Below are 57671 nucleotides of genomic sequence, written 5' to 3'. Positions count from 1 at the left end.
GAATTTTATTTGTTGATTATCTTTCTCCACTTAAACGCCAACGTATTAAAGAAAAATTGGTGAAATATAAAAAACAAATTGCGAAACAATAAGCTTCTGATTCTTAATTAAAGTGCGGTTGATTTTAACCGCATTTTTTACTATCAATTACCATAACGTAGAACATTATGAAATCACTTAATATTATTTTTGCTGGTACGCCAGATTTTGCTGCACAGCATTTACAAGCCATTCTAAATTCTCAACATAATGTGATCGCTGTTTATACTCAACCTGATAAACCAGCTGGTCGCGGTAAAAAACTACAAGCAAGTCCTGTCAAGCAACTTGCTGAGCAAAATAACATTCCCGTTTATCAACCTAAATCTTTACGTAAAGAAGAGGCGCAGTCTGAACTAAAAGCGTTAAATGCAGATGTAATGGTTGTTGTGGCTTATGGATTAATTTTACCGAAAGCTGTATTAGATGCCCCTCGTTTAGGTTGTTTGAATGTGCATGGTTCTATTCTTCCACGTTGGCGAGGTGCAGCACCCATTCAGCGCTCAATTTGGGCTGGTGATGCACAAACTGGTGTAACCATTATGCAAATGGATGAAGGTTTAGATACAGGTGATATGTTACACAAAGTCTATTGTGATATTTTACCGACTGAAACTTCAACAAGTCTTTATAACAAACTGGCGGAGCTTGCTCCATCAGCATTAATCGATGTTTTAGATAATCTTGAAAACGGTAAATTTATAGCCGAAAAACAAGATGACAGCCAAAGTAATTATGCAGAAAAACTTTCTAAAGAAGAGGCTCAATTAGATTGGACACTTCCTGCAATGCAACTTGAGCGTAATATTCGTGCTTTTAATCCTTGGCCGATTGCTTATTTTTCAACGGAAGATAAGGATGGCAATGCACAAACTTTAAAAGTGTATCAAGCGGAAGTATTGCCTCATCAAGATAAACCAGCGGGAACTATTTTGAGTGCGGATAAAAATGGCATTCAAATTGCGACTGTCGATGGCGTCTTAAACTTATTGCAATTACAACCTGCAGGTAAAAAGCCTATGTCTGCACAAGATTTATTAAATGGTCGTGCAGAATGGTTTACTATTGGTAAGGTGCTTGCATAATGAAAAAATTCTCTTCTAAAACTATCAAAGCAAAAAACTCAGTAAAAATGACCGCACTTTCGACTAGGGCTATTGCAGCAAACTTAATTTTGCAAGTATTAGATGAAGGTAAATCCTTGTCGGTGTTAATTCCAGAAGTGCAACTTTCTGTAAAAGCTCAAGATTTGCCCTTACTACAAGAAATTTGTTTTGGCGTGTGTCGCGTATTGCCTCGCTTAGAGCAAATTATCAAACGTCTTGTGGATAAGCCGCTTAAAGGTAAAACTCGCATTGTTCATTGCCTGTTACTTGTGGGATTATACCAATTGCTTTATATGCGAGTGCCTGCTCATGCGGCAGTTGATGAAGTTGTGAACGCAACAAAATCATTAAAATCTGATAGTTTTAGAGGATTAGTGAATGCGGTTTTGCGTAGATTTTTACGTGAGCAAGATGAAATTTTGGCAATTATCGATAAAAATTGGCAAACGTTTCACCCTGAATGGTTCGTGAATAAATTAAAAAAAGCCTATCCGAATTGGCGTGAGATCATTGAGGCGAACAATCAGAAACCACCAATGTGGCTACGAGTGAATTCACAAAAAAACGCCCTCGAAACTTACCGCACTTTACTTGAAGAACAAGGTATTTCTGCAAAAACAAGTCACCATTCTAACGCGCTATGTTTAGATATACCGATTGCTGTGCAAAAATTACCGCACTTTGAAGAAGGGGCAGTTACGGTGCAAGATTTGAGTGCTCAATGGGCGGCAACGTTGCTTGAGCCAAAAAATGAGGAATGGATCCTCGATGCTTGTGCGGCACCGGGTGGTAAGACAACTCATATCTTGGAATTGGCACCTCAAGCTAATGTGATTGCATTAGATGTAGAATCTCATCGCTTAAAACGAGTAGAAGAAAATCTTGAACGTTTAAATCAGCAAGCGATAGTGGTGTGTGGTGATGCGAGTCAACCTGACGAATGTTTAGCTGAAATCGGTAAAAGTGTGGTGAAATTTGACCGAATTTTACTTGATGCACCTTGTTCTGCAACAGGAGTGATTCGACGCCACCCCGATATAAAATGGTTACGTAAAGAAAGCGATATCGCTCAGCTCGTTGAATTACAGAAGAAAATCCTGAGTGCGCTTTGGGAAAAACTGAAGCCAAGCGGTGTTTTGCTTTATGCTACTTGTTCTGTACTGCCAGAAGAAAATTGCGAACAAATCCAAGCATTTTTAAATGCTCACGCGGATGCGGAGTTATTGTCATTACCTTTTGGTGATGATAAAAGTGCGGTGGGTTTTCAATTTATTCCGCAACCAAATAGTGGCGATGGGTTCTATTATGCGAAGTTATGTAAACGTGCTTAGAGGCTAAAATGTTTGCCAATATTGATGTCATTATTCCTTGCTATAATGCAGAACAAACGCTATCTCGCGCAGTGCAATCTGTATTGTCTCAAACTTATTTAGGGAAAATTTGGTTGGTTGATGATGGTTCTAAAGATAGCACGTTAGCTTTAGCGCAAGAATGGGCTGCGCAATATCCAGAAAAGATAGTTGTCGAGTCTATGTCGAGAAATAGCGGAGTGGCGAAAGCGCGCAATTGGGGCGCTTTGCAATCAAGTAATGAATTTATTGCTTTTTTAGACGCTGATGATGTTTATGAACAGGGCGCATTAGAAGTTGCCGCGGCGACTTTTCATTTTCAACCAGATACCTCAGTGGTACGTTTAGCATTAAAACCAATTGATTTGCCCACGCGTTACGCTGAACATCCTAATTTTGAGTTTGCATGGCAACATATGCGAATGACCTGTGGTGGGAGCGTGGTTTTTCGTCGAGCCTTTTTCTTGGCATGTGGTGGTTTCCCACAAGATGACTTATTTCGTCAATTAGGCGGTGAAGATGGTGCTCTTGGTATTGCGACAACTAAGATAGCTAAAGTTGCAACGCTATTTAATGATGTTGGCGTACTTCATTACTGCAGAGATGGAATGCATGCAGAACGGCTATTGGATGCGATTTTATTCCAAAAAGCGCCAGAGGAGATTACTGAAGAACAAATGACGCAGGCTAATGGCGTGACAGATGAAATTTGTCGTCAAATTAACGCATTAAAGTGCGGTCTAAATTCATCAGAAATAGGCATTCGTCCTCTTGTATTAGAACGAACGGAGTAAACGATGAAAATTATTATTTTGGGCGCAGGTCAGGTAGGAACAACGCTTGCCGAAAATTTGGTTAGTGAAGATAACGATATCACACTCGTTGATAACGAGTCCCCACAGTTACAAGCCTTACAAGAAAAGCATGATTTGCGAGTTGTGCAAGGCTCGCCATCATCACCAAAAGTGCTTCGAGATGCAGGTGCGGCCGATGCCGATTTAATGGTTGCCGTAACAGCCTCTGATGAAATCAATATGGTAGCCTGCCAAATGGGTTATACATTATTTAATACACCAACTCGTATTGCCCGTATTCGTAATTCAGAATATTTGCGTGAAAAAGATAAGTTATTCAATGATGAGAATGTACCTATTGATCATTTGATTTCGCCTGAAAATCTTGTGACAGATGAAATTACACGCTTAATTGCTTATCCAGGGGCATTACAAGTTGCCTATTTTGCTAATAATCGTATTAGCATGGTTGTGGTAAGAGCTTATTATGGTGGTCCTTTGGTTGGATATGCGCTTTCCGCATTTCGTGAACATATGCCACATATTGATTGTCGTATTATGTCTATTTTACGTAACGGTAAACCGATTCGCCCGCAGGGGTCTACTATTGTTGAAGCCGGTGATGAAATTACTTTTATTTGTGCAACTGAGCACATAAAAGCAGTAATGAGTGAAATTCAACGCTTAGAAAAACCTTATAAACGCGTAATGATTGTTGGTGGCGGAAATGTTGCCGCTGGCGTAGCGAAATGTTTGGAAAATATTTGTACCGTAAAATTAATTGAGCGTGATGAAGAACGGGCTAATTTGTTAGCTGAAAAACTTTCAAAAACCTTGGTTTTTTATGGTGATGCGTCTGATCAAAATTTATTGTTTGAAGAACATATTGAAAATGTCGATGTGTTCCTTTCATTGAGTAGTGATGATGAGGCGAATATTATGTCCGCTTTATTGGCAAAACGTTTGGGTGCCAAGAAGGCAATGGTGCTGATTCAACGAATTGCTTATATAAATCTGATTCAAGGTGGAAGTATTGATATTGTGGTTTCACCGCAGCAAGCAACAATTTCTGCTTTGCTTGGTCATGTTCGTAAAGGGGATGTAAAAAATGTGGCTACATTACGACATGGTATTGCTGAAGCCATTGAAATTGTAGCGCATGGTGATGAAAGCACCTCCAATGTGGTCGGGCGCAAAATAGGTGACTTGCGTTTGCCTATGGGGACAATTATTGGTGCTTTATTGCGTGGTAATGATGTAATTGTTGCACGACGCCAAGTTGTGATTGAAGAAGGAGATCATGTGGTGATTTATTTGAGTGATAAGAAGAATGTGCCTGAAATTGAAAAATTGTTCCAGCCAAGTGCATTCTTCATTTAACGATTTATTTACTTTTAAGAGCGACTCATTATAATAGGCGCTCTTTTATTCAATCTCTAAAGGAAAAATTATTATGAGTTTTATTAAAGAATTTCGCGAATTTGCAATGCGCGGTAATGTTGTAGATATGGCTGTCGGTGTGATTATCGGCGGTGCGTTTGGTAAGATCGTAAGTTCACTTGTTAGTGATATTTTTATGCCTGTGCTTGGTATTTTAACGGGTGGCATTGATTTCAAAGATATGAAATTTGTATTAGCTCAAGCACAAGGCGATGTTCCAGCTGTTACTTTAAACTACGGTGTGTTTATTCAGAATGTGATCGATTTCATTATTATTGCTTTTGCAATCTTTATGATGATTAAGGCACTTAATAAAGTGAGAAAACCAGAAGAGAAAAAATCAGGTCCTACATCGGAAGATTTGCTCACAGAAATTCGTGATTTATTAAAGAATAAATAATGAAATTGAAAAATAAAGGTTGGTAAATATGCCAACCTTTTTTTATTGTTATTTTTTAGGCTATAATCGCTCCCTAAAATTTAAGGAATTAAAAATGGAAAAATATAATAAACTCCGTATTGAATGGGATTGCCGCCGAGGAATGTTGGAGTTGGATAAAATCATTATGCCTTTTTATTTGAAGCATTTTGATGAATTAACAGATGACAAAAAAGATATATTTATTCGTTTATTAGCAAGTACAGATCTGCAGCTATTTTCTTGGTTTTTTAATCGTGACCAATCATCAGATTCAGAAATTCAATCTATGGTGGAATATATCCAAAACGTACAAAAAATCACAACTAATTAAAATTATTACGATACGTATGAACTTTTTTCACACACTTGTGTCTGAGATTGCAACAAGAGCTTGCTGTCTTGAATATTAAGGCGTGTTAGATATTGGCATAGGAGAAATATGGCTGAACAGCTAACAGATCAGGCTTTGGTAGAAAGAGTGCAGCAAGGGGATAAGAAAGCCTTCAATTTGTTGGTTTCTCGTTATCAGAATAAAGTGGCGGGGCTTTTGACTCGCTATGTATCACGTAACGATATTCCTGATGTGGTGCAAGAATCCTTTATAAAGGCTTATCGCTCAATTGAATCTTTTCGTGGCGAAAGTGCTTTCTATACATGGCTTTATCGAATTGCCGTCAATACGGCAAAAAATTATTTAACGGCTCAAGGGCGTCGTCCACCTAATGAAGATATTTTAGCTGAGGATGCTGAAAATTATGATGTGGGTACGCACTTGAGGGATGTAGATACACCCGAAAATGAGATGTTATCTAGTGAACTTGAACGAATCGTGTTTAGTACGATTCACAGTTTGCCAGAAGATTTAAAAACAGCAATCACCTTGCGAGAGCTAGAAGGCTTAAGCTATGAAGAGATTGCAGAAATTATGGATTGCCCTGTTGGTACTGTTCGTTCTCGTATTTTCCGCGCAAGGGAAATTATTGAGAATAAAATTCAGCCACTGATGCAACGCGAATAAAAATGTCGGAGTTTACTATGCAAAAAGAGCAACTTTCAGCCTATATGGATGGCGAACAAGTCGAGGCTGGCTTGACAGATGCTTTATTGAAAGACAAAGAATTACAAGAATCTTGGCAGGCATTCCATGCTGTACGTGCAGTGATGCGTAAAGAAAGTGCTTTGTTTCTAGGGGCTGATTTTACCACTAAAATGGCAGGTTTAATTGAATCTGAAGAAGTGAAGAAAGTCGATGTCATTGCCGTGTCTCAACCTGAACCAGAAGATGCACATAATTCTGCATTTATGCAAAAATTAAAAGCCTTCTTTGCGCCAATGACACAAGTTGCTGTTGCTGCTGGTGTATGTTTGGTGGCGGTACTTGGTGTTCAATCTTTCAATAATAAAAACGATGCCTCTAATTTACCTGAGACACCAGTATTACAAACCTTGCCATTTAATAATGCGGTTCAAGAGGTTAGCTATAATGCGCCGAGTAAAGATACATTGACATCAAATCAGCTTGAACAAAAAAGTCGCCGTATTGGTGCAATGTTACAGAACTATGAATTACAACGTCGTATGCATGCCGATGCATTAAATGTAAGCAGTAATAGTCAGAAATAATACGATTAGTTCAGTTAGTTTATGTTAATTCACCACCTAATATGTTATTTAGCGTGGTGAATTTTTATCCTTTAAATTTATTTTTATGAAAAAAATCGCGTTAAAATTTACCGCACTTTCTCTTTCTTTACTATTAAGTAGCATTGCTTCTGCTGAAGCTCTTTCTGCAAAGCAGTCTTTAGATAAAATGACACAAGCATTGGATAATCTCAATTATGAAATTGCCTTTGTTCAAACAACTCCATCAAATATGGATTCCTTTCGCTATCGTCATATTAAGAAAGATAATAAAACTTATGCGCAATTAGTGACGCTTGATGGGCGTCAACAAGAAATTATTCAACGTGATAATTTAGTCAGTTATTTTCAGCCAAATACTCAAGCATTTACGCTTAATAGTGGCAATATCGTCGATGCAATGCCGGCAGTTGTTCGTGCTGATTTTGATAAACTTTCTTCAGCTTATGATTTTATAAAATTAGGCAAAGATCGAGTGGCTGGGCGTTTTGCTGACACGATCCGTATCGTCCCTAAAGATGATTTCCGATATCAGTATTTAGTGTTTGTCGATGAAGAAAATGGTTTATTATTACGTGGCGATATGCTTGATAGTGAAGGTAAATTACTTGATCAGTTTAGAGTTGTGACGCTTTATATCGACGATAGACTAAGAGGGTTGACGGAGTATATTAACAAAGTCTCAATGCCTCCTTTGTTGAAAGAAAGTAAAAATGAACAAAGTTCAGATACAACTTGGTCTGCAGGTTGGTTGCCACAAGGTTTTTCTTTAATTCGATATACTCAAGAAACATTAGAAAATGAAGTGATAGATAGTGCGCTATATAGCGATGGTTTGTTCACTTTTACGCTATTTGTTTCTAATGCTGGTTCTAATGTATTACCTGAAAATACTTGGAAACAAGGGGCCTATACGATTTATAGTGAAGTGAGTAGCGGAAAAGAAATTACGTTTATCGGGCAATTGCCAATAGCAGCAGCTAAGCGTATTGTACAAGAAGTTAAATTTCGATAAGAAGTGCGGTGATTTTTCACCGCACTTTTGTTTTTAAAGATTAGTGTAATTTTAATCTTGGTTTTAAATAACGATTAAGTTTATCAACCAGAATAATCAATCCAATTTTAATGCAACCATGTAAAGCATGTTGGTGCATTCTATACAAAGATACATAGGCAAATTGTGCAAATTTACCCTGAACGGTAAGGGGATTTTTCCCAAATTTATTTGAAATACTGCCTAATGCAGTAAAGCTCGAAAGAGAAACCAAGGTGCCTTTATCGTTATATTTAAATGCTTTTAATGGTTTTTGCTCAAAAAGTGCAAAGATATTTTTTGCACAAGCTTTTGCCATTTGATGTGCGGCTTGAGCTCTTGGCGGGACTAATTTACCGTTTGCCTGCGTTAATGCTGCACAGTCACCAATGGCAAAAATACTGTCATCAACGGTTGTTTGAAGCGTGTCTTTTACCACTAATTGATTGATTCGATTGAGTTCTAATCCATCGAATTGCTGTGTCACTGTTGAAGTGCGAACGCCTGCGGCCCAAACGATGAGATCTGCTTTAATTTCTTCTCCATCTCTGGTGATAAGGGTATTTGGTTGAGCTTCGGTGATCATTGTATTTAATTTCACGTTCGAGCCCATTTCTTGTAACTCGTCTAATACCGCAGCGGATAAATCTTCGGGTAGTGCTGGCAGTAAGCGAGGTCCCGCTTCAACGAGAGTGACTTGTAAACATGAGTTATCAATTTTGCCATAGCCGTAAGAAGATAAATCTTCCGTGGCATGATAAAGCTCCGCAGTTAATTCCACACCAGTAGCACCACCGCCAACAATCGCAATATTGACTTTGCTTTCATCCACTAATTTCTGTTTAAATTCTTCTTCACCAATATCGTCTAATACACGGTTTTCAGAGAATTTAAGGAATAATTCCAACATTCTTTGTTGGAAGCGAAGTGCTTGATCAGAGCTGTCTAAGAAAATACAGTTATCAGCCACGCCTTTTGTATTGAAATCGTTCGATTTACTACCGATCGCAATCACTAAGTAATCATAAGGAATACGGCGCGCAACCACGAGCATATCGCCTTCTTGCCCATAAACGGGGGCAAGTTCAACATATTTTTGCTCACGATTAATACGTGTGATTGAGCCTTGCTCAAAGCTAAAATGGTGGTTTTTACCGTGTGCACGATAGCTCAGAGAATCTGTACCATCATCCATCACACCTGTGGCAATTTCATGTAATAAGGGTTTCCACAAGTGGGTCGCATTGCGATCCACAAGCGTCACTTTAGCTTGTTTTTTGCGACCTAATTTGTCGCCTAAAAATGTCGCTAATTCAATGCCGCCAGCGCCACCGCCAATGATCACGACGTTTTTCATAAAGCTCTCCTAAAAAGAAAAATTGTTAAAAATGTTAAACTAATGTAATAATAGCATAACAAATAAACAAGACGAAAAAATTTAATGGAAATTGACCGCACTTTATTGATGACAGCGATCGTAAAGCGGTTTCAATTGTTGAATAGTTTTTGTGATAAATGAAACGGGATCAATTTGATGAAGTTCAGCTTTTTCAATGCTTTTTCCAATACACCAAAAATCCTCATCTGAACGCAAGAGAAGATCTTTTTCAGAAATGCTCTTCACTTGGCGAAAATCATCATATTCGCTTTCATCTTCTCGCCAAATATCAAAATCAGCAAATTGTTTGAAATCAAATTGATCAAGCCACTGATTATATTGTTGCACATTAATTTGTGAGCGATCAGCACGATAGCAATGCCAATCTAAACATACTCTTAGTCGGCGACGATTTAATAGTACAGAAAAGATTGCTGCAGAATTTTGGTTAAACTCGTATTTAAAATAAGCGAAGAAATGTGCGCGTACCTGCCAACCATTGGTCCAACTTTCAATATGTGGTTTTGCAAAAGGCATGCCAAGTTGCTTTGTGACTTCTTGAATAATCGCTTTCCAGTTATCCCAATGTAATTTGTAATCAGCTTTAATTGCTGGAATATCTTCCGGACAGAATTTTTTCATTTGGGCGAATTGGTAGAAAGGAATATTGAACAGTTCGCAAGATTCAGCCGTAAGCGAGAGCATAGCGTTTCCTTAAAAATCACTGTAATTTTTGACCGCACTTTGTGTGAAGAACTGTTTGTCTTCCCAGCGCAACATAGTCATTCGATTATTCCACACGCATCCCGTATCTAGTGCATAAATACCTTGTGGTGTAGGCTCATCTACTAAACTTGCCCAATGTCCAAATACAATGGGAATTTGTTTATAAAGTGGATTATCTAAATTAAACCAAGGCGTGAGCTCAGTTGGCGCATCTTTTAAAGGGGATTTACAGGTAAAATCAAAGCGATGATCTAAATAGCAAAAACGCATTCGAGTAAAAGCATTAATAATGTAACGATGACGCGCTAAGCCCTGTAAATCTGGCGACCAGCGATCAGGCTGTTCAGAATACATATTTTCAATGAGATAATGAAAATCGCCGTGCTGTAAAATCTGTTCAACTTCAGCTGCACAAGATTTCGCAGTTTCCAAATCCCAATCAGGCGAAATACCAGCATGTGCCATCAGGAAGTTTAACTTTTCATTATGTACAAGTAATGGCTGATGACGTAACCAGTAAATGAGATCATCAAAATCGGGTGCATTAAAAATGGCATCGACACGATCACGCGGTTTTACTTTTTTAATACCCAGTGCGGTCGCAATTAAATGTAAATCGTGATTCCCTAGTACGGTTTGCGCCGCATTACCAAGTGATTTTACGAAACGAAGACATTCAAGTGATTTATCCCCACGCGCTACAAGATCCCCCACAAGATAAAGTTTATCTTGCGTAGGGGTGAAATCTACACATTCTAATAAAAGCTGTAATTCATCATAACAGCCTTGTAAATCACCGACGAAATAGGTTGCCATTTTTGACCGCTCTTTTTACTCTTCTGAATCTAAGATTTCATCTTTATTAATATCAGCTGGAGGATTATCCGCTAACCAGTTCGCTAAGCGTGCATAATCTGCGATAGCTAAATTTTCTGCACGTGCATTTAAATCAATACCAAGTGCGGTTAGATTTTCAGGTGAAAATAATGTTGAGAGTGCATTGCGCAGCGTTTTACGGCGTTGATTGAACGCTTGGGAGCAAACAAGGTTCAACCAATATAAATCTTTTACAGGGTGCGGCAATTCTTTATGAGGAATTAAACGTACAACGGCTGAATCCACTTTCGGTGCAGGTTTAAATGCAGAAGGTGGCACTTCAAGTACAGGCATCACTTGGCAGAAATATTGCGCCATAATAGTTAAGCGGCCGTAAGCTTTGCTATTTGGTCCAGCACATAAGCGTTTGACCACTTCTTTTTGCAGCATGAAGTGCATATCTTGAATCACATCATGATACTTAAACAAGTGGAACATCAATGGGGTGGAAATGTTGTAAGGCAAGTTACCAAATACACGTAATTTTTGCCCTTTTTCTGCTAAATTCTCTTTTGTATAAAGCTCACCAAAATCAAATTGCATCGCATCCGTTTCAATAACGGTGAGCTTTTGATGTAAAAATGGATGGTGACGTAAACGTTCAGCAAGGTCTCGGTCAAGCTCTACCACAGTCAGATGATCGACAAGTTCACCAACAGGCTCTGTTAATGCACCAAGTCCCGGACCAATTTCCACTAAGAATTGATTAGGTTGTGGGTAAATCGCTGCCACGATACCTTGAATTACAGAAGTATCATGCAAAAAGTTTTGACCAAAGCGTTTACGAGCCGTATGGCCTAAGTGTTTTTTTGAATTCATAAGTACTATTTAATAAGAAAAGTACGGTTATTATAGGGCTTGTTTTGGCTTTGTAAATCATTGTTAACTTATGCCAAGTTGAGTTTTTTATGAACAATATTATTTTTTCTTTCGTAGAAAGCTAAAAACGGCTATAATCCGTCAGTTTTTCTTAACTTTTCCGCCTAAAGTGCGGATAAAAAATCGATTATTTTTAGAGGATACAATGGCGAAAGAAGATTGCATTGAAATGCAAGGCACAATTTTAGAGACTTTACCGAATACTATGTTCCGCGTGGAGTTGGAAAACGGTCACGTGGTTACTGCGCATATTTCTGGAAAAATGCGTAAAAACTATATCCGTATTTTGACTGGGGATAAAGTGACTGTAGAAATGACCCCTTATGATTTAAGTAAAGGTCGTATTATTTTCCGCAGTCGTTAATCACAGAAGATTTGAGATAGGCCGATATTGTTATAATAATATCGGCCTTCTTTTTTTGTTCAAAAAGAACTCAAACTGGTTGCGGAACGTAAAAAAATCGGTATAATCCGCAACCCTTAGCCACATTGAATTTTTCGTTCCTTGCCTTTGCAGATTGGTGGCTGATCTACGTCAAAGGCTGATTAACCCGTAAGGAGCAGTAATGCGTCACTACGAAATCGTGTTTATGGTTCATCCGGACCAAAGCGAGCAAGTACCAGGTATGATCGAACGTTACACCGGTTCTGTAAAAGAAGCTGGTGGTCAAGTTCATCGCCTAGAAGATTGGGGTCGTCGCCAATTAGCGTACCCAATTAATAAATTACACAAAGCACACTATGTGCTTATGAATGTAGAAGCGCCTCAACAAGTCATCGACGAGCTAGAAACGACTTTCCGTTATAACGATGCTGTATTACGCAGTCTTGTTATCCATACTAAGCGCGCCGTAACAGAAGCGTCCCCAATGAAAGCGGCTAAAGAAGAACGTAAACCTTTAGCTGAAGTTGAAAACAACGATTTTGAGGATGCTGAAGAGTAATTCAAAACTTGATAATCGCTTCTCGTTAATCGGCACAGTGTGTCAATTACCCAAGCGAAGCAAAAGCCCTAACGGGATTGCGCATTGCCAATTTTGGCTAGAACATCGTTCCGAACAAGTCGAAAGTGGTTTATCACGCCAAGCGTGGTTAAAGATGCCAGTTCAGGTCAGTGGCAATCAGTTAATAGAAAAAACTCAAAGCATTACGGTCGGCAGTAAACTTCTTGTGGTGGGGTTTATTACTTCACATAAAACCTCAAATGGTTTAACGCAGTTAGTATTGCATGCCGAGCAAATCGAATTTATAGATTAGGAGACAGCCAAATGGCACGTTATTTCCGTCGTCGTAAGTTCTGCCGTTTCACAGCGGAAAATGTTGTTGAAATCGATTACAAAGATATCGCTACATTAAAGAACTATATTTCAGAAAGCGGCAAAATTGTACCTAGCCGTATTACCGGTACTCGTGCGAAGTACCAACGTCAATTAGCTCGTGCAATCAAGCGCGCTCGCTATTTAGCGTTACTTCCATACACTGACAATCATCAGTAATTAAGGAGACACGGTAATGCAAGTAATTCTTTTAGATAAAATTGTTCACTTAGGTCAAGTGGGCGATCAAGTAAATGTTAAATCAGGTTTTGCACGTAACTTCTTAATCCCACAAGGTAAAGCAGTTATGGCAACTAAAGCTAACATTGAACACTTTGAAGCACGTCGTGCAGAATTAGAAGCGGCAGCAGCAGCAAATCTTGCAGCGGCTCAAGCTCGTGCAGCAGAAGTTACTGCATTAGGTTCTGTGACTATCGCATCTAAAGCAGGTGATGAAGGTCGTTTATTCGGCGCAATCACTACTCGTGATGTGGCAGAAGCAGTAACTGCAGCAGGCGTTAAAATTGCGAAAAGTGAAGTTCGTTTACCAAACGGTCCAATCCGTACTCTTGGTGACCACGATGTTCGTTTCCAACTTCACGGTGAAGTATTTGCAACATTAGATGTAATCGTTGTTGCAGAATAATTTGTCAGATAGGCAAAATAAAACCCGGTCTTAGATCGGGTTTTTTATTATTAGTTTAACGTAATAAAAAAGGAGCTATAGCTCCTTTTTATTTGTAACTTTTAGTCGTCAAGGAAACTTCTTAATGTTTCTGATCGGCTAGGATGACGTAATTTACGTAACGCTTTTGCTTCAATTTGACGAATGCGTTCACGTGTGACATCGAATTGTTTACCCACTTCTTCAAGCGTATGGTCAGTATTCATATCAATACCAAAACGCATGCGCAATACTTTTGCTTCTCGTGGTGTTAGGCCTTCAAGAACTTCGTGAGTAGCAACTCTTAAGCTTTGTGCTGTTGCAGAATCTAAAGGAAGTTCTAAGGTTGAATCTTCAATAAAATCACCTAAATGTGAGTCATCGTCATCACCGATAGGCGTTTCCATAGAAATTGGCTCTTTTGCAATTTTCAATACTTTACGGATTTTATCTTCCGGCATACCCATGCGTTCAGCCAATTCTTCTGGCGTTGCTTCACGTCCCATTTCTTGTAATAACTGGCGAGAAATGCGGTTAAGTTTATTGATTGTTTCAATCATATGTACCGGAATACGGATTGTACGAGCTTGATCCGCAATAGAGCGTGTAATGGCTTGGCGAATCCACCAAGTCGCATATGTAGAGAATTTATAACCACGGCGATACTCAAATTTATCTACAGCTTTCATTAAACCAATATTCCCTTCTTGAATTAAGTCAAGGAATTGTAAACCGCGGTTCGTATATTTTTTCGCGATGGAAATTACTAAACGTAAGTTAGCTTCTACCATTTCTTTTTTAGCACGACGAGCTTTTTGTTCACCTCGAGCGACTGCATCACAGATATCGCGCATTTGGGTAATGGTAAGTTTCGTATTTTCTTCAATGCTAGCTAAGTTACTTAATGCTTCTAGGATACGTTCTTCATATTTTGGTAAGCGTTTTGCCCATGGTTTGCTTGATTTTAAGGCTTTTTGTACCCATTCAGTATTGCTGCCATTAGTCATAATGAGTTTTTCAAAATCATCTTTTGGCATTCCTGCAATATCAACTAATATTTTTTGTAATTGACGTTCTTCGTAGCGCACACGTTTCATCATTTCTTTCATTGATAAAACGAGTAAATCGAATTGTTTTGGTACTAAGCGGAATTGTTTAAAGATTTCACCAAGCAGTGCAATTTGATCCTGGGCACGTTTTCCTGAGCGACCATGTTTTTCAATAACAGCAAGCGTTTTGCTGTGTTGCTCTTTTAGCTGTTGGAATTTTTCTCTTGCGACCTCTGGATCGATGCTATTATCAGATTCGCTTGAATCTGATGTAGATTCTGATTCGCTTTCGTCTTCATCTTCATTGTCTTCAACATCTGCACTTTCTGATTCCTCTCCGTCTTCAGAAAAGTTTTCATCAATGACATTATGTTCTTCTATTTCTGCATTTGGATCGACAAAACCTGTAATTAAGTCAGCTAAACGGAAGTTTCCTTTTTCCACATCATCATAATTTTTTAGCAACCCATTTAAAGCTTCAGGATAGGCAGCAATGGATGTTTGAACTTCATCAATTCCTTCTTCAATACGTTTTGCAATGCTGATTTCATCTTCACGAGTAAGAAGATCAACCGTTCCCATTTCACGCATATACATACGGACAGGATCGGTTGTTCGACCGATTTCAGATTCTACATTTGAAAGAATTTGGGTTGCCTCTTCTACCGCATCTTCATCTGGAATGGTGTCATTCAACATCATCTCATCGCTTTCTGGGGCTTCGTCTAAGACGGGGATCCCTGCATCATTTTGTAGCGTTTGTAGCAACTTATCGTAATATTCAGGGTCGATGACATCTTCTGGTAATAAATCATTAATTTCTGCATAGGTTAAATAACCTTGAGTGCGACCTAATTCCATCAGTTGTTCAATTTGTTCTGAATATTGTTCAGCCGTAGATTGTTGATTTTTTTCCATTTTTATATCCGTTTTGCTTGATGTGATAGTAGCAATATAATTCTTGTTACGAACTTAGAATTTTATCATTGTTATTGTGGATTAACTAACTGTTTTTTCTGCTGTTCTTTCCCAGACAAAAGGTGAACGAGCACTGTTTTTTCTTCGTCAGTAAGCCCTTCAGATCGTTCTTTAGCAATAAGCATTTCAATGTCTCGCTCAATGGCTTGAATATTTAAGCGACGATAGTTTTGTGAAAATGCATTGATCATTTCTGTTTCGTCTAATAAATGATCCCAAGTTGCCAGTATTTCAAGGGGATTGCTGTAAGACGTATCACGGAAGTGCTCTAAAATCTGCCCTGTAGTAATCCCTTCTCGTTGGCGACAAAGTGCGGTCAATTTTTCCAGAATTTCAAAACCAGCTTCTGCACGTAATGCTTGCACACCGCTTTCAGACATACGTTTTACTAATTCAGGATTTTGAAGAAGCAATGAAATGACCATTCGCATTGGTGTCTTCTTGATCTTATTATTAGCAACTTTTTGTTGTGTATTGGCGTGTTCTAATTGTTTTGGAATAAGATTTTCCAACTGCATTTGATCAAAAATTCCTAGCTTTTGAGCCAACATATTGCGCAGCGATAAGCGCAGCATTTCTCCTGGAATTTGGCGAATTAACGGCGCAGCCAGAGCAACTAATTTTCCTCGCCCTTCTTTGCTAGAAAAATCAACTTGTGGGCTTAAGTGAGTAAACATAAACTCACTTAAAGATTGTGCACTTTCGATATATTCTTCAAATTTTTCTTTGCCATATTGGCGAATGTAAGTATCAGGATCTTCTCCCTCTGGCAAGAAAATAAATTTGAGTTGTCTGCCATCTTCTAAATAAGGCAACGCATTTTCTAATGCCCGCCAAGCCGCATCACGCCCTGCACGGTCACCATCGTAACAACAAACAACTTGCTCAGTCGAACGAAAAATAAGTTGAATTTGTTCTGATGTCGTGGATGTACCTAAAGAAGCCACCGCATAATCCACGCCAAATTGTGCTAATGCGACCACATCCATATAACCTTCAACAACAAGTAATTGTTTTGGTTCATCGTTGGCTTGTAAGGCTTCGTACAAACCATAAAGCTCGTTACCTTTATGATAAGTAATGGTTTCTGGTGAATTCAGATATTTCGGTTTTTCATCCGTTAATACCCGCCCTCCAAAAGCCACTGTACGACCGCGTTTATCGCGAATAGGAAACATAATGCGATTTCGGAATTTATCGTAAATATTACCCCGATCATTTCGAGAAAGCATGCCTAACTCAATGAGTTTTTGTTGTTCTTCACGATTAACACCAAATTTACGCAGTACCGTATCCATCGCATTCGGTACAAACCCAATTTGGAAACGCTCAATAATTTCAGACGAAAGCCCACGTTGTTGTAAATATTCTTGCGCTTGTGTATTTAATGGCAATTGGCTTTGATAAAACTTGGCAATCTCTTGCATTAATTCATAGAGATTTCGTTTGGTTTGATAATTAGCTTGAGGTTTCCCGCTGTTATTAGTGCGTTTTTCGTAAGGTACCTCAAGCCCTGCCATCGCTGCAAGTTCTTCAATCGCCTCTACAAATTCAAGCTTGTCATAATCCATTAAAAAGGAAATCGCATTACCATGTGCGCCACAACCAAAGCAATGATAAAACTGTTTCTTTTGACTAACCGTGAAAGATGGTGTTTTTTCATGATGGAAAGGGCAGCAGGCTTGATAATCGCGGCCGGCTTTTTTTAGTTTTACGCGCGCGTTAATCACATCGACAATATCGGACTTTGTCAGCAAATCATCAATAAAGGGGCGTGGAATAGAACCTTTCATTGTCGAGCCTCCGTGATCGTGGTGTGAAAGTGCGGTCGTTTTTGGCGTAGATTTTTATTGTGCTTAAAGTAACAAAACCGTGAGTCCGAAGGATTCACGGTTTGTCTTAACTCGAGTCAGAAAATACTATAAATTAGTATAAACGGGTATTGCGCGCGTTTTCGCGAGCGTTGCGTTTTGCGTGACGTTTTGCAAGCGTTGCATTTTCACGTTTACGAATTGTAGTTGGTTTTTCGTAAAATTCGCGAGCGCGTACTTCAGCTAAGATTCCCGCTTTTTCGCAAGAGCGTTTGAAACGACGTAAAGCTACGTCAAATGATTCGTTTTCACGTACTTTAATTACAGGCATAAGCCAATCACCTCAATGAGTTTAATTTAATTGCAATTTAAAATGTTATTTTCACCAACGCACCACTGTGCAAATGGTAAATTTAATAAAGGACGCAATTCTAATCTACTTTTAGGGAAAAAGTAAAGGAAAGAATGCCAATTCACCTTAATATTTGTGGTTTCAACTGGTTAAAACCGCTTAAACAGGGTAAAATCGCGCAACATTTTAGGTAATAAATTAAGAAAATCAATGAAAATCTTAGGCATTGAAACCTCCTGTGATGAAACGGGCGTGGCAATTTATGATGAAGAAAAAGGATTAATTGCTAATCAACTTTATACTCAAATTGCCCTGCATGCAGATTATGGTGGTGTGGTTCCTGAATTGGCATCGCGCGATCATATTCGTAAAACAGCTCCTCTCATTAAAGCTGCGTTGGAAGAAGCTAAGTTAACGGCGAGCGATATTGATGGTATTGCTTATACGAGTGGTCCTGGGCTTGTTGGCGCATTGCTTGTCGGCGCTACGATTGCACGTTCTTTAGCTTATGCGTGGAATGTTCCTGCTATTGGTGTTCATCATATGGAAGGGCATTTACTTGCGCCAATGCTTGATGACAATTCACCGCACTTTCCTTTTGTTGCTCTGTTGGTATCGGGTGGTCACACTCAATTAGTGCGTGTAGATGGCGTAGGGAAATATGAAGTGATTGGCGAATCCATTGATGATGCAGCAGGTGAGGCCTTTGATAAAACAGCAAAATTACTTGGACTAGATTATCCAGGTGGTGCGGCACTTTCTCGTTTAGCAGAAAAAGGCACACCAAATCGTTTCACATTTCCACGTCCAATGACAGATCGTGCAGGCCTTGATTTTAGTTTTTCAGGTTTAAAAACGTTTGCCGCGAATACGATTAATCAAGCAATTAAAAACGAGGGGGAACTAACAGAACAAACTAAATCGGATATTGCTTATGCTTTCCAAGATGCGGTGGTGGATACACTTGCCATTAAATGTAAGCGTGCATTGAAAGAAACAGGTTATAAACGTTTAGTGATTGCGGGAGGGGTGAGCGCAAATAAAAAACTCCGAGAAACGCTTGCGCACTTAATGCAAAATTTAGGTGGCGAAGTGTTTTATCCTCAACCTCAATTTTGTACAGATAATGGTGCGATGATTGCTTACACAGGTTTTTTACGTTTAAAACAAGGTCAGTATAGCGATCTGGCTATTGATGTTAAGCCTCGTTGGGCAATGACGGAATTACCGGCAATTTAGGAGAAAAAATGGCAAAACTCTATTTCTACTACTCCACCATGAATGCTGGTAAGTCTACGACATTGCTGCAATCTTCCTATAACTATCGTGAGCGTGATATGAACACATTAGTTTATACGGCTGCGATTGATGATCGTTTTGGCGTGGGAAAAGTCACATCGCGTATTGGTATTTCGCAAGACGCCTTTTTATTTCGCTCGGAAACTAATTTGTTTGATGAAATCAATGAGCACTTAAAAAAAGAAAAAGTGCATTGTGTGTTGGTGGATGAAGCTCAATTTCTTAGCAAGCAACAAGTTTACCAGTTGAGCGATGTCGTAGATAAACTCAAAATCCCTGTGCTTTGTTATGGCTTGCGTACAGATTTCCAAGCGGAACTTTTTGAAGGAAGTAAATATTTACTGGCTTGGGCGGATCAACTCGAAGAATTAAAAACAATTTGTTATTGTGGCCGAAAGGCTAATTTTGTTTTGCGCCTAAATGATCAAGGTGAGGTCATTAAAGAAGGCGCGCAAATTCAAATTGGGGGCAATGACTCTTACCTTTCTGTTTGCCGCTTACACTATAAAGAAAAGTGCGGTCAACTTTAAATTAGTTTTCAAACACAACACTATAAGGATAATTTTATGTTACAGAATAAAACATTTGGGAGTGCACTGATTATTGCAGGCACAACCATTGGAGCAGGTATGCTTGCTATGCCGCTTACATCAGCTGGCATGGGCTTTGGTTATACCGTGTTATTGCTCGTAGGCTTGTGGGCTTTGTTGGTTTACAGTGGATTGTTGTTTGTAGAAGTGTATCAAACAGCGGATCAGTTGGATGATGGTGTCGCCACGCTTGCTGAAAAATATTTTGGGGTTCCGGGACGAATTTTAGCAACGTTGAGTTTGTTAATTTTACTTTATGCGCTTTCAGCCGCTTATATTACTGGTGGTGGATCTCTGCTTTCAGGCTTGCCAACTGCTTTTGGAATGGAAGCGATGTCACTTAAAACGGCGATTATTATTTTTACTGTTGTATTAGGTTCTTTTGTCGTTGTAGGAACGAAAGGCGTGGATGGTTTAACTCGCGTGTTATTTATTGGTAAGCTAGTCGCCTTTGCTTTTGTACTGTTTATGATGCTTCCAAAAGTGGCAACAGATAATTTAATGGCATTGCCTTTGGATTACGCTTTTGTAGTTTCTGCTGCGCCGATATTTTTTACCTCTTTCGGCTTCCACGTCATTATGGCGAGTGTAAATAGCTACTTAGGTGGAAGTGTAGAAAAATTCCGTCATGCCATTTTGATAGGTACCGCGATTCCATTAGCCGCTTACCTAGTCTGGCAGTTAGCAACCCATGGTGTATTAAGTCAAAGTGAATTTGTGCGTATTTTACAAGCTGATCCAACGCTAAATGGATTAGTGAATGCAACACGTGAAATTACAGGCTCTCATTTTATGGGGGAAGTGGTTCGCGTGTTCTCATCACTCGCTTTAATTACTTCATTCTTAGGCGTAATGCTTGGAGTGTTTGAAGGCTTAGGTGATTTATTCAAACGCTATCATTTGCCAAATAATCGCGTTGTATTAACCATTGCCGCATTTTTACCGCCACTTGTATTTGCATTGTTTTATCCTGAAGGATTTATTACTGCATTAAGTTACGCTGGTTTGTTGTGTTCGTTCTATTGCTTAATTTTACCAATTGGCTTGGCATGGCGTACACGTATTGAAAATCCAACATTGCCATATCGTGTTGCTGGCGGTAATTTTGCTTTGGTGTTTGCGTTATTGATTGGCGTCGTGATTATGGTCATTCCATTTTTAATTCAATGGGGATATTTACCGGCCGTAGCGGGATAATGTGAAGAAAAGTAACTCAATGTAGTTCTTTTTATAGATAAAAGTGCGGTAAAAAATTTCAGTTTTTTGATAATAAAAATAAGCTCAAAAATTAACCGCACTCTTTTAGAAGATAATAAGTCATATTTCAGTTGCTTTAAAAATTACAATTTATCTGAATGATGAATCATCACAAAGCGTTCCCAAAGCTGTTCTTCGGTTTCTTGATGTTCAGGATCGGGCTTAATACAGTTTGTGATTGGGCAAACTTTTTGGCAGGTTGGCGTGTCGTAATGGCCGACACATTCCGTGCAAAGTACAGGATCGATCACATAAATCTCATCGCCAATGGAAATGGCTTCGTTTGGGCATTCTGGTAAGCACATATCGCAGTTGGTACATTTGCTAGTGATGAGTAATGCCATTGTGATCCTTAATAGAAAGTTGAAAGCGGCGAATTATAGCCGACAAAAACTTGATTGACAAAAACTAAACAAAATTTATGAAAAAATTCACTTCCACCCTTTCGCTTATTGTCCTCGTTGTATTAGCAATTTGGCAGTATTTTACCGATTCAACCAAAACTAAAAATCAATCACCTTCTCCCGTAATTGAACAAACTAAGCAAACAAAAGCATTTGAGCCTAAATTTGAGACAAAGCGGACGGATCTTGAAAAAAGTGCGGTGAAAAATCCGAATGTTTTTGCCAATTATGATGTGATTATGCGTAATGATCCTATCGGGCAAAATGCAAAGTCGCCTGTCGATTATTATATGTTGGCATTATCTTGGTCGCCTGGATTTTGTGATATTCAGCGTGAAAAATATGGTAATCAGTTGCCTTCCTCCTCTCAATATCAATGTGGAAGTAACCGCACTTTAGGTTGGGTCGTTCATGGACTATGGCCTCAAAATGCAAATGCACTTTCAGTAACGGATCATCCACGTTTTTGCAAGGGCGATTTACCAGCCTTGCCAAAAGATTTATTAGCACAATATTTGGCTATTTCACCAGGTGAACAATTATTGCAAGGTGAATGGGAAAAACATGGTAGCTGTGCGTTTGATTCTGCCCAGCAATATTTTGATAAGGAGCAGGATTTATTTAGCTCATTAAAATTACCGAATCAACATTTAAGCCGTAATGAACTTTTTCGTTGGATGAAACAGCATAATCCACAATTAAAAAATGCTTATTTAGGTGCAAGTCAAAACGAATTATTCATTTGTTATGATAAAAAATGGCAGGTAATGAATTGCCAAAGCAAATAAGAATTTCTTTGATCTAAATCGTTACAACCTAGCGCGAAGTAGGTATAATACGAAAAGTTTTCAATTTTAATTTTAACTTAACAAGAGGATAGATTATGTCAGTAATCAAAATGACCGATTTAGATTTAGCCGGTAAACGTGTATTTATCCGTGCGGATCTTAATGTGCCAGTAAAAGATGGCAAAGTGACCTCAGATGCGCGTATTCGTGCGACCATTCCTACTTTAAAATTAGCCTTAGAAAAAGGCGCGAAAGTGATGGTAACTTCTCACTTAGGTCGTCCAACTGAAGGTGAATTCAAACCAGAAGATTCTTTACAACCAGTTGTTGATTACTTAAAAAACGCAGGCTTTAACGTTCGTTTAGAACAAGACTATTTAAACGGTGTGGATGTTAAAGAAGGTGAAATCGTTGTTTTAGAAAACGTTCGCGTGAACAAAGGTGAGAAGAAAAACGATCCTGAGTTAGGTAAAAAATATGCCGCACTTTGTGATGTATTCGTGATGGATGCTTTCGGTACCGCTCACCGTGCGCAAGCATCAACTTACGGCGTAGCGGAGTTTGCACCGGTTGCTTGTGCAGGTCCATTACTTGCTGCAGAATTAGATGCATTAGGCAAAGCATTAAAAGAGCCTGCTCGTCCGATGGTCGCGATTGTAGGCGGTTCTAAAGTTTCCACTAAATTAGAAGTATTAAACTCTCTTTCAAAAATTGCTGACCAAATTATCGTAGGCGGTGGTATTGCAAATACGTTCATTGCAGCAGCGGGCCACAATGTGGGTAAATCGTTATATGAAGCAGATTTAATCCCTGTAGCAAAAGAATTAGCAGCAAGCACTGATATTCCAGTTCCAGTTGATGTACGTGTTGGTACTGAATTCTCTGAAACTGCACCTGCAACAGAAAAATCAGTGACTGAAGTAAAAGATGACGAATCTATCTTCGATATCGGTGATAAATCTGCAGCACAATTAGCAGAGATCATCAAAAATGCAAAAACCGTTTTATGGAATGGTCCTGTTGGCGTATTTGAGTTCCCTAACTTCCGTAAAGGGACTGAAATCATTTCTCACGCGATTGCAAACAGCGATGCATTCTCTATCGCAGGGGGCGGTGATACTTTAGCAGCTATCGATTTATTCGGTATTGCAGACAAGATCTCTTACATTTCAACGGGTGGCGGTGCGTTCTTAGAATTCGTAGAAGGCAAAGTATTACCAGCAGTAGAAATTCTTGAAAAACGTGCGAAAAACTAACCGCACTTTTTCTATGTGACATATCGATGGCGAACATTAAAATATCGCCATCAATAAAAAGTCAAAAAATTCTCAAATTGCGGGCTTGTCCCGCTAAACATAAAAAGGAAACACAAGTATGGCTAAATTATTAGATATCGTGAAACCTGGTGTCGTAACAGGTGAAGATGTGCAAAAAATCTTTGCTTATGCAAAAGAGCATAACTTTGCTATCCCAGCAGTAAACTGCGTAGGTTCTGACTCAGTTAATGCCGTGTTAGAAACTGCTGCACGCGTAAAAGCGCCAGTTATTATTCAATTTTCTAACGGTGGTGCTGCGTTCTATGCAGGTAAAGGCGTTAAACCTGCAAGTGGTGCTCGTCCTGATGTGCTTGGTGCGATTGCTGGAGCGAAACACGTTCATACTTTAGCGAAAGAATACGGTGTTCCTGTTATTCTTCACACTGACCACGCTGCGAAAAAATTACTTCCATGGATCGATGGCTTACTTGAAGCGGGTGAAAAACACTTCGCAGAAACTGGTCGTCCATTATTCTCTTCTCACATGCTTGATCTTTCTGAAGAGCCAATGGAAGAAAACATGGCAATCTGCCGTGAATACCTCGCTCGTATGGATAAAATGGGGATGACCCTTGAAATCGAAATCGGTATTACCGGTGGTGAAGAAGATGGCGTAGATAATTCTGGTGTTGATGAGTCTCGTTTATATACTCAACCATCTGACGTGCTTTATGTTTACGACCAATTAAATCCAGTAAGTCCTAACTTTACGGTTGCTGCAGCATTTGGTAACGTACATGGCGTGTATAAACCAGGTAACGTAAAATTAAAACCATCTATTTTAGGTGCATCACAAGAGTTTGTTGCCAAAGAACGTAATCTTCCTGCGAAACCAATTAACTTCGTCTTCCACGGTGGTTCTGGTTCTAGCCGCGAAGAAATCCGTGAAGCAATTAGCTACGGTGCAATCAAAATGAACATTGATACCGATACTCAATGGGCATCTTGGAATGGTATTTTGAACTTCTATAAAGCAAATGAAGCTTATCTTCAAGGTCAATTAGGTAACCCTGAAGGCCCAGATGCGCCAAACAAAAAATACTACGATCCACGTGTATGGCTACGTAAAATGGAAGAATCTATGTCTAAACGCTTAGAGCAATCTTTCGAAGACTTAAATTGTGTTGATGTTTTATAATCCACAAAAATAACATAAAATACGACCGCACTTTCGAGTGCGGTTTTTTATTTTAGCGGAGAAATTATGGAAAAGATCTTAGTTATTCGTAACGATAAATTAGGCGACTTTATGCAAGCATGGCCCGCTTTTGCTATGCTGAAATTATCGAATCCTTCTTTAAAATTAACCGCACTTGTGCCGAGTTACACAGCGCCTCTAGCGGAAGTTTGTCCGTTTATTGATCATGTCATTATTGATAGCAAAAAAAATGATAAAACGGATTTCAATCGTCTTGTGCAGGAAATCAAAGCACAGCAGTTTGATGGAATGATTAGTTTCTTTTCCAATACCCATAATGGAAAACTCGCTTGGAAAATCGGAATTAAATATCGCCTTGCACCTGCGACTAAATGGGTTCAAATTCTCTATAATCACCGTTTAACACAACGCCGTTCTCGTTCTGAAAAATCGGAAGCCGAGTATAATCAAGATCTCGCTCGTGCTTTTTTACAAAAGCATAATATGCCAGTTGTTGAACCTAAACCGCCTTATTTAACCTTTGAGAAAAGTGCGGTGGAAAATCAACGAATTTTCTTGCAAGAGCATTTAGGGCTTTTCGCAAATAAAAAATGGATCTTTGTGCATAGTGGTTCTGGTGGCTCAGCAACGAATCTTTCTTTAGCGCAATATGCAGATTTAATTAAAGGCTTATTGGCTGAGTTTGATTGCAATGTTGTGCTGACAGCAGGGCCTGGCGAAAGTGAAAAAGCCCATGAATTGGCAAATTTGGTGGATGATTCACGTGTAGTCATTTACGATAAGAATAAAGGTTTAGTGGATTTTGCTCATTCTTTAGCTTGTGCGGATTTATTTATTGCGGGATCTACTGGGCCATTGCATTTGAGTAGTGCGTTTAATATTCCGACTATCGGATTTTATCCAAATAGCCGTTCTTCTCAGCCGAGACGCTGGAAACCGATTAATGATGTCGATAAGTATCTTGCATTTTGTCCACCCGCAGGAAAAGAGACTCAAATGAATCTTGGGCTAATTTCTATTCAACAAGCATTACAAGAGATAATCCCTTTTGTTAAGAAAATGTGTTATTCAAGCCGTAACATTTAAAATTCACCAATCAAATTAAAACTGGCGGAGCTTCATTATTCTGCCAGTCAAAATCTTTTTTCACTTATCTAAATTTAGATCTTTCTTATTTTACTAGTTAACCGTTTGCTTCAGTTTTTATTTCTGAAAATGTGATCTCGCTCACATTTTCAAAATTGTCTATTTTGTTACCATTGCGTACAATATAAAACCATTTTCAAAGGGGGACGTTATGTTAGCTTCACTTCAAGATATTCTCGATACTGTAAAAGCCAATAATCTGACTTATCATCAAAAATTAATGACATTAGGCAATATTGCCGAGCGTTTATTTGATCCTCGAGATTTGCTTGGTTATACCGATGAAGAATGGGGCTTTTTACAGAATCAGATGATCTGTGATTTATGTGAAGGTTACGCCATTTATCGTCCTCGTTATATCCTGCCTGATTACAATGTGTATATCCAAAAGGGCTGTGAATTTTTAGAGTTGCCGCCACCAAAAGATCTTGATGAGGCACTTGATGGATTATTGATTCTTTACTCTCACGTACCATCTATCACAACTTATCCCGTTTATGTTGGCCGTCTTGATGTATTGCTTGAACCTTTCATTACTGATGAAGAAAAAGACTACATCAAAATTAAACGTTTCTTAAATCATATCGACAAAACTGTGCCTGATTCATTCTGTCATGCCAATATTGGACCTTATGATACGAAAGCGGGCCGCTTGATTTTACGCGCAGTGATTGAGCTTGAAGCGCCAACACCGAATATGACCATTCGTTATGATAAATCCAAAACAAGCCGTGAGTTTGCTGAACTTGCAGCAAAAGCCTGTTTATTAGTTTCTAAACCATCTTTTGCAAACGATGCTTATTATATTTCCGATCTAGGTGAAGAATACGGCGTAGCAAGTTGCTATAACGCACTGCCTGAATGTGGCGGTGCTTACACATTAACGCGTTTACGTCTAGGCACGATTGCTCGCGCGTGTAAAAGTGCGGATGAAATGCTGAATGAATTATTACCACGTGTGGCGAAATGTGCTCTTTCAACGATGGATAAACGACACAAATTTGTAGTGGAAGAAAGTAATTTCTTTAACAGTTCATTCCTCGAAAAAGAAGGCTTTATCAAACGCACTAATTTTACGGGAATGTTTGCAATTGTGGGCTTGGCAGATGCAGCAAACCATTTATTGCAATGTGAAGGATTAAATGAAACCTTTGGTAAAAGTGCTCGTGGTGATGAAATTGCGACAGCAATTATGGATAAACTTAAAGAAATCACTGATGCACATGAAGGGGTTTATGCAGAACGCACTGGCAATCGTTATTTATTACATGCGCAAGTTGGCGCAAGTAACCACGAAGAAGACAAACGCAACGCACCGGCTCACCGTATTCGTGTAGGCGAAGAACCAACGTTACTTGCGCATTTGAAACAGTCTGCACCGTTCCATAAATATTTCCCATCTGGTACAGGGGATTTATTCGCCTTTGATCAAACCTATGTGGATCACTGCGATGCGGTGGTGGATATTATTGATGGTGCATTCTCTTTGGGCTATCGCTACATTACCACCTATTTGAAAAATACAGATTTAATTCGTGTTACAGGTTATCTGGTGAAGAAAAGCGAAGTTGAAAAATACCGTAAAGGCGAAGTCGCATTACGCGATACGACTTGGTATGGCTCGGGTACAGATGAATGTACCAACGTGTTTGATCGCCAATTACGCGATGAAAAAGATGTCACTGCTGAAAAATAATTGGAAAAATGACCGCACTTTCTGAGATTTTTGTGCCGTTACATCGGATTATTCCTTTTTCAAATGTAGAGGGGCAAGGCAACCGTTCGAGTATTTTTCTGCAAGGTTGCAAGCTAAATTGCTTGTATTGCCATAATCCGGAAACTATTCCTCGTTATACGGAAAATGCGAAATTGGTTAGTTTGCAGTATTTGTATGAACAGGTTATGGAGGCGGTTCCATTTATTCGTGGCGTAACAATTTCAGGCGGTGAACCGACTATCCATCACAAAAAACTGGTGCCGCTCTTTGAGGCTTTACGTTCGCAGGGATTAACCTGTTATTTGGATAGTAGTGGCTTTTTTGAGTTTGATCGTATTCGTTCGTTAATCGATGTCACTGATAAATTTTTATTCGATCTGAAAGGAGAAGGCGCAGGTTTACAAACGCTCTGTTTTGACCGACAAAATCAAACAGGAATCGTGCCACAGCAAGTGATACCGGAACGTTTACACATAAAAAACGATAAACTTGAGCGAAATTTACAAAATCTGGCTGCCTTGTTGCCGGTAAATAAAGTGGAAGAAGTGCGGTTAGTTTTTTTAAAGCATTTTTTTGATGCTGAACATTTGGTGAGCAAAGTTGCGCTACTTTTACGAAATTATCCTGATGTGGCATTAAAAATTATCCGCGTGCATAGTAAAGGTGCGCGCGATGAAACTGGGTTATCAACGCATATTCCAAGTGCGGAAGAAACTAATGCATTGGCTGCTTATGCGCGTCAATGTGGAATTAACAAGGTTTTGACTATTTTGTAGTCGTTTACAAAAAAGAGCGGTGAAAACCCCCGACTTTTTGTGAGAAAACAAGTAGAATAAGCCGATTTTTTATTAATTTAACCAATCTAGGGGAATCAAATGAGTGTGTTAAGCAGCATTTTGGGAATGGTCGTATTAATCGCTATTGCCGTGTTACTTTCCAATAATCGTAAAGCGATTAGTATCAGAACCGTGCTCGGGGCGTTAGCAATCCAAGTTGGATTTGCCGCCCTTATTTTATATGTGCCAGCAGGTAAACAAGCACTTGGTGCAACTGCTGATGCAGTATCAAATGTTATTGCTTACGGTAACGAAGGTATTAACTTTGTATTTGGCGGTTTAGCTGATCCAAGCAAACCTTCAGGTTTCATTTTTGCAGTGAAAGTATTACCAATTATTGTATTCTTCTCTGGCTTAATTTCTGTGCTTTATTACCTTGGTATTATGCAAGTGGTGATTAAAGTATTGGGTGGTGCATTGCAAAAAGCATTGGGTACGTCAAAAGCAGAATCCATGTCCGCTGCGGCTAATATTTTCGTTGGTCAAACTGAAGCACCATTGGTGGTTCGTCCTTACATTAAAAATATGACCCAATCTGAATTATTTGCCATCATGGTAGGTGGTACAGCATCTATCGCGGGTTCAGTAATGGCGGGTTATGCTGGAATGGGCGTGCCATTGACATACTTAATCGCTGCGTCATTTATGGCGGCACCAGCAGGTTTGTTATTTGCGAAATTAATGTTCCCACAAACAGAACAATTCTCTGATAAACAACCAGAAGACAATGATTCAGAAAAACCAACTAACGTACTTGAAGCAATGGCGGGGGGGGCGAGTGCAGGTATGCAACTTGCCTTAAACGTAGGTGCAATGTTAATCGCATTCGTTGGTTTAATTGCATTAATTAACGGTATTTTAAGTGGCGTTGGTGGCTGGTTCGGCTATGGCGACGTAACTTTACAATCTATCTTTGGTTTAATTTTTAAACCATTAGCATACTTAATCGGTGTAACTGACGGTACCGAAGCGGGTATCGCAGGACAAATGATCGGTATGAAATTAGCGGTTAACGAATTCGTAGGTTACCTCGAATTTGCAAAATACTTGCAACCAGATTCTGCGATTGTATTAACTGAAAAAACCAAAGCAATTATTACTTTCGCACTTTGTGGTTTTGCTAACTTCAGCTCAATTGCAATCTTAATCGGTGGTTTAGGTGGAATGGCGCCAAACCGTCGTAGTGATGTTGCTCGTTTAGGCTTAAAAGCGGTAATCGCGGGTACTTTAGCAAACTTAATGAGTGCAACGATTGCTGGCTTGTTCATTGGTCTCGGTGCTGCAGCGCTTTAATTCTCGGATAAGTGCGGTGAAAAATGACCGCACTTTTTATTTTTATATTTGAAAAAAGGAAGGAAAATTATGACTCCACATATTAACGCGCCTGAAGGTGCATTTGCTGATGTTGTTTTAATGCCAGGCGATCCACTTCGTGCAAAATACATTGCAGAAACGTTTTTGCAAGATGCAGTAGAAGTAACAAATGTTCGTAATATGCTTGGTTTTACTGGGACTTATAAAGGTCGTAAGATTTCTATTATGGGCCATGGTATGGGGATTCCATCTTGCTCTATTTACGCGAAAGAATTAATCACCGAATACGGTGTGAAAAAAATTATCCGTGTAGGTTCTTGTGGTGCTGTTCGTATGGACGTAAAAGTGCGCGATGTAATTATCGGTTTAGGTGCATGTACCGATTCAAAAGTAAACCGTATTCGTTTCAAAGATAACGATTTTGCAGCTATTGCTGACTTCGATATGGTACAAGCCGCTGTTCTAGCTGCAAAAGCAAAAGGCAAGGCCGTTCGTGTAGGTAATTTATTCTCGGCGGATTTATTCTATACACCTGATGTTGAAATGTTCGATGTAATGGAAAAATACGGCATTTTAGGCGTGGAAATGGAAGCCGCTGGAATTTATGGTGTAGCTGCAGAATATGGTGCAAAAGCATTAACGATTTGTACCGTATCTGATCACATTCGTACGCATGAACAAACGACTGCGGAAGAACGCCAATTAACATTCAATGATATGATTGAAATTGCATTGGATTCAGTCTTAATTGGTGATGCACAATAATTTCTTATAGTGGATTTAAGAAGTGCTTGAAAAACAACCGTACTTTTAATATAATCCGCGCCCATTATGAGCCGTTCGCGGCTCATATTTTTGTGTGGTGCAATGAATGTTGCACTGAAAATTATCGGGGAGCTATTTAATAGCGTTATTACCCAATTAGAGGAAAACTAAAATGGCAAAAAAAGTCCAAGCCTACGTTAAGTTGCAAGTTGCAGCTGGTATGGCAAACCCATCACCACCAGTTGGTCCTGCATTAGGTCAACAAGGTGTGAACATCATGGAATTCTGTAAAGCATTCAACGCTCGTACTGAGAGCTTAGAAAAAGGTTTACCAATTCCAGTTGTTATCACTGTATATGCAGACCGTTCATTTACTTTCGTAACTAAAACTCCACCAGCAGCAGTATTATTGAAAAAAGCTGCAGGTATCAAATCTGGTTCAGGTAAACCGAACAAAGATAAAGTGGGTAAAGTAACTTTAGATCAAGTTCGTCAAATCGCTGAAACTAAAGCAGCAGATATGACTGGCGCGTCTATCGAAACCAAAATGAAATCAATTGCTGGTACTGCTCGCTCTATGGGCTTAGTGGTGGAGGAATAATACGATGGCTAAATTGACTAAAAAAATGAAAGCAATCAAAGCTGGCGTAGATTCTACTAAAGCATACGAAATCAACGAAGCGATCGCGGTATTAAAACAATTCGCAACCGCTAAATTCGTTGAAAGTGTTGACGTTGCAGTAAACTTAGGTATCGATCCTCGTAAATCTGACCAAAACGTTCGTGGTGCAACTGTATTACCACACGGTACTGGTCGTGAAGTACGCGTAGCTGTGTTCACTCAAGGTGCTAACGCAGATGCAGCTAAAGAAGCTGGTGCTGATTTAGTAGGTATGGAAGATTTAGCAGAGCAAATCAAAAAAGGCGAAATGAACTTTGATGTTGTTATCGCTTCTCCTGATGCAATGCGTGTTGTTGGTCAATTAGGTCAAGTATTAGGCCCACGTGGTTTAATGCCAAACCCTAAAGTGGGTACTGTAACTCCAAACGTTGCTGAAGCAGTTAAAAATGCTAAATCTGGTCAGATCCGTTATCGTAATGATAAAAACGGTATCATCCACACCACTATTGGTAAAGCAAACTTCTCTGAAGTTCAATTAAAAGAAAACCTTCAAGCATTATTGGCAGCTTTAAACAAAGCAAAACCAACTACAGCTAAAGGTATCTTCATCAAGAAAGTAAGCATCTCTACCACTATGGGTGCAGGTGTTGCTGTTGATCAAACTTCTTTATAATTTAAAGAATTGATAGATTTTAAACCGCACTTTTTTAAAGTGCGGTTTTTTATTTCATAAAATTTATTCATAAAATTTATTCATAAGTTTTAAACTTGACGAGAAAGCTGCATTCATTTAAAATTTACCGCCTTAAAATTAGCAAAGATTTAGATTGATTTTTAATCAATTTTGACCTTTTATTGTTTAATTTAACCGTGTTTTGATAGAAAGCACATCTATACAATGATAAATTCACCGTTATTTGTCGTTGTTTTGCTCAAGTTGTCGTCCTATGTAATTTGAGTTGTCACCCCACTATAGAAGTAAGGTTCAGAGTGCGGTCATTTTAACGGTCATTCACGTCACAGTTAGTTTGTGGCTAGGTCACTGAACAGTTAGCAGAGGAAAACCAATGGGTTACTCCTATTCTGAAAAAAAACGAATTCGTAAAGATTTCGGTAAACGTCCGCAAGTTTTAAATGTTCCTTATTTATTAACCATTCAGTTGGATTCTTTTGATAAATTTATTCAAAAAGATCCTGAAGGTCAGCAAGGTTTAGAAGCGGCATTCCGTTCTGTATTCCCTATTGTAAGCAATAATGGCTATACAGAATTACAATATGTAGATTATCGTTTAGAAGAACCTGAATTTGATGTACGTGAGTGTCAAATTCGTGGATCAACTTATGCAGCAGGCTTACGTGTAAAATTACGTTTAGTGAGCTACGATAAAGAATCTTCTTCACGCGCAGTTAAAGATATTAAAGAAAATGAAGTTTATATGGGTGAAATCCCATTAATGACTGATAACGGTACTTTCGTAATTAATGGCACCGAGCGTGTTATCGTTTCACAATTACACCGTAGTCCAGGTGTATTCTTTGATTCTGACAAAGGTAAAACTCATTCTTCAGGTAAAGTGCTTTATAACGCACGTATTATCCCTTACCGTGGTTCTTGGTTAGATTTTGAATTCGATCCAAAAGATAACTTATTTGCTCGTATTGACCGTCGTCGTAAATTACCGGCAACAATCATTCTTCGTGCATTAGGCTATACCACTGAAGAAATCTTAAACTTATTCTTTGATAAAATTACCTTTGAAATCGCTGGCGATAAATTGTTAATGACTTTAGTGCCAGAACGTTTACGTGGTGAAACAGCTTCTTTTGATATTGAAGCAAATGGCAAAGTTTATGTTGAACGTGGTCGTCGTATTACCGCACGTCATATCAAAGCATTAGAAAAAGATAAAATTTCACAAGTCGTTGTACCTTCTGAATATATTTTAGGTAAAGTTGCGTCGAAAGATTATGTTGATTTAGAGTCTGGCGAAATTATTTGCCCTGCAAATGGTGAGATTTCTTTAGAGACTCTTGCAAAATTAGCGCAAGCAGGTTATACCACGATCGAAACTTTATTTACTAATGATTTAGATTACGGTCCATATATTTCCGAAACGCTACGTGTAGATCCAACTTATGACAAAACCAGTGCGCTTTATGAAATTTATCGCATGATGCGTCCGGGTGAACCACCAACACCAGAATCTTCAGAAGCGTTATTCAATAATTTATTCTTCTCTGCAGAGCGTTATGATTTATCTGCTGTCGGTCGTATGAAATTTAATCGTTCTTTAGCGATCGCAGAAGGTGAAGGCGCTGGCACTTTAAGCAATGAAGATATTATTGCGGTAATGCGTAAATTGATCGACATCCGTAATGGTCGCGGCGAAGTGGATGATATTGACCACTTGGGTAACCGTCGTATCCGTAGTGTAGGTGAGATGGCGGAAAACCAATTCCGTATTGGTTTAGTGCGTGTAGAAAGAGCGGTGAAAGAACGCTTATCTTTAGGTGATTTAGATGCAATCACACCGCAAGACTTAATTAATCCAAAACCAATTTCTGCAGCGGTGAAAGAATTCTTTGGTTCTTCACAACTTTCGCAATTTATGGACCAAAACAACCCATTATCAGAAGTGACGCACAAGCGTCGTATTTCTGCATTAGGTCCAGGTGGTTTAACTCGTGAGCGCGCAGGCTTTGAAGTGCGTGACGTACATAATACCCACTATGGTCGTTTATGTCCGATTGAAACCCCTGAAGGTCCAAACATCGGTTTGATCAACTCACTTTCTGCGTTTGCACGTACTAATGATTATGGTTTCTTAGAAACGCCATATCGTAAAGTAGTTGATGGTCAAGTTACTGAAGAAATTGAATACTTATCTGCAATTGATGAAGCAAACTATATCATTGCACAGGCAAACTCAAACTTAGACGAAAATAACCGTTTTACTGATGCTTTCGTTACTGCACGTGGTGAACGTGGTGAATCAGGTTTATATAAACCTGAAGATATTCACTATATGGACGTTTCGACACAACAAGTGGTATCTGTCGCGGCTGCATTAATTCCATTCCTTGAGCATGACGATGCGAACCGTGCGTTGATGGGGGCGAACATGCAACGTCAAGCAGTTCCAACATTACGTGCTGACAAACCATTAGTTGGTACAGGTATGGAAAAACCAATCGCACTTGACTCAGGTGTTGCGGTTGTTGCAAAACGTGGTGGTACAGTTCAGTACGTCGATGCTTCTCGTATCGTTATTAAAGTAAATGAAGACGAAACTGTAGCAGGCGAAGCGGGTATCGATATTTATAACTTAATTAAATACACCCGTTCTAACCAAAATACGTGTATCAACCAAATTCCTTGTGTGAATTTAGGCGATCCAATTAATCGTGGTGAAGTCTTAGCAGATGGCCCTTCAACAGACTTAGGTGAATTAGCACTAGGTCAAAATATCCGCGTGGCGTTCATGCCTTGGAACGGTTATAACTTCGAAGACTCAATGTTAGTTTCTGAGCGTGTTGTACAACAAGACCGCTTCACTACCATCCATATTCAAGAATTATCTTGTGTTGCGCGTGATACTAAGTTAGGTGCAGAAGAAATTACTGCAGATATTCCAAACGTAGGTGAGTCTGCGTTAAGCAAACTTGATGAATCTGGTATTGTTTATGTTGGTGCAGAGGTTAAAGGTGGTGACATCTTAGTAGGTAAAGTAACGCCTAAAGGTGAAACTCAATTAACCCCAGAAGAAAAACTTTTACGTGCAATCTTTGGTGAAAAAGCCTCTGATGTGAAAGATTCTTCATTACGTGTGCCAAACGGTACATCAGGTACGGTTATTGATGTTCAAGTCTTCACTCGTGATGGCGTAGAAAAAGATAAACGTGCATTAGAAATTGAAGAAATGCAGCTTCGTGAAGCGAAAAAAGATTTAACTGAAGAGTTAGAGATTTTAGAAGCTGGCTTATTTGCTCGTGTTCGTAATCTTCTTATTTCTAGTGGTGCTGATGCCGCGCAATTAGATAAATTAGATCGCACTAAATGGTTAGAACAAACCATTGCAGATGAAGAAAAACAAAATCAATTAGAACAGCTTGCAGAGCAATACGAAGAACTTCGCAAAGAGTTTGAACATAAACTTGAAGTGAAACGTAAGAAAATCATCAAAGGTGATGATCTTGCACCGGGCGTGTTAAAAGTGGTTAAAGTTTACCTCGCGGTGAAACGTCATATCCAACCGGGTGATAAAATGGCGGGTCGTCATGGTAACAAAGGTGTTATCTCGAAAATTAACCCAGTTGAAGATATGCCATACGATGAGAATGGCCAACCAGTTGAGATCGTATTGAACCCACTGGGCGTACCATCTCGTATGAACATCGGTCAGATCCTTGAAACCCACTTAGGTTTAGCTGCGAAAGGTATTGGTGATCAAATCAATGCAATGCTTAAACAAAAACAAGAAGTGGAAAAATTACGTGGTTATATCCAAAAAGCGTATGACTTAGGTAATGGCTCACAAAAAGTGGATTTAAGTACCTTCACAGATGAAGAAGTATTGCGCTTAGCTGAAAATCTACGTAAAGGTTTACCGGTTGCGACACCAGTATTTGATGGTGCAGCTGAAGCTGAAATCAAAGAGCTATTAAAACTTGGTGGATTACCAACTTCAGGTCAAATCACTTTATATGATGGTCGTACAGGTGAGAAATTCGAGCGCCCAGTAACTGTAGGTTATATGTACATGCTCAAATTGAACCACTTAGTTGATGACAAAATGCATGCTCGTTCAACTGGTTCTTATAGCCTTGTTACACAACAACCATTGGGTGGTAAAGCTCAATTCGGTGGCCAACGTTTCGGTGAGATGGAAGTATGGGCACTTGAAGCATATGGTGCAGCTTATACCTTACAAGAAATGTTAACGGTGAAATCGGATGATGTGAATGGTCGTACGAAGATGTATAAAAACATCGTAAGTGGTAACCAACACATGGACCCAGGCACACCGGAATCTTTCAATGTAATTATGAAAGAAATCCGCTCACTTGGTTTAAATATCGAGTTAGACGAAGAGTAATCAGTAGGGGAGTGAAGAATTTCTGCTTCACTCGCTTTACGAAAGAAAAATCGCCGAAGTGCGGTGGAAAAACATCGAAATTTTTAACCGCACTTTAAACCTTTAACTCCGACAGGAGAACATTTGTGAAAGACTTAGTTAAGTTTTTAAAAGCACAGTCAAAAACCAGTGAAGATTTTGATGTGATTAAAATTGGGTTAGCTTCCCCAGATATGATCCGTTCTTGGTCATTTGGTGAAGTGAAGAAACCTGAAACCATTAACTACCGTACGTTCAAACCTGAACGTGATGGTCTTTTCTGTGCGCGTATCTTCGGGCCTGTAAAAGATTACGAATGTTTATGTGGTAAATATAAACGTTTAAAACACCGTGGTGTGATTTGTGAAAAATGTGGTGTTGAAGTCACTCAAACTAAAGTTCGTCGTGAACGTATGGGCCACATTGAACTTGCATCGCCAGTTGCACATATTTGGTTCTTAAAATCATTGCCGTCTCGTATTGGTTTACTTTTAGATATGCCATTGCGTGATATCGAACGTGTACTTTATTTTGAAATGTACATCGTGACCGAGCCAGGTATGACGGACTTAGAGCGCGGCCAGTTATTAACTGAAGAACAATACCTTGATGCTGAAGATCGCTGGCAAGATGAATTCGAAGCGAAAATGGGTGCTGAAGCGATTCAAGACCTCTTAAAAGGTATGGATCTTGAAGTTGAATGTGAAAAATTACGTGAAGAATTACAAGAAACTAACTCTGAAACTAAACGTAAAAAAATTACTAAACGCTTAAAATTATTAGAAGCATTTGTTCAATCTGGTAATAAACCAGAGTGGATGGTGATGACTGTATTACCAGTTCTTCCACCAGATTTACGTCCATTAGTACCATTAGACGGTGGTCGTTTTGCGACTTCAGATTTGAACGATTTATATCGTCGTGTAATCAACCGTAACAACCGTTTAAAACGTTTATTAGATTTAATTGCGCCAGATATTATTGTGCGCAACGAAAAACGTATGTTACAAGAATCTGTTGATGCATTATTAGATAATGGTCGCCGCGGCCGTGCAATCACGGGTTCTAACCGTCGTCCATTAAAATCATTAGCGGATATGATCAAAGGTAAACAAGGTCGTTTCCGTCAAAACTTATTAGGTAAACGTGTTGACTATTCAGGTCGTTCTGTAATCACTGTTGGTCCATACTTGCACTTACACCAATGTGGTTTGCCGAAGAAAATGGCCTTGGAATTATTCCGTCCGTTTATCTACGCTAAATTAGAAAGCCGTGGTTATGCTACGACAATCAAAGCGGCTAAGAAAATGGTTGAGCGTGAAGATGCGATCGTTTGGGATATTCTTGCAGAAGTTATTCGTGAACACCCAATTCTATTGAACCGTGCGCCAACACTTCACCGTTTGGGTATCCAAGCATTTGAACCGATTTTAATCGAAGGTAAAGCGATTCAATTACACCCACTCGTTTGTGCGGCGTTCAACGCGGACTTCGATGGTGACCAAATGGCGGTACACGTTCCATTAACGCTTGAAGCTCAATTAGAAGCGCGTGCGTTAATGATGTCAACCAACAACGTTCTTTCGCCAGCAAACGGTGATCCGATTATCGTTCCATCACAAGACGTGGTATTAGGTCTTTACTATATGACCCGCGAAAAAGTGAACGGTAAAGGCGAAGGTATGTTATTGCAAGATCCGCGCGAAGCTGAAAAAGCATATCGTACAGGTGAAGCCGAATTACATTCTCGCGTGAAAGTACGTATTACTGAATATGTGAAGAATGAAGCTGGTGAATTTGATGCGAAAACCACGCTGACTGATACAACTATCGGTCGTGCGATTTTATGGATGATTGCACCACAAGGTATGCCTTATTCATTGTTCAACCAAACATTAGGTAAAAAAGCCATTTCTAAACTTATTAACGAAGCTTATCGTCGTTTAGGTTTAAAAGAAGCGGTAATGTTTGCAGACCAAATTATGTATACCGGTTTTGCTTATGCGGCACGTTCTGGTTCATCAGTTGGTATTGATGATATGGAAATTCCAGCGAAGAAATACGAAATTATTTCTGCAGCGGAAGAAGAAGTGGCTGAGATCCAAGAGCAATTCCAATCAGGTCTTGTGACTGCTGGCGAACGCTATAATAAAGTAATCGATATTTGGGCCGCGGCGAATGAGCGCGTAGCGAAAGCGATGATGGAAAATTTATCTCAAGAAGAAGTCATCAATCGCGAAGGTAATCCTGAAAAACAAGCATCCTTTAACAGTATCTTTATGATGGCTGATTCTGGTGCGCGTGGTTCCGCAGCACAGATTCGTCAGTTAGCAGGTATGCGTGGTTTGATGGCTCGTCCAGATGGTTCGATCATCGAAACTCCAATTACAGCGAACTTCCGTGAAGGTTTGAACGTATTACAGTACTTTATTTCAACCCACGGTGCGCGTAAAGGTTTAGCGGATACCGCATTAAAAACCGCGAACTCAGGTTACTTAACTCGTCGCTTAGTTGATGTAGCACAAGACTTAGTGATCGTAGAAGATGATTGTGGTACGCACGAAGGCTTAGTCATGACCCCATTAATCGAAGGTGGTGATGAAAAAGTGCCACTTCGTGAATTAGTGTTAGGTCGTGTAGCGGCAGAAGATATTTTAAAACCAGGTACAGAAGAAGTATTAATTCCTCGTAACACGTTATTAGATGAAAAACTCTGTGATGTGTTGGATGCAAACTCTGTAGACAGCGTAAAAGTACGTTCTGTTGTAACTTGTGATACTGATTTTGGTGTATGTGCGAAATGTTATGGTCGTGATCTTGCGCGTGGTCATTTAATTAACCAAGGTGAAGCTGTGGGTGTTATTGCTGCTCAATCTATCGGTGAGCCGGGTACACAGTTAACCATGCGTACGTTCCATATCGGTGGTGCGGCATCTGCGGCAGCGAAAGAATCTAGTGTACAAGTTAAAAACACTGGTACATTACATTTAATGAATGCGAAATTCGTTACTAATGATGAAGGTAAATTAGTATTAACATCTCGTAATACTGAATTAACTATTACCGATGCATTTGGTCGTACTAAAGAACACTATAAAGTGCCTTACGGTGCGGTGTTAAGCAAAGGTGACGGTCAAGATGTAACGGCTGGTGAAACTATCGCAAATTGGGATCCACATACAATGCCAGTTGTCTCTGAAGTATCTGGTTTTGTGAAATTCGTTGATATTATTGATGGCTTAACTGTAACGCGTCAAACTGATGAATTAACAGGTTTATCATCAATCGTGGTTCAAGATGTGGGTGAACGTGCTACAGCTGGTAAAGATTTACGTCCAACCATTAAATTGGTTGATGCAAATGGCAACGATATTTTCTTACCTGAAACTGATGTTCTTGCACAGTACTTCTTACCTGGTAAAGCAATCGTAAGTTTAGACGATGGCGCAGCAGTAAAAGTGGGTGAACCATTAGCACGTATTCCGCAAGAATCCGTGGGTACTAAAGATATTACCGGTGGTCTACCACGCGTTGCGGATTTATTTGAAGCGCGTAAACCAAAAGAGCCTGCTATTTTGGCTGAAATTTCTGGTATCGTATCTTTCGGTAAAGAAACCAAAGGTAAACGCCGTTTATTAATTACTCCTGCGGAAGGTGAAACTTACGAAGAAATGATTCCAAAATGGCGTCAGCTCAACGTATTTGAAGGTGAGATGGTACAACGTGGTGACGTAATTTCTGATGGTGCTGAAACACCACATGATATTTTACGTTTACGTGGCGTGCGTGCAGTAACTGAATACATCGTGAACGAAGTGCAAGATGTTTACCGCTTACAAGGGGTAAAAATCAACGATAAACATATCGAAGTTATCGTTCGTCAAATGTTACGTAAAGCGGTAATTACCAAAGCTTACGACTCTGAATTCCTTGAAGGGGAACAAGTCGAAGTCGCTCGCGTGAAAATCGTTAACCGTCAACGTGAAGCAGAAGGCAAACCACCAGTTGAGTTTGAGCGCGAATTATTGGGTATCACCAAAGCGTCTCTTGCGACTGAATCCTTCATCTCTGCCGCATCGTTCCAAGAAACTACTCGTGTTCTTACCGAAGCAGCAGTGGCAGGTAAACGTGATGAATTACGTGGATTGAAAGAGAACGTAATCGTAGGTCGATTAATTCCTGCAGGTACAGGTTTTGCGTATCATCAAAATCGTCACAAACATCGTTTAGTAGATGATGTCGTAGCGAAATTATCTGAAGAAGATGAAGCTGCTATCGCTGATGAATTTGTCATGACTGCAGACGATGCAAGTGCAAACTTAGCTGAAATGCTTAATATGGCAGATGATGCGGAATAATTAATTCCCTATATAAGAAAACCCGAATGAAAGTTCGGGTTTTTTATTTGTATGAAAATTAGTAGACATTTTATTCCAGAACAATAAGTGTGTTTCTTTATAGAAATTTCACAAAAATTTGAGATTTTTAGAAAAGTCTGTTGTTGATGGCTGTGCTACACTTCGCTCAAATTTTTCAAAATAAGGATAATATTATGAGTACAACAAAACCTTTTCCTCTTCCAACGGGATATTTCGGTATTCCTCTTGGTTTAGCCGCTTTATCTTTGGCTTGGCTTCATCTAGAAAACTTATTTCCTGCTGCAAGAATGGTAAGTGATGTTCTTGGCATCGTAGCAAGTGCGGTCTGGATTTTATTTATTTTAATGTATGCGTATAAACTTCGTTATTACTTTGATGAAGTTCGTGCAGAGTATCATTGCCCAGTTCGCTTTTCCTTTATTGCGTTGATTCCTATTACAACCATGTTAGTGGGCGATATTATTTATCGTTGGAATCCTTTAATAGCTGAAGTGATGATTTGGGTTGGTACTGTAGGACAGTTACTTTTCTCATCATTGCGTATCAGTGAATTATGGCAAGGTGGTGTATTTGAACAAAAATCTACTCGCCCTCCGTTTTATTTGCCTGCGGTAGCGGCAAATTTCACAAGTGCAAGTTCATTGGCATTACTTGGTTACCATGATTTAGGTTATTTGTTCTTCGGTGCTGGAATGGTTGCATGGATTATTTTTGAGCCCGTATTATTACAACATTTGCGAATTTCATCTCTTGAGCCGCCATTTAGAGCCACAATGGGCATTATTCTGGCCCCTGCATTTGTGGGCGCATCCGCTTATTTGTCACTCAATCATGGCGAAGTGGATACTTTAGTTAAAATCCTTTGGGGATATGGATTCTTGCAATTATTTTTCTTATTGCGATTATTCCCTTGGATTGTGGAAAAAGGACTTAACATTGGCTTATGGGGATTCTCATTCGGATTGGCGTCTATGGCAAACAGTGCTATCGCTTTCTATGATGGTAATGTTTTACAAGGCGTGTCTATTTTTGCCTTTGTTTTCTCGAATTTAATGATTGGCTTATTAGTTCTAATGACAGTTATTAAATTAGCTAAAGGGCAGTTTTTCCTAAAATAAGGCATTTAAATCGACTAAGGCAGGGATTCCCTGCCTTATTTACATATTACATCTATTTGTCTTTTTCTATTTCAATCACTTCTACACAATTCAGTGTACCTGCTTTAATTCGCCATTTCACATTAAATTCATACAAACTCATACCATAAATACGATCACTCGGTTTACCTTGTTGATAGGCTGGACGAGGATCTTGCTCTAGCACTTGGCGAATAAAACGACTTAAGTGCGGTCGTTTTTCTTCTCGTTTTTTTACCGCACTTTTGGCTTGCTCGGTAAATTCAACAGTCAATTTTGCAGGTGGTTTTTCTTGAGCAAAGCTCGATTGCGCATTTGGCTCACTATCCGCATAGGCAATATAGGGTTTGATATCGAAAATCGGCGTGCCATCCACTAAATCCACCGCACCTAAATGGAGAAAAACATTACCGTTGATACATTCTACTTGACGTAATTCGACTTTGGATAAACCGATAGGATTTGGGCGGTGCGTTGCGCGCGAAGCAAACACGCCAACTCGTTGATTACCGCCTAACCGCGGAGGGCGTACGGTGGGTTGCCATTTTCCTTGTTGGATTTGGTCGAACTGAAAAATTAACCAAAGGTGACTGAATTGTTCCAATCCTCTCACAGCTTCAGGCGAATTATACGGCGGTAAGAGTTCTACAATGCCTACACCGTCTTCAACTAAATTAGGTTGGCGTGGTACGGAGAATTTTTCTTTATAAGGTGTGTGGATAATGGCGATAGGCGATAAGGTTAAATCATTCATAAATTGGGTGTCTTAGTGTAGAATACGCGGCTTATTGTAATCAAAAGTGCGGTCAAAAAAAAATGACAAATGAAAAATTGAAAATGTGGTGGGAAACGGCCCGACCGAAAACTTTGCCCTTAGCGTTGGCATCGATTTTCACGGGTTCGGCATTAGGTTATTGGGCGAATCCACAAGGTTTTAATGGGCTTGTAATGGCGCTTTGTTTACTCACAACAATTTTATTGCAGGTGCTTTCTAATTTTGCCAATGATTATGGGGATCATCAAAAAGGTTCAGATACTGAAGAGCGTATTGGGCCATTACGTGGCATTCAAAAAGGCGCCATTTCAGCAAAAGAACTGAAATGGGGATTAATTCTAATGGTGGTGGCAAGTTTTCTTTCAGGAAGTTTCTTGATTGGTATTGCTTATGAAACTCTCTCGGATTTATTCGCTTTCGCTGGGCTTGGCATTTTAGCTATTGTTGCAGCCATTACTTATACGGTTGGGGCAAAACCTTATGGCTATATGGGATTGGGCGATATTTCTGTATTGGTATTTTTTGGTTTGCTTGGTGTTGGTGGCACTTATTATTTGCAAACTCACAGTATTGATAGCCACATTATTTTGCCTGCTATTGGTTCTGGCTTATTGGCGAGTGCGGTATTAAATATCAATAATTTACGCGATATTGAACAGGATGCGAAAGCGGGCAAAAATACCCTAGCCGTCCGTTTAGGTGCGTATAAAGGGCGTGTTTATCATTGTATTTTATTAAGTGTGGCCGCCCTATGTTATTTAGCATTTGCGGTAGCAACGGCCATTTCTTGGACAAATTATTTATTTGTATTGGCAATGCCATTGTTAGCTAAACATGCGATCTTTGTTTATCGCAGTCAGCAGCCAAGTGAATTGCGTCCAATGTTGGCTCAAATGTCTATGATTTCGTTATTAATCAATATCTTGTTTAGTTTAGGCTTGCTTATCGGCTAAATCGGCATATACTAAAGCAAACAAAATTTCAACAATCGATAGGGGAAAGTTATGTTTATTGATACTTCAGAACTTTGCGATCTTTATGCAGAACAAGTAGATGTAGTGGAGCCAATTTTTTCAAGCTTTGGTGGCGTAAGTAATTTTTACGGTAAAGTCACTACGGTAAAATGCTTTGAAAGTAATGGATTAATTGCTGAAGTATTAGAAGAAAACGGTGAAGGTCGAGTGCTTGTTATTGATGGCGGTGGTGCGGTACGCCGTGGTTTGATTGATGCAGAATTGGCTCAACTTGCTGTTGATAATGGTTGGGAAGGCATTATTGTATATGGTGCAGTACGCCAAATTCAGCAATTAGAAAACCTCGATATTGGTATTCATGCCCTTGCGCCAATTCCAGTCAGTGCAGATGAAAGCACTGCCGGTGAGAGCGATATTCCAGTGAACTTTGGTGGCGTAACCTTTTTCCCAGAAGATTATATTTACGCAGATCTGACAGGAATTATACTTTCGCAAGAGCCCTTAGATTTAGATGATGAATAATACGCAAGAGTAAAAGTGATTTTTCCCTAAAAAGCTAGATTATTAAATCAAGGATTGAACTGGGTAATCTACAGATTAGTTATAATGTCCAATATGCTTATAATTCTAACAAGCAATGTATTGTGAATTGTTTTTTCTAGTTGTTTGAAAGTTTTAAACAGTTTTCCATCGTAGCGGTTAAATTACTTTCTTCAATTATCTGATGCTTATTCAGTAAGTTGAATAGGTTGCCAGTAAGTAAGATATTTTACCGTTTTGAAGATAAAAACTAATAACTAATAACTTATTGCTTGACGGATTAATTGTATTTAGCCATAAAAATCTGCCCTTAATCAGTTGGTTATTTAGTCCAACTTTTAGGGGCAGATTAAAATTTTAATTAACTTAACTCTATGGAATGACGGGTAATTAACCTTTCTGTACGTTATATGCTTCCAATGCACGTAAAGAATAAGTATAAGCAGCACCTGCATTTAATGCGATAGACATTGCTAATGCTGCTGCGACTTCAGCTTCACTTGCACCTGCTTTTACAGCTTCTTCTGCGTGTACGCTAATGCAGCTTTCGCAACGAGTTGTTACAGCAACTGCTAATGCGATAAGTTCTCGAGTTTTAGCGTCAAGCACATTGCCTTCTGCCGCTGCTGCACCTAATGCTTGGTAAGCTTGTAACATTTTTGGATATTGTTTACCTAACGCACCAAATGATTTTTTAACGTGTGATGTTTCTTCTTTCCAATCTGCAAACATAATGTTCTCCTAAATATATTGAATTAATAACGAACTGGTGTGGCAAATTATAGACAGATTGGATTATGATACTTGCTTATTTATCTCAATTTTTATCGCTAACATCTCATTATGGATTATTTAGATAAACTCATCCATTTAGCACAAGTGCGTGGGGAAATTAATATTCGCTGTGAATTTCAAGGTGAATGGCAAGTTGCCCATCAAGAAAAAGATGCAGGAAAAGGCGTATTCCATCTTATTGAACAAGGCGAATGCTGGCTTACACTCGGACAAAAGCAATTTCATTTAAAGGAAGGTGATATCTTTTTCCTTCCCCAAAATCAACCGCACTTTATGCGTCATTCGTCTGATAAAACAAAGGACGCGTCATTGAAAAAAAGCTGGCAAGGTACATTTGAATTATATCAAGTAGGGCAAGGTACACCTGATTTAAAAATGTTCTGCGGTGCATTTTATTATCAGCAAGATGCTCTCCTCACAGCTTCTATGCCTGAATATTTGCATCTCAATTTATGTGATACACCGATTCATCCTTTGGTTCAGCTTTTTTTACAAGAAGCACAAAAAAACGATGCAGGTACAAAATCAGTCGTCGATGCACTTTCGAATGTGCTTTTAATTTATATTTTACGCCATGCGATTCAAGAGAATTTAATTACAGGCGGTGTGCTACTCGCGTTGCAAGACAAGCGATTAAATGCGGTGCTAGGTGCGATATTACAACGCCCTCAAGAAGATTGGCGAATTGAACAATTATCTGATCTTTCTGCAATGTCTCGTGCAAACTTTATTCGTGTTTTTCAACAACAACTTGGTATGTCGCCAGGGCGTTTTATTACTCAAGTGCGGTTACAATCGGCAGCGTTTTTATTAAAGCAATCCCAACAATCCGTACTTGCTATTGCTTTAGAAGTTGGGTATCAATCGGAGGCGCATTTTAGTAAAGCCTTCAAAAATTACTACCAACTCTCACCAAGCCAATACAGAAAATCTGCCAGCCTATAAATTGGAGAATTTTTGCGCTATAATCGCCAAGTTTTTTGAAAGGCAACATCTGTTGCCTTTTCTTTTTAAGGAAAAGATATGTTTAATAAAATTTTTTCGTGGTTTGAAAACCGTTTAAATCCTTATCCGGAAGGTAATCCAACAACACCTAAAAAAGGTTTATTGCGCTTTATTTGGTCTAGCATGGAAGGAATGAAAGGCTGGATTCTCTTACTGACAGTGCTAACGGTGGGTACTGGTGTAATGGAAGCCGTATTATTCCAATTTATGGGAACGCTTGTAGATTGGTTAGGAACATTCACGCCTGAGACATTATGGCAAGAAAAAGGTCATTTATTAATTGGTATGGCTGCCCTATTACTTGTTAGCATCATGTGGGGATTTTTAGCCTCTACCGTACGTTTACAAACCTTACAAGGCGTATTTCCAATGCGATTACGTTGGAATTTCCATCGTTTAATGCTTGGACAAAGTTTGAGTTTTTATCAAGATGAATTTGCCGGCAGAGTGTCTGCCAAAGTCATGCAAACCGCACTGGCTGTTCGTGATACAGTGCTCACACTTGCGGATATGTTTGTATATGTCATCGTATATTTTATTACATCAGGATTAGTTCTCGCAGCATTAGATTCTTGGTTCTTACTGCCATTTATTGCTTGGATTACGATTTTTGTTTTTATCCTACGAACCCTCATTCCTAAATTATCAAAAACTGCACAACGACAAGCGGACGCACGCTCGTTAATGACAGGACGCATTACAGATGCTTATTCCAATATCGCTACAGTAAAATTATTCTCTCATGGTTCACGTGAAGCCGCTTATGCCAAGCGTTCCATGGAAGATTTTATGGTGACAGTACACGCCCAAATGCGTTTAGCCACATCACTGGACACGCTCACCTATGCAGCTAATATTTTACTTACACTAAGCACCGCCGTACTCGGAATTATTTTATGGAAAAATGGTCAAGTTGGCGTGGGTGCAATAGCAACGGCAACGGCAATGGCATTACGAGTAAATGGGCTGTCTCGTTGGATTATGTGGGAATCTGCCCGTTTGTTTGAGAATATCGGAACCGTAAACGACGGAATGAATACTTTAACCAAACCTCACACTATTATAGATAAACCTCAAGCATCGCCGTTACAAGTGACACAAGGGGAAATTAAGTTTAACGACATTACCTTTGCTTATGATCCGACAAAACCATTGCTCAATCATTTCAATCTCACCATCAAACCTGGTGAAAAAGTCGGGCTGATCGGCCGTTCTGGTGCTGGAAAATCTACAATTGTGAACTTGTTGCTGCGTTTCTATGAAGCACAACAAGGTGCGATTACCATTGACGGGCAAGATGTACTAGATGTGCAACAAGAAAGCCTATGCCGCCAAATTGGCTTAGTGACTCAAGACACTTCGCTGCTACATCGCTCTGTTCGTGACAATATTATTTATGGACGACCTAATGCCACAGATGAAGAAATGGTTTTAGCAGCTGAACGAGCAGAAGCCGCTGATTTCATTCCACTCCTCACTGATGCTCAAGGCAGAAAAGGCTACGATGCCCATGTGGGTGAAAGAGGTGTAAAACTTTCTGGTGGTCAGCGTCAGCGCATTGCTATTGCTCGTGTCATGTTAAAAGATGCGCCAATTCTATTGTTAGATGAAGCCACAAGCGCGCTGGATTCAGAAGTAGAAGTGGCAATACAAGAAAGTCTCGATAAGATGATGGAAAATAAAACTGTGATTGCCATTGCCCATCGTTTATCCACCATCGCCGCAATGGATCGCCTGATTGTGCTTGATAAAGGGCAAATTGTTGAACAAGGTACCCATGCTGAATTACTGGAGCGTAATGGTCTGTACGCTAAACTTTGGAATCATCAAAGTGGCGGTTTTTTAAGTGAACATGCTGAATAATGTTGCTTTTCCGCTATAGGTAAAATCCATATAAAAAGGCACACATATAAAAATATGCGTGCCTTTTATCATTGTAATTTAACTGGCTTATAACTTACTTTTTAATACTTTCAATGCTCGTGCACGATGAGAAATTTTTTTCTTCTCAGCGGTTTCTAATTCAGCAAATGTGCAACCTTGTTCTGGGCTAAAGAATAAACTGTCATAACCAAAACCATTTTCACCTTTTTCTTCAAAACCAATCACACCATGACACTCACCTTCGGCAATAATTGGGGATGGATCTGTTGGATGCTGTAAAAACACGATACAGCTCACAAATTTGGCTTGGCGTTTATCGTGTGCAACATGAGCAAGCTCTACCAATAATTTCTCACGGTTTTTAGCATCATTGCCCTCTTCACCAGCATAACGTGCAGAATACAGACCAGGCGCACCATTAAGTGCGGAAACCACCAAGCCTGAATCATCTGCAATAGCTGGCAAACCTGATTTTTCTGATGCATAGCGTGCTTTTAATAACGCATTCTCGACGAAAGTTAAGCCTGTTTCTTCCGGGCTTTCAATGCCTAAATCTGTTTGCGCAATCACTTCAAAACCAAAATCAGACAAGACATCAGCCATTTCTTTCACTTTGCCTTTATTGCCTGTAGCAAGTACGATTTTTTGTTTCATAATCAGTCCTTTTATTGATAATAAGCTGCTGTTAAATCAGCCCAGTTTTGCTCAGTAAATTGAATATTCATTCGTTCAATTTCTTTTTCGAAGGAACGTTTTAAACGATTCAGATTTTGCACTTTCCAAAAATCTCCAGATTTTTCACCGCACTTATCAAAGTCAATCAACCAACATTTTTGCCCTTGTTCAGTTTGTTGAAGCAAAATATTGTGTGCATTCAGGTCTGTATGGCAAATCTGTAAATCATGTAGTTTTCGAATCAAACGACCAATTTGCATCCAAGTTTCTTTTGGCAATGTTTGTGCTTGTAAAAGTGCGGTTAAATCCTGCGCGTTTTCGATGTTCTCGGTCAAAATATCCGCTTGATAGCAAATACCTAACTTGCCTTTTTGAATACGTGCAGCAATCGGTTTAGGCACAGGTAACCCCGCTTCATACAAACGTTGCAACAAATGAAACTCAGCAAAACTACGGGTAGTTTCAAGAGTAGAAAAACGATAACGATCTTTGTTCAGTTTACCCCAAAGTCCACCGCGATAATAATGACGCAACGCACAATTTACGCCAAACCAATCTTCTGTATGCAAGAAATAAGTGATGCCTCGACCTTTTGCACTGCCTATCACTCGCTCTTGTTTTTGCCAAAATTCCGCTCGGAAAAACTCGGTTGATTGCTCAAAAGTGCGGTCAAAATTAAAGATAAAATATTGGTTATCTTGTTGGAATTGGTGCATTGGAATGTTGTTATGAATAGAAAATGGACTCATTCTACTTTAAAATAGGCGCAAGTTAAATGAGAAAGGAATGCCAATGCCACTTTTTACCGAAGCTCCAAAATCCCTTTGTATTCTCCGATTATCAGCTGTAGGCGATGTCTGTCATGCCTTAGCAGTGGTTCAGCACATTCAGGCATATTATCCTCAAACAGAAATTACTTGGATTGTAGGCAAAACCGAAATGGGTTTACTTTCAGGCATTCCTAATGTCACGCTCATTCCTTACGATAAAAAAGCGGGATGGAAAGGTGTTTTATTACTCTGGAAAAAACTAAAAAATAAACAATTTGATGCGCTATTAAATATGCAAACAGCATTTCGTGCATCAATCCTTTCTTTAGGAATTAACGCTAAATACAAAATTGGATTTGGAGAAAAACGTTCTCGCGAAGGACAATGGCTATTTGTAAATCGTCGTATCACAGATCCCTCATCTCCCCATGTATTAGATGGATTTATGGCTTTCTCTGAATATATTGGCGTACCGAAATCAGAGCCGAAATGGGAATTAGCTATCTCAGAAGATGATTATAAATTTGCCGATCAATTTATTGATTTCTCTCGTAAAAATTTATTAATTTCTCCTTGTTCTAGCAAAGCAGAAAAAGATTGGCTAATCGAACGTTATGCAGAGGTTGCCAATATTGCTCATCAGCATAATATCAATGTAATTTTCTGCAGTTCACCAGCCAAACGTGAATTAGAAATAGTCGAAAAAATTACCGCACTTTGTCATTTCACGCCAACCAATATTGCAGGAAAAACAAACCTAAAACAGCTTACCGCTTTAATTTCTAAGGTTGATTTGGTGCTTTCGCCAGATTCTGGTCCAGCCCATATTGCGACAACACAAGGTACACCCGTTATTGGCTTGTATGCCTATCACAATCCTTTGCGTACTGCACCTTATAATAATTTAGATAACGTGGTATCAGTATATGAAGAAAATGCCCAAAAAGAATTTGGCAAACCGTCATCTGAACTACCTTGGGCAACTAAACTAAAAGGGAAAAATTTGATGACAGAGATTCAAGTCGAACCCGTCATTGAACAAATGAAAAAATTAGGATTATTCTAAAGAAAAAGCTCAGCTAATGTGATCTGCTTATCAAAAGTTAGAGTATTAAATCAAGAACTGAGTTCTGTAATCCACAGGGCTTAGTCTTTTCAGTTCTCATTGAATACGCTCATGATTGTAATAATGAATGTACTCGAGAATCGTTTTTGAACTACTCAAAAGTATCAAACTATTTTCTCTCGTAGCACTCTGTTTTTAATCACCAAAGTAGCTTCCATTGCTCGACATCTAAACGATTTTTTCTCGATATACTACTATTGTTGAATAGCCATAAAAAATCTGCACCTTAATCAGTTGGTTATTTAGTCCAACTTTTGGGGGCAGATCATTTTTATAAGGCTTTATTATTAGGTATAAAAAGTATCATTCAGCATTACAGAATCATTTTCACCAATTTATCTGCTTTAATTCGTGCAAATTTTTTCAAAAGTTTTTGTACTGGTTCTGGGTATTGACTCAATTCTTCTAATTCAGTGTAATGTTTTAATACTTTTGTATGTTGGCGAATTTGGTTTTGCTCTTTTTCCACTTGGGCTAAAAGCTGTTGTTGTGGATCGTAAATTAATAAGCCATTTTCTGCATCCAAACGCCATGCTCGAGGGTTAAGATTATTGCCCGTAAGTAAAATATAACGGTCATCTACCCACACACCTTTTAAGTGATAGGTATTATCGCCATCACGCCACAAACGCACCACAAGCTGACCATTTTCAATTTGAGTCTCAAATTTTTCACAGAAACGGCGAAGATTACTTTCATAAAGATAAGGTAACGCTCCCGCCATTTTGAATGGTTGTTCTGGTGGAATATAAAAATCGTTTGCGACTTTATCGCCAACAATAATTTCTACTCGTTTACCGTTTTCCAATAACGTTGCTATTTTATGTTGCAATGTGCGTGGGAAATTAAAGTATGGCGTACAAATAACCAATTTTTCTTGTACTTGCAAGAATAAATCTTCAATTACTTGATTTAATTCATTGCCTGACGCACCTAAGCCAAACAGCGGCGATACGCTTAAAACATTCGGTAATTTCACCGCACTTTTTAATGAATATTCACCATTTTGAGCAAGATCTTTACGATAAGCGCGAATATTGCCGCGGATCTCTTTGGTGCGAGGGCGGTTGGTGACATCAAGTGGATAAACTGCACTGAAATCTAACAAGTAATCATTGATGAAATTCACCATCGAATCAGCTAATTCGGCATGAGTGATTTTTTGATAGCGGTCGTAACGATATTTTTCAAATTGATGAAGATAGACATTATTAATGCTTGCACCGCTATAAAGCACCGTATCATCAAATACAAAGCCTTTAACGTGCAATACACCAAAAACTTCGCGTGTATTAATTGGCACGCCAAAGAACATATTCGGATCATCAGGCAACTGATAAGTTTGGCGTTGCTCGCAATACCAATCTGCATTAGTGGCAGATTTTACCGCCCCTAATAAATTACGTTGTGCGCGATGCCAATCTATGAGAATTTTTACATCCAAATGTGGATTTTCTTGCTTCACGCGATAAATTTCATCGAGGATTTCCTGCCCCGCTTCATCTTTTTGCCAATAAAGTGCGGTGACATAAATACGTTTTTTTGCGTTTCTGATTAATTCAATAATTTGAGTTTTAAATTCAGCCGGGCTACCCAAAAATTCAATTTGCTCAGCTTGCAAAGCAAGGAATGGCAAATTATTTAAATTTTGTTCAGCTCGTTTGGTTTTATTGATTAACATAATCCATCTCGTGATTAAAGACTAGTGCGTTAGTTTACAATATTTCACGCGCTTATTAATAGAAAAAAGGCTTTTTTTCGTTATAATGCTCACAAATTTTAGCATTTTTTGGCTAAATAATAGCCATTTTAATTCAGGAAAATCCTATGAACGACAAACGCAAACCGTCTTTTCAATCCGCCGGCAGATCTTTTCAAGAACGCTCAGTAGGTGAAAAATATAGAGAAAAACCAACTCAAAATCGACCGCACTCTAATGATAAATTTAATGGAAATAGAAACGAAAAATCTCGTTTTCCTCGTGATAAACAAGAAGTGAAAGAAACTAAAATTACGAAACTTTCTTTATCTCGTGCGCCATCAAATAAAAATGCAGAACAACCTAAGGTTCAAGTGACGATAAAAAGTACGGGTACGGTTTATAAAACAAAAGAAAAGAAAACGGGGGCGCTTTCTCCTCGTGCTCCTGAAAAAATTAAGAAAAACCGATCGGAAGAAATGAAGGTTTACGGTGAAAATGCCTGTTTAGCTTTATTTGCAGAACGCCCTGAAAGTATTGTTCGATTGTGGGCAACCGTACAAATGTCACACAGAATTGGCGAGGTATTGAGTTATTTAGCCGAAAACAAGAAGGCTTATCATGTTGTAGATAGCGAAGAGTTAGCTCGAGTAAGTGGAACAGAACATCATGGTGGCATTTGCTTATTGGTGAAGAAACCTCGTGCTTTCACGTTGCAAGGGTATTTAGATATTCCTCGTGAAGAGGATTGTTTAGTGCTATTAGACAACGTGAATAATGCGCAAAATATCGGTGGCATATTGCGTACTTGTGCTTATTTTGGCGTGAAAAATATTGTCGCCGATAATGTGGAAAATCTGTATTCGGCAGCCTCAATGCGCGTAGCAGAAGGTGGCGCGGAATATATTCGAGTGTTAGAAACGGATTATATTGATTCAGCTTTAATGCAATTGCGCAAATCAGGCTATCAAATTATTCACGTATCGCACAATAAACAAGGCGAGCCGTTGGATAAAGTGCAGTTAAAAAATAAAGTAGTTTTTGTGCTAAGTGAAAGTTCTACGGAAAGTTTAGCTAATCCAGAAGATACTCAAGTGCGTTTAACGCTCGCAAGCCCAATTAAATCAGGCTTAAATATTGCAGTGAATGCTGGTGTGTTGTTAGCAAAGTGGTATTTTAAGTGAGTTTTTAGTTTGGCATCGGTATATTTATCCTTGATACAGATTATACAGTTTTTATCTTTCCAATGACTCATTGATTTCCGTTCATAGGGGTGTGTATAATTTGTACTCTTTTTATATAACAACAGCGAAGTTTGTAACAAATATCATAAATAAGGAATAATCAATGATATACAATCCTACAGGCAATAATTTTGCAAAACACAATAAACATCAACCGCACTTTAGTGCAAAAATTTCTCTTATTTCCCTTTCTCTCTTTTCTGCTTTAAGTGCTCCAGCATGGGCAGATGTATCCAACCACTAAATATGAGAAACATAAAAACAAATAGGGATTGGGCGGGAATTTTCGGGAATAAGCGGGATGAATATAGATAAAACGGGGCTTGGCGGCGTGCCAGCCCCTTTTTTATTAGTTAAAAAATAGAAATAATGAAATGAGAAAATTTTTCTAAATATTGGCAGTTTAACCGCTAAAAATGGGAAACATTAAACGCGGTTTAAATGGCTTTAAATTTAGGTTTAAATCTTTAAATTAAGTCGTGGCCGATGAAAACAACCTGGCCTAACACTTCAAAGTTTAAATTATCTTCAAACATCAGCTCTATCGGGGCGTAGATTTCTTTATTATCGCTAATCAAGCGAATGCCGCCAGGAATACCCTGGACGCGCTTAACCCAAAGTTGATCACCCGAACGAATAACATATATCTGCCCATCACGCGGCGTGGTTACGGCACGGTTGATTAATAACATATCGCCGTGGTGGATTGTTGGGGTCATGCTATCGCCGGAGGTTAGAATAAATGCCAGTTTATTCTTTTGAAGGCCGCGTTGTTGCAACCAGTGCGCGCTTAACCCCACAAAATCATCCGGTTCATACACGTCATCATTAAACGCACCAAAGCCCGCAGAGGCAAATGTCTTATAAAATGGCACACTAACAAGCTCAGTGGCCTTATTTATTGCCTCTTTAATATAGCGCCCTACAGTTTCTGTAATATTCGGGACGATCATTCGTGTTTCTGTGGGATAAAAGCCCAACTCCTTTTGTACTGCTGGTGGGAGCGATGAATAGTGATATTCATAAGCCACCCCTTTCTTTCCTTGAACCTGTTTCTTTTTCCAGTTTTCTTTAGTTGCACGTCTGGTTATGTTGGTCGCCTTGCTTGGCAAATTCCCTATCCCTTCTAACTCAAAAGCAGTAAACCATTCTTTTTTAGGTTGTGAATTCATACAATACCTTTTTAAATTCATCTTGAATTCAAAAGAAGCGTCATTAAAACCCTTTAAAAATCAAGACTATGCGAAATTTATTGAAAAATTTGTGAATTCTTTTGAATTCTTTAGTTGATTTCACAAAGAATTCACTATATTATTCAAATCATAGTCAGCGAACTACATCAAAATGTACTTCGTGAGCTAGTGTTAAAACTAACCAAGGATCTCACAAAATGGCAGGAAAAAAAAGAATTATTGACATGCATCGCGCAGATATTCGAGCGGAGTTAGAGAAAAAAGGAACTTCATTGGCTCAGCTTGGAATTGAGAACGGGTTATCAAGAACAACGGTTCGTAATGCCTTGGATAAACCATATCCAAAAGGAGAATGGATAATTGCAAATGCATTAGGGCTTAAACCTTCAGATATTTGGCCTAGCCGCTATCGCGAGTAGGGTTTGGAGGCATTATGAAAGAATGGTTTAACTCTAAAGAACTTGCTGGTATTGGCGGGTTGCCAAACAGCCCAAGCAATGTAACTCGAAAAGCCAAAAGCCTATCTTGGGAATTTAGACAGGTGGAAGGGGTGAAAGGGGTTAGTTATGAATTCTCTTTTAATTCATTACCGGAAGAAGTCCAAGCAGAACTCTTATTAAAACAAAGCCAGGCAGTGGAAATTCCGAAAACCCAAAAAGAACTCAACTACCTACCGGAAGTTATTTGGAAGCCTTATGAAAAAGCGACCGATAAACAAAAGGAAGAAGCAAAAGCGAAACTCGCCCCACTGCACAAGCTAGACGATTTAGTGAGAAACAACGTGGCATTAATGATGGCGCTTGATGCGGTTTCTACCGAGTATGAAATTGCGAAAGGATCACTCAAACGTTGGTATTACAAAGTGCGGTCGTTTGAACGCCCAGATTGGTTACCGTTATTGATTGCTAAACACAATGACAAGAAATCTGGTAAGGAAGCGGCATTTACGGAAGAAGCCTGGGAAGCATTTAAAGCAGATTATTTCCGTAACGAACAACCGCAGTTTGGCAGTTGTTATGAACGCTTAAAACGTGCCGCACAAGAAAACGGCTGGTCAATACCATCAGCTAGCAGCATTAAACGCAAAATTGAACGTGAAGTGCCGAAATTGGTACAAGTGCAATTACGCGAAGGTGATCATGCTGTGATGCAGTATTACCCATCCATGCGCCGCACAGTGGCCAAAATTGAAGCCCTTGAGTGGATTAACGGCGATGGTTATCAACACAACGTATTTGTGCGTTGGCATAACGGCGAAATTGTCCGCCCTAAAACCTGGATTTGGCAAGACATTCGCACCCGCAAAATTCTCGCCTACCGCGTAGATTTAAGCGAAAACAGCGACACCATCCGATTAAGTTTGATGGATCTTATTTGGAAATACGGCATCCCGAAAAAATGCACCATTGATAACACCCGCGCAGCGGCAAATAAATGGATGACTGGGGGCGTTAAGAACCGCTACCGCTTCAAAGTAAAAGAAGATGATGTGACCGGGATTATCCCGATGCTTGGCATCGAATTGTTGTGGACATCGGTGCAATTTGGCAAAGGTCACGGGCAAGCAAAACCAATCGAACGTGCGTTTTCACACGGTGGTTTAGGCGAGTTAGTTGATAAACACCCAAGCCTGGCTGGCTTTTACGCCGGGGAAAATGTTTACAGCAAGCCTGACAACTATAACGGCGGGAAAGACGGCGTAGATTACGACACATTTATTTTAGCCATAGAAGATGGCATCCGCACTTTCAATGAACGCGAAGGCAGACAAACCGAAATATGCCAAGGCATTTACAGTTTCAGCCAAGTGTTTGAGCGCGATTACGCCACGGCGCAAATTCGCAAGGCAAGCGCAGAACAAATGCGGTTTTTAATGTTGATGAGCGAAGCCGTTACATTGAGAAAAGACGGCACATTTGAGTTAGAAGCTGGTGGCAAGGTCAATAATCGCAAAAACCGCTATTTAGCGAGCGAGCTTATTGCCACAGCGCACCGCAAGGTGGTGGTGAAATTCGACCCGCAAGACTTGCACAACAAAGTGTGGGTTTACGGTTTGGATGGCGTGTTCTTAGCCGAAGCGAAATGTACAGATGCGGTGGCATTTGGCGATAAAGCGAAAGCCCGCGAACACGACAAAGCACGCAAACAAATGGTGAAAGCGGTGAAAGCACAAGCGAAAGCCACACTCACTATGAATGCACAAGAAGCAGCGCGTTATCAGCCTCAATTCGAGGAAGAAGAACCGCTAGAACCGAAAATCATCGAGCTATTTCGACAAGAAGGTAACGCAGTGCGCAAACACGAAGCGGTATTAGATGACGATGAAGATACCAACGATTTTGAACAAGGCTGGCGCAAAGGATTAGCCATGCTGAAAGAAGAAAAAGGGCTTTAAGCCGCATTTAAGGAGCGTTAAACATGACTTTAATTGAACAAATCAAACAACTTTTAGACAACCAAGTCCACACGCAGCGCGAAATTGCCGCGCAAGCTGGGATTTCAGCCGGGGCGTTGAGTGCATATTTAAAAGGCACTTATACCGGGAACGTGGAAAACGTAGAAGTTGCATTAAAAAACTGGCTTTCAACCCGCGAGAAAAAAGAAAAAGTGTTTGTGGAAGCACCGCACTTTATCGAAATTCCGACCGCCAAAAAAGTTTTTTCAGCGTTAGATATGGCCAAGATTTTGCCAACCATGGTGACCGTTTACGGCGCGAGCGGTGTAGGTAAAACAAAAGCATGCCAAGAATACAAAAAAGCCAACCAAAACGTGTGGATGATTACCGCAAGCCCAGCGCGCGCAACATTAAGCAGTATTTTGTATGAGTTAGCTCTTGAGTTAGGTATTAACGATGCGCCACGCCGTAAAGACCGCCTATCACGCCTAATTACTAAAAAGCTCAAAGGCACACAGGGTTTGGTCATCATTGATGAAAGCGACCACCTTCCTTATGACGCGTTAGAAGAGATCCGAATTATCCAAGAAGAAGCCGAAGTAGGCTTTGCATTAATTGGTAACGATAAAGTTTACACCCGCATCCAAGGCGGCGTGAACCAGGCGCATGAATACGCGCGTCTTTGGTCACGAATTGGTAACAACTGCGGCGTTAAAGCTAGCACAAAAGGCGATATTAAAGCCATCGCGCAAGCCTGGGGGCTTGATATAGCCGACAAGGATTTAATGACCGTCCTTTATGACATCGGCGGCAAGGCGGGCGGCTTACGCGCTTTAACGCAATATTTACGCCTAGCCGGCATGACAGCGAAAGGACAAGGCACTGTAATAACACTAGACCTA

55 protein-coding genes and 1 pseudogene (1 of these 56 running past the window's edge) are annotated in these 57671 nt (G+C 39.5%); 41 read left to right on the top strand and 15 right to left on the bottom strand.

What is annotated here, in order from left to right; translation table 11 throughout:
• The 10 genes from def to rseB all read left to right on the top strand — a co-directional run.
• Positions 1-92 carry the 3' portion of a peptide deformylase gene (def, locus tag AC6H22_RS06635; RefSeq protein WP_005627576.1) on the top strand. The gene continues 418 nt to the left of window position 1, outside the view, so the window shows 92 of its 510 coding nt (coding positions 419-510); its start codon lies beyond the left edge, outside the window; its stop codon occupies positions 90-92.
• 75 nt (positions 93-167) lie between these two features.
• A complete protein-coding gene (gene fmt / locus AC6H22_RS06630) occupies positions 168-1124 on the top strand; it encodes a methionyl-tRNA formyltransferase (protein WP_046952808.1) in 957 nt (318 codons plus the stop codon).
• Positions 1124-2476: a 16S rRNA (cytosine(967)-C(5))-methyltransferase RsmB gene (rsmB, locus tag AC6H22_RS06625; protein ID WP_118817226.1), complete on the top strand. Its 1353-nt coding sequence runs from the start codon at positions 1124-1126 to the stop codon at positions 2474-2476. Before fmt ends, rsmB begins: the two co-directional genes overlap by 1 nt.
• 8 nt (positions 2477-2484) lie before the next feature.
• A complete protein-coding gene (locus AC6H22_RS06620; RefSeq protein WP_005627588.1) occupies positions 2485-3288 on the top strand; it encodes a glycosyltransferase family 2 protein in 804 nt (267 codons plus the stop codon).
• 3 nt (positions 3289-3291) lie between these two features.
• Positions 3292-4668 (top strand): Trk system potassium transporter TrkA, encoded by a 1377-nt coding sequence (gene trkA / locus AC6H22_RS06615; RefSeq protein ID WP_118817225.1) that lies wholly within the window; start codon positions 3292-3294, stop codon positions 4666-4668.
• A 73-nt stretch (positions 4669-4741) separates the two neighbouring features.
• Positions 4742-5128, top strand: a complete 387-nt coding sequence (gene mscL, locus AC6H22_RS06610; RefSeq protein ID WP_005627591.1) for a large-conductance mechanosensitive channel protein MscL — start codon at positions 4742-4744, stop codon at positions 5126-5128.
• 94 nt (positions 5129-5222) lie between these two features.
• Positions 5223-5480: an FAD assembly factor SdhE gene (locus AC6H22_RS06605; protein WP_005627593.1), complete on the top strand. Its 258-nt coding sequence runs from the start codon at positions 5223-5225 to the stop codon at positions 5478-5480.
• 108 nt (positions 5481-5588) lie between these two features.
• Entirely contained in the window at positions 5589-6167 is a 579-nt protein-coding gene (rpoE, locus tag AC6H22_RS06600) for an RNA polymerase sigma factor RpoE (RefSeq protein ID WP_005627595.1), read from the top strand.
• 17 nt (positions 6168-6184) lie between these two features.
• Positions 6185-6772 carry a sigma-E factor negative regulatory protein gene (locus AC6H22_RS06595; RefSeq protein ID WP_005627596.1) on the top strand — a complete coding sequence of 196 codons (588 nt, stop codon included), beginning with the start codon at positions 6185-6187 and terminating at the stop codon, positions 6770-6772.
• A gap of 85 nt (positions 6773-6857) precedes the next feature.
• The gene (rseB, locus tag AC6H22_RS06590) at positions 6858-7805 is read left to right on the top strand and encodes a sigma-E factor regulatory protein RseB (RefSeq protein WP_005627597.1); all 948 of its coding nucleotides are present in this window, start codon (positions 6858-6860) and stop codon (positions 7803-7805) included.
• A gap of 40 nt (positions 7806-7845) precedes the next feature.
• Here the strand turns inward: rseB and AC6H22_RS06585 are convergent, their stop codons facing one another.
• The 4 genes from AC6H22_RS06585 to rsmA form a co-directional block, all read right to left on the bottom strand.
• Positions 7846-9180 (bottom strand): NAD(P)/FAD-dependent oxidoreductase, encoded by a 1335-nt coding sequence (locus tag AC6H22_RS06585; RefSeq protein ID WP_005627599.1) that lies wholly within the window; start codon positions 9178-9180, stop codon positions 7846-7848.
• A gap of 102 nt (positions 9181-9282) precedes the next feature.
• Positions 9283-9906, bottom strand: a complete 624-nt coding sequence (locus AC6H22_RS06580) for a glucose-6-phosphate 1-dehydrogenase family protein (RefSeq protein WP_005627601.1) — start codon at positions 9904-9906, stop codon at positions 9283-9285.
• A 9-nt stretch (positions 9907-9915) separates the two neighbouring features.
• On the bottom strand, positions 9916-10743 hold the full coding sequence (gene apaH / locus AC6H22_RS06575; RefSeq protein ID WP_005627602.1) for a bis(5'-nucleosyl)-tetraphosphatase (symmetrical) ApaH: 828 nt from the start codon (positions 10741-10743) through the stop codon (positions 9916-9918).
• Positions 10744-10758: 15 nt separating this feature from the next.
• Complete coding sequence (gene rsmA / locus AC6H22_RS06570; RefSeq protein WP_005627603.1) at positions 10759-11622, bottom strand: 16S rRNA (adenine(1518)-N(6)/adenine(1519)-N(6))-dimethyltransferase RsmA; 864 nt, start codon at positions 11620-11622, stop codon at positions 10759-10761.
• Between the two features lie 205 nt (positions 11623-11827).
• Between rsmA and infA the strand changes: the two genes are divergently transcribed.
• From infA to rplI, 5 genes are all read left to right on the top strand, one after another.
• Positions 11828-12046 (top strand): translation initiation factor IF-1, encoded by a 219-nt coding sequence (infA, locus tag AC6H22_RS06565; protein WP_005627617.1) that lies wholly within the window; start codon positions 11828-11830, stop codon positions 12044-12046.
• Positions 12047-12248: 202 nt separating this feature from the next.
• Positions 12249-12626 (top strand): 30S ribosomal protein S6, encoded by a 378-nt coding sequence (gene rpsF / locus AC6H22_RS06560; RefSeq protein WP_497515547.1) that lies wholly within the window; start codon positions 12249-12251, stop codon positions 12624-12626.
• On the top strand, positions 12613-12939 hold the full coding sequence (priB, locus tag AC6H22_RS06555; protein ID WP_005627623.1) for a primosomal replication protein N: 327 nt from the start codon (positions 12613-12615) through the stop codon (positions 12937-12939). The genes rpsF and priB overlap by 14 nt, the downstream gene beginning before the upstream one ends.
• A gap of 11 nt (positions 12940-12950) precedes the next feature.
• A complete protein-coding gene (gene rpsR / locus AC6H22_RS06550) occupies positions 12951-13178 on the top strand; it encodes a 30S ribosomal protein S18 (RefSeq protein ID WP_005598105.1) in 228 nt (75 codons plus the stop codon).
• Between the two features lie 16 nt (positions 13179-13194).
• Positions 13195-13644: a 50S ribosomal protein L9 gene (gene rplI / locus AC6H22_RS06545; RefSeq protein WP_005627626.1), complete on the top strand. Its 450-nt coding sequence runs from the start codon at positions 13195-13197 to the stop codon at positions 13642-13644.
• Positions 13645-13745: 101 nt separating this feature from the next.
• Here the strand turns inward: rplI and rpoD are convergent, their stop codons facing one another.
• The 3 genes from rpoD to rpsU all read right to left on the bottom strand — a co-directional run bounded on the left by rpoD (position 13746) and on the right by rpsU (position 17831).
• Complete coding sequence (rpoD, locus tag AC6H22_RS06540) at positions 13746-15629, bottom strand: RNA polymerase sigma factor RpoD (RefSeq protein ID WP_005627628.1); 1884 nt, start codon at positions 15627-15629, stop codon at positions 13746-13748.
• Positions 15630-15700: 71 nt separating this feature from the next.
• Positions 15701-17482 (bottom strand): DNA primase, encoded by a 1782-nt coding sequence (gene dnaG / locus AC6H22_RS06535; protein WP_005627630.1) that lies wholly within the window; start codon positions 17480-17482, stop codon positions 15701-15703.
• A 133-nt stretch (positions 17483-17615) separates the two neighbouring features.
• Positions 17616-17831, bottom strand: a complete 216-nt coding sequence (rpsU, locus tag AC6H22_RS06530; RefSeq protein ID WP_005627632.1) for a 30S ribosomal protein S21 — start codon at positions 17829-17831, stop codon at positions 17616-17618.
• Positions 17832-18062: 231 nt separating this feature from the next.
• Between rpsU and tsaD the strand changes: the two genes are divergently transcribed.
• Genes tsaD through AC6H22_RS06515 form a run of 3 tightly spaced genes read left to right on the top strand, consistent with a single transcriptional unit; the run spans position 18063 to position 20938 of the window.
• Positions 18063-19091: a tRNA (adenosine(37)-N6)-threonylcarbamoyltransferase complex transferase subunit TsaD gene (tsaD, locus tag AC6H22_RS06525; protein ID WP_005627634.1), complete on the top strand. Its 1029-nt coding sequence runs from the start codon at positions 18063-18065 to the stop codon at positions 19089-19091.
• Between the two features lie 8 nt (positions 19092-19099).
• Positions 19100-19681 carry a thymidine kinase gene (locus tag AC6H22_RS06520; RefSeq protein WP_005627636.1) on the top strand — a complete coding sequence of 194 codons (582 nt, stop codon included), beginning with the start codon at positions 19100-19102 and terminating at the stop codon, positions 19679-19681.
• Between the two features lie 36 nt (positions 19682-19717).
• Positions 19718-20938: an aromatic amino acid transporter gene (locus AC6H22_RS06515; protein WP_005627639.1), complete on the top strand. Its 1221-nt coding sequence runs from the start codon at positions 19718-19720 to the stop codon at positions 20936-20938.
• A 143-nt stretch (positions 20939-21081) separates the two neighbouring features.
• Here the strand turns inward: AC6H22_RS06515 and AC6H22_RS06510 are convergent, their stop codons facing one another.
• On the bottom strand, positions 21082-21342 hold the full coding sequence (locus AC6H22_RS06510) for a YfhL family 4Fe-4S dicluster ferredoxin (RefSeq protein WP_005627640.1): 261 nt from the start codon (positions 21340-21342) through the stop codon (positions 21082-21084).
• Between the two features lie 77 nt (positions 21343-21419).
• On the opposite strand from AC6H22_RS06510, the gene AC6H22_RS06505 reads away from it, so the two are divergent.
• From AC6H22_RS06505 to tehA, 13 genes are all read left to right on the top strand, one after another.
• The gene (locus tag AC6H22_RS06505) at positions 21420-22190 is read left to right on the top strand and encodes a ribonuclease T2 family protein (RefSeq protein ID WP_497515546.1); all 771 of its coding nucleotides are present in this window, start codon (positions 21420-21422) and stop codon (positions 22188-22190) included.
• A 95-nt stretch (positions 22191-22285) separates the two neighbouring features.
• Entirely contained in the window at positions 22286-23446 is a 1161-nt protein-coding gene (gene pgk, locus AC6H22_RS06500) for a phosphoglycerate kinase (RefSeq protein WP_005627642.1), read from the top strand.
• 118 nt (positions 23447-23564) lie between these two features.
• Complete coding sequence (fbaA, locus tag AC6H22_RS06495) at positions 23565-24644, top strand: class II fructose-bisphosphate aldolase (RefSeq protein WP_005627643.1); 1080 nt, start codon at positions 23565-23567, stop codon at positions 24642-24644.
• A 66-nt stretch (positions 24645-24710) separates the two neighbouring features.
• Positions 24711-25751 (top strand): glycosyltransferase family 9 protein, encoded by a 1041-nt coding sequence (locus AC6H22_RS06490; protein ID WP_497515545.1) that lies wholly within the window; start codon positions 24711-24713, stop codon positions 25749-25751.
• Positions 25752-25962: 211 nt separating this feature from the next.
• Positions 25963-27507 (top strand): YjjI family glycine radical enzyme, encoded by a 1545-nt coding sequence (locus AC6H22_RS06485; RefSeq protein WP_005627645.1) that lies wholly within the window; start codon positions 25963-25965, stop codon positions 27505-27507.
• An 8-nt stretch (positions 27508-27515) separates the two neighbouring features.
• Positions 27516-28304, top strand: coding sequence for a 4Fe-4S cluster-binding domain-containing protein (locus AC6H22_RS06480; RefSeq protein ID WP_005627646.1), 789 nt, complete (start codon positions 27516-27518; stop codon positions 28302-28304).
• A 99-nt stretch (positions 28305-28403) separates the two neighbouring features.
• On the top strand, positions 28404-29657 hold the full coding sequence (locus AC6H22_RS06475) for a NupC/NupG family nucleoside CNT transporter (RefSeq protein WP_005627647.1): 1254 nt from the start codon (positions 28404-28406) through the stop codon (positions 29655-29657).
• A gap of 69 nt (positions 29658-29726) precedes the next feature.
• Positions 29727-30443 (top strand): purine-nucleoside phosphorylase, encoded by a 717-nt coding sequence (gene deoD, locus AC6H22_RS06470; RefSeq protein ID WP_005627650.1) that lies wholly within the window; start codon positions 29727-29729, stop codon positions 30441-30443.
• 172 nt (positions 30444-30615) lie between these two features.
• Positions 30616-31044, top strand: a complete 429-nt coding sequence (gene rplK / locus AC6H22_RS06465; RefSeq protein WP_005627653.1) for a 50S ribosomal protein L11 — start codon at positions 30616-30618, stop codon at positions 31042-31044.
• Positions 31045-31048: 4 nt separating this feature from the next.
• Entirely contained in the window at positions 31049-31738 is a 690-nt protein-coding gene (gene rplA / locus AC6H22_RS06460) for a 50S ribosomal protein L1 (protein WP_005627655.1), read from the top strand.
• A gap of 394 nt (positions 31739-32132) precedes the next feature.
• Positions 32133-36161: a DNA-directed RNA polymerase subunit beta gene (rpoB, locus tag AC6H22_RS06455; RefSeq protein ID WP_005627659.1), complete on the top strand. Its 4029-nt coding sequence runs from the start codon at positions 32133-32135 to the stop codon at positions 36159-36161.
• Between the two features lie 125 nt (positions 36162-36286).
• Entirely contained in the window at positions 36287-40537 is a 4251-nt protein-coding gene (rpoC, locus tag AC6H22_RS06450; protein ID WP_005633056.1) for a DNA-directed RNA polymerase subunit beta', read from the top strand.
• Between the two features lie 194 nt (positions 40538-40731).
• On the top strand, positions 40732-41676 hold the full coding sequence (gene tehA, locus AC6H22_RS06445; protein ID WP_032825599.1) for a dicarboxylate transporter/tellurite-resistance protein TehA: 945 nt from the start codon (positions 40732-40734) through the stop codon (positions 41674-41676).
• A gap of 52 nt (positions 41677-41728) precedes the next feature.
• Here tehA and tsaA read toward each other — a convergent pair whose 3' ends face one another.
• Positions 41729-42448: a tRNA (N6-threonylcarbamoyladenosine(37)-N6)-methyltransferase TrmO gene (gene tsaA / locus AC6H22_RS06440; protein ID WP_005627666.1), complete on the bottom strand. Its 720-nt coding sequence runs from the start codon at positions 42446-42448 to the stop codon at positions 41729-41731.
• A gap of 62 nt (positions 42449-42510) precedes the next feature.
• Here tsaA and menA point away from each other — a divergent pair, with 62 nt between their 5' ends.
• Both menA and rraA read left to right on the top strand, forming a co-directional pair.
• A complete protein-coding gene (gene menA / locus AC6H22_RS06435; protein WP_005627668.1) occupies positions 42511-43422 on the top strand; it encodes a 1,4-dihydroxy-2-naphthoate octaprenyltransferase in 912 nt (303 codons plus the stop codon).
• Positions 43423-43473: 51 nt separating this feature from the next.
• Positions 43474-43965 (top strand): ribonuclease E activity regulator RraA, encoded by a 492-nt coding sequence (gene rraA, locus AC6H22_RS06430; protein WP_005627670.1) that lies wholly within the window; start codon positions 43474-43476, stop codon positions 43963-43965.
• A 408-nt stretch (positions 43966-44373) separates the two neighbouring features.
• Here rraA and AC6H22_RS06425 read toward each other — a convergent pair whose 3' ends face one another.
• Positions 44374-44715: a carboxymuconolactone decarboxylase family protein gene (locus AC6H22_RS06425; RefSeq protein ID WP_005627672.1), complete on the bottom strand. Its 342-nt coding sequence runs from the start codon at positions 44713-44715 to the stop codon at positions 44374-44376.
• A gap of 111 nt (positions 44716-44826) precedes the next feature.
• On the opposite strand from AC6H22_RS06425, the gene AC6H22_RS06420 reads away from it, so the two are divergent.
• Both AC6H22_RS06420 and AC6H22_RS06415 read left to right on the top strand, forming a co-directional pair.
• Positions 44827-45723 (top strand): cupin domain-containing protein, encoded by an 897-nt coding sequence (locus tag AC6H22_RS06420; protein ID WP_005627674.1) that lies wholly within the window; start codon positions 44827-44829, stop codon positions 45721-45723.
• Positions 45724-45801: 78 nt separating this feature from the next.
• Positions 45802-47646: an ABC transporter ATP-binding protein gene (locus tag AC6H22_RS06415; RefSeq protein ID WP_497515544.1), complete on the top strand. Its 1845-nt coding sequence runs from the start codon at positions 45802-45804 to the stop codon at positions 47644-47646.
• Positions 47647-47733: 87 nt separating this feature from the next.
• On the opposite strand, the gene rdgB is transcribed toward AC6H22_RS06415, so the two are convergent.
• Together rdgB and AC6H22_RS06405 are read right to left on the bottom strand one after the other, a co-directional pair.
• Complete coding sequence (gene rdgB / locus AC6H22_RS06410) at positions 47734-48321, bottom strand: RdgB/HAM1 family non-canonical purine NTP pyrophosphatase (RefSeq protein ID WP_005627680.1); 588 nt, start codon at positions 48319-48321, stop codon at positions 47734-47736.
• An 11-nt stretch (positions 48322-48332) separates the two neighbouring features.
• Positions 48333-49058, bottom strand: coding sequence for a 3-deoxy-D-manno-octulosonic acid kinase (locus AC6H22_RS06405; RefSeq protein ID WP_118817246.1), 726 nt, complete (start codon positions 49056-49058; stop codon positions 48333-48335).
• A 76-nt stretch (positions 49059-49134) separates the two neighbouring features.
• Between AC6H22_RS06405 and AC6H22_RS06400 the strand changes: the two genes are divergently transcribed.
• Positions 49135-50178 carry a glycosyltransferase family 9 protein gene (locus AC6H22_RS06400; RefSeq protein WP_497512717.1) on the top strand — a complete coding sequence of 348 codons (1044 nt, stop codon included), beginning with the start codon at positions 49135-49137 and terminating at the stop codon, positions 50176-50178.
• A gap of 96 nt (positions 50179-50274) precedes the next feature.
• Here the strand turns inward: AC6H22_RS06400 and AC6H22_RS06395 are convergent.
• Positions 50275-50377: pseudogene (locus AC6H22_RS06395) on the bottom strand (IS3 family transposase); the annotation flags it as partial.
• Between the two features lie 174 nt (positions 50378-50551).
• Positions 50552-51919 carry a CDP-diacylglycerol--serine O-phosphatidyltransferase gene (gene pssA, locus AC6H22_RS06390; RefSeq protein ID WP_497515543.1) on the bottom strand — a complete coding sequence of 456 codons (1368 nt, stop codon included), beginning with the start codon at positions 51917-51919 and terminating at the stop codon, positions 50552-50554.
• Between the two features lie 146 nt (positions 51920-52065).
• On the opposite strand from pssA, the gene AC6H22_RS06385 reads away from it, so the two are divergent.
• Together AC6H22_RS06385 and AC6H22_RS06380 are read left to right on the top strand one after the other, a co-directional pair.
• Positions 52066-53121: a tRNA/rRNA methyltransferase gene (locus AC6H22_RS06385; protein WP_497515542.1), complete on the top strand. Its 1056-nt coding sequence runs from the start codon at positions 52066-52068 to the stop codon at positions 53119-53121.
• Between the two features lie 163 nt (positions 53122-53284).
• Entirely contained in the window at positions 53285-53425 is a 141-nt protein-coding gene (locus tag AC6H22_RS06380) for a hypothetical protein (protein ID WP_497515541.1), read from the top strand.
• 223 nt (positions 53426-53648) lie between these two features.
• Here the strand turns inward: AC6H22_RS06380 and AC6H22_RS06375 are convergent, their stop codons facing one another.
• Complete coding sequence (locus tag AC6H22_RS06375; RefSeq protein ID WP_497515540.1) at positions 53649-54353, bottom strand: S24 family peptidase; 705 nt, start codon at positions 54351-54353, stop codon at positions 53649-53651.
• Positions 54354-54571: 218 nt separating this feature from the next.
• Between AC6H22_RS06375 and AC6H22_RS06370 the strand changes: the two genes are divergently transcribed.
• The 3 genes from AC6H22_RS06370 to AC6H22_RS06360 form a co-directional block, all read left to right on the top strand.
• Positions 54572-54793 (top strand): helix-turn-helix domain-containing protein, encoded by a 222-nt coding sequence (locus AC6H22_RS06370; RefSeq protein WP_118855492.1) that lies wholly within the window; start codon positions 54572-54574, stop codon positions 54791-54793.
• A gap of 14 nt (positions 54794-54807) precedes the next feature.
• Complete coding sequence (locus AC6H22_RS06365; protein WP_497515539.1) at positions 54808-56769, top strand: transposase domain-containing protein; 1962 nt, start codon at positions 54808-54810, stop codon at positions 56767-56769.
• Positions 56770-56792: 23 nt separating this feature from the next.
• A partial coding sequence (locus AC6H22_RS06360; protein WP_497515538.1) for an AAA family ATPase occupies positions 56793-57671 on the top strand: 879 nt, incomplete at its 3' end.

The organism is Haemophilus sp. THUN1690 (assembly GCF_059704375.1).
The sequence above is the reverse complement of the archived record's forward strand: the minus strand, read 5'-3'. Positions and strand labels throughout refer to the sequence as shown.

Coding starts and splice junctions, on each gene's coding strand:
- fmt (WP_046952808.1), top strand. CDS start 168: ATGAAATCACTTAATATTATTTTTGCTGGTACGCCAGATTTTGCTGCA.
- rsmB (WP_118817226.1), top strand. CDS start 1,124: ATGAAAAAATTCTCTTCTAAAACTATCAAAGCAAAAAACTCAGTAAAA.
- AC6H22_RS06620 (WP_005627588.1), top strand. CDS start 2,485: ATGTTTGCCAATATTGATGTCATTATTCCTTGCTATAATGCAGAACAA.
- trkA (WP_118817225.1), top strand. CDS start 3,292: ATGAAAATTATTATTTTGGGCGCAGGTCAGGTAGGAACAACGCTTGCC.
- mscL (WP_005627591.1), top strand. CDS start 4,742: ATGAGTTTTATTAAAGAATTTCGCGAATTTGCAATGCGCGGTAATGTT.
- AC6H22_RS06605 (WP_005627593.1), top strand. CDS start 5,223: ATGGAAAAATATAATAAACTCCGTATTGAATGGGATTGCCGCCGAGGA.
- rpoE (WP_005627595.1), top strand. CDS start 5,589: ATGGCTGAACAGCTAACAGATCAGGCTTTGGTAGAAAGAGTGCAGCAA.
- AC6H22_RS06595 (WP_005627596.1), top strand. CDS start 6,185: ATGCAAAAAGAGCAACTTTCAGCCTATATGGATGGCGAACAAGTCGAG.
- rseB (WP_005627597.1), top strand. CDS start 6,858: ATGAAAAAAATCGCGTTAAAATTTACCGCACTTTCTCTTTCTTTACTA.
- AC6H22_RS06585 (WP_005627599.1), bottom strand. CDS start 9,180: ATGAAAAACGTCGTGATCATTGGCGGTGGCGCTGGCGGCATTGAATTA.
- AC6H22_RS06580 (WP_005627601.1), bottom strand. CDS start 9,906: ATGCTCTCGCTTACGGCTGAATCTTGCGAACTGTTCAATATTCCTTTC.
- apaH (WP_005627602.1), bottom strand. CDS start 10,743: ATGGCAACCTATTTCGTCGGTGATTTACAAGGCTGTTATGATGAATTA.
- rsmA (WP_005627603.1), bottom strand. CDS start 11,622: ATGAATTCAAAAAAACACTTAGGCCATACGGCTCGTAAACGCTTTGGT.
- infA (WP_005627617.1), top strand. CDS start 11,828: ATGGCGAAAGAAGATTGCATTGAAATGCAAGGCACAATTTTAGAGACT.
- rpsF (WP_497515547.1), top strand. CDS start 12,249: ATGCGTCACTACGAAATCGTGTTTATGGTTCATCCGGACCAAAGCGAG.
- priB (WP_005627623.1), top strand. CDS start 12,613: ATGCTGAAGAGTAATTCAAAACTTGATAATCGCTTCTCGTTAATCGGC.
- rpsR (WP_005598105.1), top strand. CDS start 12,951: ATGGCACGTTATTTCCGTCGTCGTAAGTTCTGCCGTTTCACAGCGGAA.
- rplI (WP_005627626.1), top strand. CDS start 13,195: ATGCAAGTAATTCTTTTAGATAAAATTGTTCACTTAGGTCAAGTGGGC.
- rpoD (WP_005627628.1), bottom strand. CDS start 15,629: ATGGAAAAAAATCAACAATCTACGGCTGAACAATATTCAGAACAAATT.
- dnaG (WP_005627630.1), bottom strand. CDS start 17,482: ATGAAAGGTTCTATTCCACGCCCCTTTATTGATGATTTGCTGACAAAG.
- rpsU (WP_005627632.1), bottom strand. CDS start 17,831: ATGCCTGTAATTAAAGTACGTGAAAACGAATCATTTGACGTAGCTTTA.
- tsaD (WP_005627634.1), top strand. CDS start 18,063: ATGAAAATCTTAGGCATTGAAACCTCCTGTGATGAAACGGGCGTGGCA.
- AC6H22_RS06520 (WP_005627636.1), top strand. CDS start 19,100: ATGGCAAAACTCTATTTCTACTACTCCACCATGAATGCTGGTAAGTCT.
- AC6H22_RS06515 (WP_005627639.1), top strand. CDS start 19,718: ATGTTACAGAATAAAACATTTGGGAGTGCACTGATTATTGCAGGCACA.
- AC6H22_RS06510 (WP_005627640.1), bottom strand. CDS start 21,342: ATGGCATTACTCATCACTAGCAAATGTACCAACTGCGATATGTGCTTA.
- AC6H22_RS06505 (WP_497515546.1), top strand. CDS start 21,420: ATGAAAAAATTCACTTCCACCCTTTCGCTTATTGTCCTCGTTGTATTA.
- pgk (WP_005627642.1), top strand. CDS start 22,286: ATGTCAGTAATCAAAATGACCGATTTAGATTTAGCCGGTAAACGTGTA.
- fbaA (WP_005627643.1), top strand. CDS start 23,565: ATGGCTAAATTATTAGATATCGTGAAACCTGGTGTCGTAACAGGTGAA.
- AC6H22_RS06490 (WP_497515545.1), top strand. CDS start 24,711: ATGGAAAAGATCTTAGTTATTCGTAACGATAAATTAGGCGACTTTATG.
- AC6H22_RS06485 (WP_005627645.1), top strand. CDS start 25,963: ATGTTAGCTTCACTTCAAGATATTCTCGATACTGTAAAAGCCAATAAT.
- AC6H22_RS06480 (WP_005627646.1), top strand. CDS start 27,516: ATGACCGCACTTTCTGAGATTTTTGTGCCGTTACATCGGATTATTCCT.
- AC6H22_RS06475 (WP_005627647.1), top strand. CDS start 28,404: ATGAGTGTGTTAAGCAGCATTTTGGGAATGGTCGTATTAATCGCTATT.
- deoD (WP_005627650.1), top strand. CDS start 29,727: ATGACTCCACATATTAACGCGCCTGAAGGTGCATTTGCTGATGTTGTT.
- rplK (WP_005627653.1), top strand. CDS start 30,616: ATGGCAAAAAAAGTCCAAGCCTACGTTAAGTTGCAAGTTGCAGCTGGT.
- rplA (WP_005627655.1), top strand. CDS start 31,049: ATGGCTAAATTGACTAAAAAAATGAAAGCAATCAAAGCTGGCGTAGAT.
- rpoB (WP_005627659.1), top strand. CDS start 32,133: ATGGGTTACTCCTATTCTGAAAAAAAACGAATTCGTAAAGATTTCGGT.
- tehA (WP_032825599.1), top strand. CDS start 40,732: ATGAGTACAACAAAACCTTTTCCTCTTCCAACGGGATATTTCGGTATT.
- tsaA (WP_005627666.1), bottom strand. CDS start 42,448: ATGAATGATTTAACCTTATCGCCTATCGCCATTATCCACACACCTTAT.
- menA (WP_005627668.1), top strand. CDS start 42,511: ATGACAAATGAAAAATTGAAAATGTGGTGGGAAACGGCCCGACCGAAA.
- rraA (WP_005627670.1), top strand. CDS start 43,474: ATGTTTATTGATACTTCAGAACTTTGCGATCTTTATGCAGAACAAGTA.
- AC6H22_RS06425 (WP_005627672.1), bottom strand. CDS start 44,715: ATGTTTGCAGATTGGAAAGAAGAAACATCACACGTTAAAAAATCATTT.
- AC6H22_RS06420 (WP_005627674.1), top strand. CDS start 44,827: ATGGATTATTTAGATAAACTCATCCATTTAGCACAAGTGCGTGGGGAA.
- AC6H22_RS06415 (WP_497515544.1), top strand. CDS start 45,802: ATGTTTAATAAAATTTTTTCGTGGTTTGAAAACCGTTTAAATCCTTAT.
- rdgB (WP_005627680.1), bottom strand. CDS start 48,321: ATGAAACAAAAAATCGTACTTGCTACAGGCAATAAAGGCAAAGTGAAA.
- AC6H22_RS06405 (WP_118817246.1), bottom strand. CDS start 49,058: ATGCACCAATTCCAACAAGATAACCAATATTTTATCTTTAATTTTGAC.
- AC6H22_RS06400 (WP_497512717.1), top strand. CDS start 49,135: ATGCCACTTTTTACCGAAGCTCCAAAATCCCTTTGTATTCTCCGATTA.
- pssA (WP_497515543.1), bottom strand. CDS start 51,919: ATGTTAATCAATAAAACCAAACGAGCTGAACAAAATTTAAATAATTTG.
- AC6H22_RS06385 (WP_497515542.1), top strand. CDS start 52,066: ATGAACGACAAACGCAAACCGTCTTTTCAATCCGCCGGCAGATCTTTT.
- AC6H22_RS06380 (WP_497515541.1), top strand. CDS start 53,285: ATGATATACAATCCTACAGGCAATAATTTTGCAAAACACAATAAACAT.
- AC6H22_RS06375 (WP_497515540.1), bottom strand. CDS start 54,353: ATGAATTCACAACCTAAAAAAGAATGGTTTACTGCTTTTGAGTTAGAA.
- AC6H22_RS06370 (WP_118855492.1), top strand. CDS start 54,572: ATGGCAGGAAAAAAAAGAATTATTGACATGCATCGCGCAGATATTCGA.
- AC6H22_RS06365 (WP_497515539.1), top strand. CDS start 54,808: ATGAAAGAATGGTTTAACTCTAAAGAACTTGCTGGTATTGGCGGGTTG.